At 37.1% G+C, this 48,720-nt stretch carries 37 protein-coding genes and 2 tRNA genes (1 of these 39 cut by a window edge); 20 read left to right on the top strand and 19 right to left on the bottom strand.

The features are described from left to right. Positions 1 to 674: 674 nt before the first annotated feature. Positions 675 to 2,285 carry a S41 family peptidase gene (locus tag OM074_RS10805; RefSeq protein WP_301199489.1) on the bottom strand — a complete coding sequence of 537 codons (1,611 nt, stop codon included), beginning with the start codon at positions 2,283 to 2,285 and terminating at the stop codon, positions 675 to 677. Positions 2,286 to 2,384: 99 nt separating this feature from the next. Beyond that, entirely contained in the window at positions 2,385 to 2,825 is a 441-nt protein-coding gene (locus OM074_RS10800) for a dCMP deaminase family protein (protein WP_301199488.1), read from the bottom strand. Between the two features lie 212 nt (positions 2,826 to 3,037). Between OM074_RS10800 and OM074_RS10795 the strand changes: the two genes are divergently transcribed. The 5 genes from OM074_RS10795 (at position 3,038) to OM074_RS10775 (ending at position 9,722) form a co-directional block, all read left to right on the top strand. Further along, positions 3,038 to 5,932 carry a hypothetical protein gene (locus tag OM074_RS10795; RefSeq protein ID WP_301199487.1) on the top strand — a complete coding sequence of 965 codons (2,895 nt, stop codon included), beginning with the start codon at positions 3,038 to 3,040 and terminating at the stop codon, positions 5,930 to 5,932. Positions 5,933 to 6,121: 189 nt separating this feature from the next. Continuing rightward, the gene (tsaB, locus tag OM074_RS10790) at positions 6,122 to 6,817 is read left to right on the top strand and encodes a tRNA (adenosine(37)-N6)-threonylcarbamoyltransferase complex dimerization subunit type 1 TsaB (protein WP_301199486.1); all 696 of its coding nucleotides are present in this window, start codon (positions 6,122 to 6,124) and stop codon (positions 6,815 to 6,817) included. A gap of 65 nt (positions 6,818 to 6,882) precedes the next feature. Next, complete coding sequence (locus tag OM074_RS10785; RefSeq protein WP_301199485.1) at positions 6,883 to 7,683, top strand: DUF3108 domain-containing protein; 801 nt, start codon at positions 6,883 to 6,885, stop codon at positions 7,681 to 7,683. 119 nt (positions 7,684 to 7,802) lie between these two features. Further along, entirely contained in the window at positions 7,803 to 8,372 is a 570-nt protein-coding gene (efp, locus tag OM074_RS10780; protein ID WP_301199484.1) for an elongation factor P, read from the top strand. Between the two features lie 117 nt (positions 8,373 to 8,489). Further along, entirely contained in the window at positions 8,490 to 9,722 is a 1,233-nt protein-coding gene (locus tag OM074_RS10775) for a PP2C family protein-serine/threonine phosphatase (protein ID WP_301199483.1), read from the top strand. Positions 9,723 to 9,772: 50 nt separating this feature from the next. On the opposite strand, the gene OM074_RS10770 is transcribed toward OM074_RS10775, so the two are convergent. The 3 genes from OM074_RS10770 to galE all read right to left on the bottom strand — a co-directional run bounded on the left by OM074_RS10770 (position 9,773) and on the right by galE (position 14,837). Continuing rightward, on the bottom strand, positions 9,773 to 12,280 hold the full coding sequence (locus OM074_RS10770; RefSeq protein WP_301199482.1) for a YfhO family protein: 2,508 nt from the start codon (positions 12,278 to 12,280) through the stop codon (positions 9,773 to 9,775). A gap of 358 nt (positions 12,281 to 12,638) precedes the next feature. Beyond that, the gene (gene rfbB / locus OM074_RS10765; protein WP_301199481.1) at positions 12,639 to 13,691 is read right to left on the bottom strand and encodes a dTDP-glucose 4,6-dehydratase; all 1,053 of its coding nucleotides are present in this window, start codon (positions 13,689 to 13,691) and stop codon (positions 12,639 to 12,641) included. Positions 13,692 to 13,808: 117 nt separating this feature from the next. Further along, complete coding sequence (gene galE / locus OM074_RS10760) at positions 13,809 to 14,837, bottom strand: UDP-glucose 4-epimerase GalE (protein ID WP_301199480.1); 1,029 nt, start codon at positions 14,835 to 14,837, stop codon at positions 13,809 to 13,811. Positions 14,838 to 15,055: 218 nt separating this feature from the next. On the opposite strand from galE, the gene OM074_RS10755 reads away from it, so the two are divergent. After that, entirely contained in the window at positions 15,056 to 15,994 is a 939-nt protein-coding gene (locus OM074_RS10755) for an HU domain-containing protein (RefSeq protein ID WP_301199479.1), read from the top strand. A gap of 78 nt (positions 15,995 to 16,072) precedes the next feature. Here OM074_RS10755 and metG read toward each other — a convergent pair whose 3' ends face one another. Then, the gene (metG, locus tag OM074_RS10750; RefSeq protein ID WP_301199478.1) at positions 16,073 to 18,109 is read right to left on the bottom strand and encodes a methionine--tRNA ligase; all 2,037 of its coding nucleotides are present in this window, start codon (positions 18,107 to 18,109) and stop codon (positions 16,073 to 16,075) included. Positions 18,110 to 18,273: 164 nt separating this feature from the next. Here metG and OM074_RS10745 point away from each other — a divergent pair, with 164 nt between their 5' ends. Genes OM074_RS10745 through OM074_RS10725 form a run of 5 tightly spaced genes read left to right on the top strand, consistent with a single transcriptional unit; the run spans position 18,274 to position 22,777 of the window. Further along, a complete protein-coding gene (locus OM074_RS10745; RefSeq protein ID WP_301199477.1) occupies positions 18,274 to 20,517 on the top strand; it encodes a glycoside hydrolase family 97 catalytic domain-containing protein in 2,244 nt (747 codons plus the stop codon). A gap of 6 nt (positions 20,518 to 20,523) precedes the next feature. Next, entirely contained in the window at positions 20,524 to 21,426 is a 903-nt protein-coding gene (locus OM074_RS10740; RefSeq protein ID WP_301199476.1) for a S66 peptidase family protein, read from the top strand. A gap of 30 nt (positions 21,427 to 21,456) precedes the next feature. Next, on the top strand, positions 21,457 to 21,822 hold the full coding sequence (locus OM074_RS10735; protein ID WP_301199475.1) for a YraN family protein: 366 nt from the start codon (positions 21,457 to 21,459) through the stop codon (positions 21,820 to 21,822). A 6-nt stretch (positions 21,823 to 21,828) separates the two neighbouring features. Continuing rightward, positions 21,829 to 22,182 (top strand): MmcQ/YjbR family DNA-binding protein, encoded by a 354-nt coding sequence (locus OM074_RS10730; RefSeq protein ID WP_301199474.1) that lies wholly within the window; start codon positions 21,829 to 21,831, stop codon positions 22,180 to 22,182. A 10-nt stretch (positions 22,183 to 22,192) separates the two neighbouring features. Then, positions 22,193 to 22,777 (top strand): DUF502 domain-containing protein, encoded by a 585-nt coding sequence (locus tag OM074_RS10725; protein WP_301199473.1) that lies wholly within the window; start codon positions 22,193 to 22,195, stop codon positions 22,775 to 22,777. Here the strand turns inward: OM074_RS10725 and OM074_RS10720 are convergent. After that, on the bottom strand, positions 22,767 to 23,777 hold the full coding sequence (locus tag OM074_RS10720; protein WP_301199472.1) for an NAD-dependent epimerase/dehydratase family protein: 1,011 nt from the start codon (positions 23,775 to 23,777) through the stop codon (positions 22,767 to 22,769). The two genes, OM074_RS10725 and OM074_RS10720, sit on opposite strands and share 11 nt — an antisense overlap. 7 nt (positions 23,778 to 23,784) lie before the next feature. Further along, positions 23,785 to 24,192, bottom strand: coding sequence for an OsmC family protein (locus OM074_RS10715; RefSeq protein WP_301199471.1), 408 nt, complete (start codon positions 24,190 to 24,192; stop codon positions 23,785 to 23,787). A gap of 180 nt (positions 24,193 to 24,372) precedes the next feature. Between OM074_RS10715 and OM074_RS10710 the strand changes: the two genes are divergently transcribed. Next, positions 24,373 to 24,981: a riboflavin synthase gene (locus OM074_RS10710; protein ID WP_301199470.1), complete on the top strand. Its 609-nt coding sequence runs from the start codon at positions 24,373 to 24,375 to the stop codon at positions 24,979 to 24,981. A 109-nt stretch (positions 24,982 to 25,090) separates the two neighbouring features. On the opposite strand, the gene OM074_RS10705 is transcribed toward OM074_RS10710, so the two are convergent. Further along, a tRNA-Leu gene (locus OM074_RS10705) sits at positions 25,091 to 25,172 on the bottom strand. A gap of 225 nt (positions 25,173 to 25,397) precedes the next feature. Here OM074_RS10705 and OM074_RS10700 point away from each other — a divergent pair. Beyond that, complete coding sequence (locus OM074_RS10700) at positions 25,398 to 26,078, top strand: OmpW family outer membrane protein (protein WP_301199469.1); 681 nt, start codon at positions 25,398 to 25,400, stop codon at positions 26,076 to 26,078. Positions 26,079 to 26,083: 5 nt separating this feature from the next. On the opposite strand, the gene OM074_RS10695 is transcribed toward OM074_RS10700, so the two are convergent. Together OM074_RS10695 and OM074_RS10690 are read right to left on the bottom strand one after the other, a co-directional pair. Further along, positions 26,084 to 26,698 carry a deoxynucleoside kinase gene (locus OM074_RS10695; RefSeq protein ID WP_301199468.1) on the bottom strand — a complete coding sequence of 205 codons (615 nt, stop codon included), beginning with the start codon at positions 26,696 to 26,698 and terminating at the stop codon, positions 26,084 to 26,086. 50 nt (positions 26,699 to 26,748) lie between these two features. Next, positions 26,749 to 28,266, bottom strand: a complete 1,518-nt coding sequence (locus OM074_RS10690) for a GH3 auxin-responsive promoter family protein (RefSeq protein WP_301199467.1) — start codon at positions 28,264 to 28,266, stop codon at positions 26,749 to 26,751. A gap of 226 nt (positions 28,267 to 28,492) precedes the next feature. On the opposite strand from OM074_RS10690, the gene OM074_RS10685 reads away from it, so the two are divergent. From OM074_RS10685 to OM074_RS10675, 3 genes are all read left to right on the top strand, one after another. Continuing rightward, entirely contained in the window at positions 28,493 to 29,017 is a 525-nt protein-coding gene (locus OM074_RS10685) for a CvpA family protein (protein ID WP_301199466.1), read from the top strand. A 168-nt stretch (positions 29,018 to 29,185) separates the two neighbouring features. Further along, the gene (gene tyrS / locus OM074_RS10680) at positions 29,186 to 30,478 is read left to right on the top strand and encodes a tyrosine--tRNA ligase (RefSeq protein WP_301199465.1); all 1,293 of its coding nucleotides are present in this window, start codon (positions 29,186 to 29,188) and stop codon (positions 30,476 to 30,478) included. A 333-nt stretch (positions 30,479 to 30,811) separates the two neighbouring features. Continuing rightward, entirely contained in the window at positions 30,812 to 31,333 is a 522-nt protein-coding gene (locus OM074_RS10675) for a hypothetical protein (protein WP_301199464.1), read from the top strand. An 80-nt stretch (positions 31,334 to 31,413) separates the two neighbouring features. Here the strand turns inward: OM074_RS10675 and OM074_RS10670 are convergent, their stop codons facing one another. From OM074_RS10670 to OM074_RS10650, 5 genes are all read right to left on the bottom strand, one after another. Then, a complete protein-coding gene (locus OM074_RS10670; RefSeq protein WP_301199463.1) occupies positions 31,414 to 33,069 on the bottom strand; it encodes a carbamoyltransferase C-terminal domain-containing protein in 1,656 nt (551 codons plus the stop codon). Continuing rightward, positions 33,069 to 34,043, bottom strand: coding sequence for a DUF6427 family protein (locus OM074_RS10665; protein ID WP_301199462.1), 975 nt, complete (start codon positions 34,041 to 34,043; stop codon positions 33,069 to 33,071). Before OM074_RS10665 ends, OM074_RS10670 begins: the two co-directional genes overlap by 1 nt. After that, the gene (purD, locus tag OM074_RS10660) at positions 34,040 to 35,308 is read right to left on the bottom strand and encodes a phosphoribosylamine--glycine ligase (protein WP_301199461.1); all 1,269 of its coding nucleotides are present in this window, start codon (positions 35,306 to 35,308) and stop codon (positions 34,040 to 34,042) included. Before purD ends, OM074_RS10665 begins: the two co-directional genes overlap by 4 nt. Positions 35,309 to 35,388: 80 nt before the next feature. Further along, entirely contained in the window at positions 35,389 to 35,997 is a 609-nt protein-coding gene (locus tag OM074_RS10655) for a polysaccharide deacetylase family protein (protein WP_301199460.1), read from the bottom strand. Positions 35,998 to 36,156: 159 nt separating this feature from the next. After that, on the bottom strand, positions 36,157 to 39,507 hold the full coding sequence (locus OM074_RS10650) for a glycosyltransferase family 117 protein (RefSeq protein WP_301199459.1): 3,351 nt from the start codon (positions 39,505 to 39,507) through the stop codon (positions 36,157 to 36,159). A gap of 428 nt (positions 39,508 to 39,935) precedes the next feature. On the opposite strand from OM074_RS10650, the gene OM074_RS10645 reads away from it, so the two are divergent. The 3 genes from OM074_RS10645 (at position 39,936) to OM074_RS10635 (ending at position 43,628) form a co-directional block, all read left to right on the top strand. Beyond that, positions 39,936 to 40,008, top strand: a tRNA-Gln gene (locus OM074_RS10645). 99 nt (positions 40,009 to 40,107) lie between these two features. Then, complete coding sequence (locus OM074_RS10640) at positions 40,108 to 42,996, top strand: HsdM family class I SAM-dependent methyltransferase (protein WP_301199458.1); 2,889 nt, start codon at positions 40,108 to 40,110, stop codon at positions 42,994 to 42,996. Between the two features lie 50 nt (positions 42,997 to 43,046). Continuing rightward, positions 43,047 to 43,628 carry a hypothetical protein gene (locus tag OM074_RS10635; RefSeq protein ID WP_301199457.1) on the top strand — a complete coding sequence of 194 codons (582 nt, stop codon included), beginning with the start codon at positions 43,047 to 43,049 and terminating at the stop codon, positions 43,626 to 43,628. 143 nt (positions 43,629 to 43,771) lie between these two features. Here the strand turns inward: OM074_RS10635 and OM074_RS10630 are convergent, their stop codons facing one another. Continuing rightward, positions 43,772 to 44,905 (bottom strand): serine hydrolase domain-containing protein, encoded by a 1,134-nt coding sequence (locus tag OM074_RS10630; RefSeq protein ID WP_301199456.1) that lies wholly within the window; start codon positions 44,903 to 44,905, stop codon positions 43,772 to 43,774. Between the two features lie 154 nt (positions 44,906 to 45,059). On the opposite strand from OM074_RS10630, the gene OM074_RS10625 reads away from it, so the two are divergent. Then, positions 45,060 to 46,883: a methyl-accepting chemotaxis protein gene (locus OM074_RS10625; protein ID WP_301199455.1), complete on the top strand. Its 1,824-nt coding sequence runs from the start codon at positions 45,060 to 45,062 to the stop codon at positions 46,881 to 46,883. A 361-nt stretch (positions 46,884 to 47,244) separates the two neighbouring features. Here the strand turns inward: OM074_RS10625 and OM074_RS10620 are convergent, their stop codons facing one another. Next, a complete protein-coding gene (locus tag OM074_RS10620; protein ID WP_301199454.1) occupies positions 47,245 to 47,718 on the bottom strand; it encodes a TspO/MBR family protein in 474 nt (157 codons plus the stop codon). A gap of 229 nt (positions 47,719 to 47,947) precedes the next feature. After that, a protein-coding gene (locus tag OM074_RS10615; RefSeq protein WP_301199453.1) for a hypothetical protein crosses the window boundary here: on the bottom strand, positions 47,948 to 48,720 show its 3' portion. It continues 172 nt past the right edge of the window; 773 of the gene's 945 nt are visible here — the last part of the coding sequence; the start codon falls outside the window, past its right edge; its stop codon occupies positions 47,948 to 47,950.

The following is a 48,720-nucleotide window of genomic DNA, read 5'->3' as shown; positions in this document are numbered from 1 at the left end:
GCGAACCGTAGTCGAAGCCTACCCGAACACTTCCCGAACACATCCAGACTCTTTCCCGAAGCCGTATCGAAGAAACGTAGGAAAAAACTCGAAAAAGACCCGAATCCGGATAAATTTTTTAATTAACTCCCAGAAACGTGACAATTTTTCGCATTAACTCCAAAAATCGTGATTATTGCCTTCTGCTGAACAAAATATTTGTGGGTGTTCTTAATTGTTGTGTTGTGTATGTGTTTGATGTATAGTTGTGTATGGGCGGTGAAAAGTAGCAGTAAAATTACGGCTATTTTTTAGATACTTTCTGTGGGTTAGTTTTACAATGACCAATCATCAATGACCAATCATCAATGACCAATCATCAATGACCAATCATCAAATCACCAATGACTAATGACTAATGACTAATATATAAATCGGGTTAGAAATAAAACCTTGCGGTTCATTATAGCTGTTGGCAATCCCGCTTCCTGCTATCCGCTATAGGCCATAGCCGTCAGGCTAAGGTTCTATTTTACTAGAATAATGTTATATTATTATAGGCTGAATATTTTTTGTAAAAACATTTTGTATATCGTGCTGAAAGCACAGCTTATCCTTATCCCTTCGTATATAAACCAAAAGAGCCTTCAACATAATTGCTGAAGGCTCTTTTTTTAAAATATTATTAATCGAAATTACTCCGATAATTTTTCAATAGCTTCATGAAGCACTTCATCAATCTTACCAATAATCGGATAAAACCCTTCATTATCGATAATATTGCGCGCTATATAAGCTTTAATCTCTGTATCTATAATTTCTTTTGACAGGTTAAATTCCTTTCTGTTGTATTTTACACCTTCCTTTTTGGCATATTTTACAAAGTCATCCAACACCGGATTTTTACCCAAATAGGCTTGTACATCTTCAACAGTTTTCAAGCCTTCCACTTTATCCCTGTTATTATCGGTGTATTCAAGGGCAAACCTATAAATCAGCCCACTCTCTCTTACCTTGTAATAATAATTGGTTAAACCGGTAGTATCACGCGGAACAAAATAATCGGGCATAATACCCCCTCCTCCATAAACAATACGTCCTTCTTTTGTAGTATACTGAACCGAATCTAAAAGCGTAATGCTATCCTGATTAAAGAACTCCCCATGCTGGTATCGCTCCATAATATCCATGTAATACTCTTCATTACCGTTTTCGTATGGTTTCTGTATACATCTACCTGCTGGAGTATAATAACGCGAAATGGTTAAACGCAGTGCACTGCCATCTGGCAACGGAATCTGGCTTTGAACCAGGCCTTTTCCAAACGAACGGCGTCCCACAACAATTCCCCGGTCATTATCCTGAATAGCTCCTGCAAAAATTTCACTGGCAGAAGCACTAAACTCGTCTATCAACACGGCTATCTCGGTATCCTGGCAAGTCCCCCTTCCATTGGCATGGATTTCCTGCCGCGGATGTGCCTTCCCTTCTGTATAAACAATCATATCCTTATCGTGTAAAAACTCATTACACAGGTTGATGGCCACATCCAGGTATCCACCTGAGTTACCACGAAAATCGGCAATTACTTTTTTACAGCTTTGGGCTTTCAATTTTGCCAGGGCAGTTAAAAACTCTGCATAAGTATTCATTGCAAAACGGCTTACCTTAATATAACCAATATCATCCGTTACCATATATGCTACATCAACACTCTCCATTGGAATTTTGCCCCTTGTTATTTCAAAATCAAGTGGCTCAGTAAGATTACGTCGGATAACCCCGATTTTTACATTGGTGCCCATTTCGCCACGAAGTAGTTTCAATACTACCGAATTCTTAATTCCATTTCCTGCAATCAAGCTATCGTTAACCGTTACAATCCTATCGCCCGGCAATACGCCAACTTTTTCCGACGGACCACCCGATACCACAGCAACCACCATAACGGTATCCTTTTGAATGCTGAACTGCACCCCGATTCCGCCAAAATTGCTCGATAGATCTTCATTTACGCTCTGCAGATCTTTAGCAGGGATATAAACCGTATGAGGATCCAGTTTTTTCAACAACTCAGGTATCAGTTCTTCCTGCATCTTTACGGTATTCACCGTATCCACGTATTCCTCATTAACTAAATTAAGGATAGCATCTATTTTATTGGCCTGTGGATAAATAACCAACGATTTATTCTTTCCTCCAATCTTTCCTGGTATTACAGCATAACCAATAAATATCCCGGCTATCAGGATGAGGGAAAAAATCAGCGGCTGTAAAATTTGTTTCTTACTGTTATTATAACTCATTGTATCTTGTTTTCTTCTTCCGTTTTATTGCTGTTATCGATTTGTATTATATAAAACCTAAGCGCAAGCTATATCTCCCAGGTTTTCAACCGTTACTCTTTAAACCTCAAGGTGCAGGGTTTCAATATTGGCCTTTTTCAACAGGTTTATCCCATCTTCAATCCTGTATTTTTCGCTATATACCACACGTTCAATCCCTGCCTGCACAATCAGTTTTGCACATTCAATACAAGGCGACGAGGTAACATATAACGTAGCCCCCTCGGAACTGTTATTTGACCTGGCAACTTTTGTAATGGCATTGGCTTCAGCATGAAGAACGTATGGCTTGGTTATATTGTTCTCATCTTCGCACACATTCTCAAAACCCGAGGGCGTTCCGTTATAGCCATCGCTGATAATCATTTTTTCTTTTACGATCAATGCCCCAACCTGACGGCGTTTGCAGTATGAATTCTCAGCCCAGATATAGGCCATCTTCAAATATCTTTTATCCAGCAACAATTGTTTTTCCGCTGCCGGCAAATCTTTTTCGTTCATTTATACACTTACTTTAAATAACAAAAACAACAAAAGTAGCAAATTATCAATACCAACAGGACTTGTTAGAACTGAAAAACAAGTAAATCTGTAATTGATACCTATAAAAATAAAATTGCGAACCTTTTTGAGCAACATTCATTTTTTTGCGCCGAAGGAAACCTTTTCCTCCATAAAGCGTAATATGCAAACAACACAAAACACAACACAACATGCAACACACATACACTAACCATGTTAAAACAGGGAAAGTTGGTATGATCATATCCATACTATTCCTTTTTACCTTTTCATTCTCATTAAACTCTCTTGCACAGTCCGTTAACAACACACTTAAGGGCCGCGACTGTGTAGAGTGTTTTTCAACTGAAATCATAAACACTCAAAAAACCGGCAACTGCATCACTTTCACGCTGGAAGTAGCAGTTGGCGATTCTTGCTCTTCGGCCCTGTCGCACATGACAATAGCAGTACCATGCGGTACCATAAGCGAAGTATGGAACTCGGAAGGCTGGAAAATTGAGAATCCCTCAACAGACCCAACTACAGGCTACAGCGGTTTTAAAATTGACGACATCGAAAATTTTGGGGAAGACCATATGGCAGGAACCTTTACTATAGAATACACAGTTTGTTCCGATGATGAAACATGCCTCAATCAGCTACAAGAAAGGGTTGATATTGCCTACAAGGCCGGATTGTGCGTTTCCTATCAGGAAATAACCAATACGCCGGCTTTTAGTGCAGCATTAATAAAAGAGGATGTGTCGTGTTTTGGGGGCAACAACGGAACAATAGAGATTGAAACCGAAGGGGGCTATCCTCCATATACTTACCTATGGAGCAACGGTGCAATTACCGAAGATGTAAGCGGGCTCAGGGCCGGCCTGTATTCTATAATTATCACAGATGCCACCGGTCAGACCCTGGAACTGAGCACCAACATCCTTCAGCCAGCTGAAGGAATAAAAATAGAAGGCGATGTAACTCCTACTTCATGCTCATCCAATACGGGATCAATTGACATCGCAGTTACAGGAGGAACGGCTCCTTATACATATTCCTGGACAGGAAACAAAACAACCGAAGATATTGACAACCTATATACCGGAACATACCTGGTAAGGGTATATGATGCCTTGGGATGTCCATCTTCTGCATCATATACTGTTGCTGAAGATTCAGATTTAGACCTGACATTAACACCCAACTACCTGCAATGCCACCAGGAAGGCCAGGGAGAAATTACCAGCGTGGTAACAGGAGGAACAGAGCCATACAGCTATTACTGGTCAAACCAAGCCACTACACCAAATATTTCCGGGGTAAACTCCGGCTCATACAGCCTGACAGTTACCGATGCTAATGGTTGTTCTGTAACAAAGTCAACCCATATAGGCATTACATCACTGTCTATTTCAACAGCCGTAGTAAACCCAACATGTTATGGCGGAAACGATGGAGAAATTTCAGTAGCTAACGTATATTATGGTACTCAGCCCTATACTTATCTATGGAGCACCGGAGATACTTCTCAAACCGTATCAGGTATCCCGTCCGGGCGATATAAGGTTACCGTTACTGACGCCAACGGATGCAGCGTTACCCGCACGGTAAACCTGGCCGACAGGCAAGCTCTGAGCCTCAACTACTCTGTTTCAAAAAGAAACTGTGGTTCTTCAGATCCAATAGAAGTTAATCTTTCAGGGAGTGGCGGTATGGGATCATATCAGTATTTTTATGATGGAAACGAAATCACTTCTCCATGGACGGTGGATGCAGAAGGAAGTTACGACATTACTATGACTGATGCGGCTGAATGTTCAATAACCGAAACCATTTCAATATCAAATACGGAAACCAACATCAACATTAATGCACAAGTGTTGCAACCTGTCTGCGGAGAAACTGCAACCGGAGCAATTAATTTAACTATTTCAGGAGGAACAGAACCATACGCCCTTAAATGGAATGATGGCAGTACGCAACAAAACAGGACTAATCTCTTGCCTGGAGCATATTCGGTGGAAGTTATTGATGCAAACGGATGCTATTCCAGCACTTCAGCCACTATTACCGAAGTAAAAACTATTTCTGCCGCCATTGTTACACCTGCAACAGATATTAACTGCGAAACAGGCAGCAATATCGTATTAGCTACTTCTGAAGGAGGCAATACATTTAACTGGGAAATATCTTCTGCTGATAATAACTGGTATATTACATCTTCAGAGTTGGATAAAGCAACCATACAATCAGGTACTGGCACGGCAGAAATTACCTATACGGTGATGGACGAAACCGGCTGTACCGCTACTGATGTTGTTTCTATAGGCTGTACTACCACCGATAGTTCAGATAACACTGCCGAAGGGGATGACTCCAATGATGGAACCGACAGTACTGATTCCAACAACAATGGTGACGATACAAACACCGGTGACATTATCTACACTAACTGCTACTATACTGAAATAACATCAGTGACAGCTACGGGTGACGACGGTTGCTACAAGTTTAAAATGTGGGTATATACCGATGGGACTTGCAACCACGAACTATCGCACTTGACTATAGGATTGGGAAGTGCCTTTGTCAGCAACACCTCAAATTCTGTAAACTGGCCAATGGAATCCAATTTTACAGATCCGCAATCAGGTCTGTACGGATTAAAAGTGGATGAGATATGCGGCTTTGGACAATCAGGTGAAGATAAGTTCAGCGTGGAATTTGAAGCATGTTTTTCAAACAACCAGTTACCTGATGAAATCACCGTTGTATACAAGTCGAGTACACAACAATTTTATGAAAGCATAAAAATATTAAACGAGACCTCTTTTGAAGGGGGCATTGAGATAAAAGCCTATCCAAATCCGTTTAAAGACTACGTTAATTTTACCTTGGTTTCAAAAAAGGAAACAAACGGAGAATTAGCTATTTACAGCGCTACCGGAGAAAAAATAAAAACGATTTTTAATGGAACTTTTTTGGCCAATATAGAGTATAAGTACACGTATCAAAGCAATAATTATTCCGACAGGTTATTATTCTTTAAAGCAACAACTACCGAAGGTGTTGTTCAGGGCAAGTTACTTAAAGTAAGATAGGCGATATGAGTTGATTTTTTCATATAGTTAGGTTTAGGTTAGAGAAAAGGGGGATTGTTTGTGGACACCCCTTTTTCTATTCTTGATTCGGAATATTAACCTTCATATATTTTTTTTGATTCAGAATACTTATAAATAGTGAGATTCAACTGAAAAAACTATTTTTGCACTTTATAAATACAAATAAAGATGGCATTAATATTATCGTTAGAAACATCCACGAAAGTTTGTTCCGTTTGCCTTTCAAAAGGCGAAGAAATTATTGCAAAAAAAGAACTCTATGAAGCAAACTCACACGCTACCCATCTAACAGTTTTTATACAGGAACTATTCGAAAACCTGGATAACTACACCATAAAAGATATTGATGCTGTTGCTGTAAGTAGTGGTCCGGGATCCTATACAGGATTAAGGATAGGTGTTTCGGTAGCCAAAGGCATTTGCTACGCATTAAACAAACCATTAATTGCCATAACATCCTTAGAAGCATTGGCCCACGCTGCCTTTGATAACGATAATATTTCGAAAGAAACCCTTATATGCCCAATGATTGACGCACGAAGAATGGAGGTTTACACAACCCTTTTCAATGCAGATATGCAGATGGTGAAAAAAATCAGTGCAAAAATCATTGACGAAAATAGTTTTGCTGAAGAATTGGCAACACAGCCCATATTATTTTTGGGTGATGGGGCAGGAAAATGCATGGATATAATACAATCAGACAATGCCACATATTTAAAAGACAAAGCCCCCCTTGCGGCAAACATGGTGAAAACAGCAAATGCAAAATTCAACAACAAGGAATTTGAAGACGTTGCCTATTTTGAACCATTTTACCTAAAGGATTTTGTAGCTACAACTCCCAAAAAAAAGGTATTGTAAATATGCTTTTTTATTGGCGTGATAATTGCTATTTTTCGGAATAGAACACAATTCATTACGAAAATATGGCGATAAAATACTTTTTACTTGCAGGCATGTTTGTCCTTACAACAAACATTTCCTTGTTTTCTCAGGGAACACCAGCCAGGAACAAAGAAGCCTACCAGGCAGGAGAGTACCTGAAATATTCGCTAAGATATAGCTTTATTACCGGAGGATATGTTTCATTTTCAGTTCAGGATTCGCTCTGGAACTCAACACCGACAAACTACGTTCAATTAAAAGCAAAAACATCAGGGTTGGTAGATGCCATTTTCAAGCTCCGCGACCGGTACGCCAGCTTCATTGACAAAGAAACCAACCAACCCGTAAAATCCATTCGCGATATCAAAGAAGGAAGCTACCGGTATTATAATGAAGTAACATACAATTACGCAGAAGTTTTAGAAGATTCCATAAGGATAAATAGCCAAAAATCAGGACAGGTCAATGTTCCCCGCCATATTCAGGATATCCTCTCGGCATTTTATTATGCCCGCAAATTTGACTTTAATGACGACATGAAGAAAGGCGAAATCCTTGAATACACTACTTACTTCAGCGATGAGATATTCCCCTTACGCATCAAGTATGTACGTAACGAGGTTATAAACACAAGCTACGGCAATATGGAATGCTTCCTGTTTTATCCTGTTACAGAAGTAGGCAGGGCATTTAAAACCGAAGAAGACATGCAAATCTGGATTACCCGGGACAACAACAGAATTCCTGTTAAAGTAAAAGTAAACTTAAAAGTTGGTTCATTTATTTGTGATCTGGTGGAATTCAAAGGCTTAAAAAACTCTTTTAGCTGCATACGACATTAATTAATCCTTTATACTTTCATCTTATTCATAAATAATTAGCCCTTATAAACGAGCTATTTAAAGTATTTGATTATTTTTGCATCACTTTAAAATATACAAGGATTTAATTTAATATTACTATGGCAACTACAGCTGATATCAGAAACGGGATGTGCATTAAATTCAAAAATGATTTATTTGCAATTGTGCAGTTTCAGCATGTGAAACCAGGAAAAGGACCTGCATTTGTTAGAACAAAACTTAAAAGTATTTCTACCGGAAAAGTAATTGACAACACTTTCTCTGCAGGCCATAAAATTGACGAACAAAGAGTTGAGCGTCGTTCGTACCAATATCTTTACAAAGAAGAAATGGGTTACGTATTTATGAATAACGAAACCTACGAACAGGTTACAATTGAAGAAAAAATCATTGAAAACCATGACCTTTTAAAGGATGGTTTAAATTGCGAAGTTGTTTACCATGCAGATACAGAGACTCCTCTTTTGGTTGACCTTCCGATGCATATTGAGTTTGAAATTACTTATACCGAACCAGGGGTAAGAGGAGATACATCTTCAACAAACTCATTAAAACCTGCTACAATTGATACCGGGGCTAACATAATGGTACCTTTGTTTGTTAACACAGGCGACTGGATCAAAGTTGATACACGTGACAGGTCGTATGTTGAAAGAGTAAAAAAATAACAACAAATATTTTTCAAAAGCCCTGTTTATCTAAAACAGGGCTTTTTTATTTGAATTTGCTCTGTTTTCGCATTAAAAAAATTAATAACTTACCTGCAAAAGAATTGCTATTTAATAATGGTTACCCAACTTCAGAAAAAAAGATTACGGCTTTTTAAAGACAGGTTGAACATTCTCCTTGATATTGCACAAACAATAAATGAGGACCATAGTATCGACGACCTGCTTTCTGAGTTTGAGATTCTTCTCCGCGAAGAACTTGAAGTTGGAAAAGTTTTAGTTTTTACCCACATCAAAGGAAAGTGGAGGAACTTACTAAATTCGGGCGTGACAAATGTTGAAGTTGCAAATATTAATGTAGAGAGGGACTTAGCCCAATACAAAAATATTGAAAACATTACCATTTCGCACCCACCACAGCTAAAAGGCTTTGATGCTGTAATACCTCTTTTCCACAGGTTTAAATCCATAGGTTTTGTGTTAATCGGAGATGTTGACGAAGAACACCCTGGCATTAGCCCCACCATCAAACACCTGAAGTTAATCCAGATTATCTCCAACCTCATCATTGTATTTATCGAAAACAAAAGGATGCAGGAAGAGCTTTTGGAACAGGAAGCCTTACGCAAAGAGATGGAACTGGCATCCAGGATCCAAACCCAGCTGGTTCCTGCCGACAACCACTTGCCGGTGAGTACAAAATATTCTATCCATACATTTTATCATCCCCAATTTGAAGTTGGAGGTGATTATTACGACTTTATCAAGCTTTCGAAAAATGCCTTAGGCTTTTGTATCGCTGATGTTTCCGGGAAAGGAATTTCTGCAGCTATGATCATGTCAAATTTCCAGGCTGTATTCAGAGCACTTTTCACCCCTGGTATCAATCTCAAAAAACTGGTACACATGTTAAACCAAAAAGTTAACAAAAGTGCCAACAGCGAGAAGTTCATCACCATGTTTTTGGGAAAATACAACACAATCACCCGAAAACTAACCTATATAAACGCAGGTCACTTGCCTCCTATGCTGTTCGATCCCAAAAAACGACAATTGGTAAGCCTGGATAAGGGTTGCATAGGATTGGGGATGCTTGACGAAATTCCAGCTATTGAAATAGGGAAGGTGAAAATTCCCCGCGAAGCTAAATTTCTTGCCTTTACAGATGGACTGGTGGAACTGGAAAGCGGTGACGAAGTTGAAAGTGGAATGGAGCCTATTGAAGAAATAATATCAAACAAACACGATGTTGAAACCAACATGGATCAGCTAAGAAAGCTAATCAACGAACAATTGGAAATAGGTTCTGTTTTTGATGACATATCGATAGCGGCCATTCAATTCAAATAAAAAGGGAGCTGAAAAAATCAACTCCCTTTTTTATTACTTTTTATACTATATCATTTCCGATAATATTTGTATCCTGCAAAAGCAATCAACAACAGCACAATCAATGAGCTTATTAATGCTAACATCTGGCCGGCCTTATATGATCCTGGCTCAAATTTAAACACCAAATCATGACTTCCTGAAGGCAACTTCACTGCACGTAAAATATAGTTTGCCCTACATATATCAATCTGCTTTCCATCTAAATATGCCTTCCACCCTTTAGGATAATAAATTTGCGAAAATACTGCCACCTGATCTTGATTTGTTTGATACTTATATTCAAGTTTATTAGGTGCATATGACACAAGTTCGATATTTCCGGCTACTGAATCCACTTTGTAATTATTCAATTCCGGAAATTCTTCAGTATTTACAACTGCCTTATTCTTTAGGTCTACATATCCTATTGCATCAATTGCAGCATCAGCAGATCCCACAGGATGGGTTTCTTCAACAAACCAAACACTACCCAGGGTATTGTTATTAATTATAGGTTCTGCATTTGGGTTATAAACAATAAACTTTCCGTTCAGCATGTTCAGCACCGGCATTTCTCCAAGCTTCTGCTGTACAGAACTGCTATCACCCTGTTTTTGAAGCATTCCAATAATCGTTTGCCAGTCTTTTTCAAGGTAATGTTCAATCACATCCTGATACCTTCGTAACTTTGCCCCATGGAAACCACCTATTGAATGATGATGATACGATGTATTTACCTCATTAAATGGATTTTTATACACTGTAAAAACCCTGTCTCCTTCAGCTTTTTTACTGTTTATGGCAATATCCGAAGGTGTTAATTCGAAGGATTGGTTTACTTTCCGCTTACTTTGAAAATGATCATTGTTCAGGTATCTTTTATCAACCGACCATAAGTCAACAATAACTAACAGTCCCAACCCCCATAACAAATATTTTTTAGGCACCTTATTGGTTACAAAAAACCAAATTGAAGCAGAAGCTATTAGGATAAAAGCAAAACTACGGAATGCATCAGCCTTTAACAAAACGATCCGTGCCACTTTCAGATTATGCAACAAACCATCAAAATAAGCACCAACCTGAGCAGCCTGAGCAGCATTCTGTTGTATATATTGTTGCTTCTGCTGAAGGATAGCACTCAATTCCATCTCACTTATAAAATCGAAAAACGCAGCCGGAAATAAATAGAACAACAAACTGATTCCACCTGTAAGACCAAATGCAACCATAAACTTCCAGGACTCTTCTTTAACCAGTTTGGGATTACCCAAAACCTCCTTTAATCCTAAAAACCCTAAGGTAGGTATTGTAAACGATGCAATAACCATTGACATTTCTACCGTCCGGAACTTATTATATAATGGGAAATGATAAAACATAAAATCCGTAAATCCAGGAAAATGCTTACCCCATGCAAGAAAAAATGAGAATATTGTAGCTACAATCAACCACCATTTGTCTTTGCCTTTAAAATAAAAAGCTCCCAGCAAAAACAAGAAACAGATTATTGCACCCGCATACACAGGACCACTTGTAAAAACACGTCCGCCCCAGTATTGGCTCTGCCCTGCAACAGCTTCTTTAAATTGTTGCTCAACTGCTTTGAGCGCATCTTTATTATTCCCAATGGCTTCAGAAGCTCCCCCAACAGCATTGGGAACCAATAAGGTCCAAGTTCCTTTAGGTTCAAGACTCCATGCCAAAGCGTAATCTTTATCCAGTCCACTATGAACCTTCTCCCCTTCAGCAACCTGAAGATCAGACTTTCCTCTGATGCTATACTTGCCATATTCATAGGTAGTCCACAAATTGGTTATATTGGGCAATACAGCAAGAACTGCTGCAATAACAAGCACTCCTGTTACTTTTCCAAAATCGGCTACTTTCTTTTCAATCAGCGCATAAACAAATTTTGAAATAACAATAATTCCAACCAGCATGGCCAGGTAGTAGGTAATCTGAACATGGTTATACGCAATTTGCAAGCCCAGAGCAACAGTTGTAAACAAGCCTCCAATCCACTTATTTCTGTTATAGGCAAACATAACCCCGGCAACAACCGGCGCCATAAGGGCAATGGTATACGCCTTTGTAATATGCCCGGCAATAATAATGATCAGATTATATGATCCAAATGCAAATGCAACGGCACCAATAAGGCTTAACCACTTATCCATTTTTAAGCTAAGTAAAAACACGTAAAAGCCTAACATATACAAAAACAATATTGCCACCGTTTTATACGGAAGTCCAAATCTGGAAAACCTGTTGAAGTAGGAAAATATATTTTTTGAAGCATCACCTTTAATCTGATAAGCAGGCATACCTCCAAACATACTATTGGTCCATTGTGTTTTCCCTCCCGTCTCTGACTCAAAAGTCTTAATCTCCTGGGCCATGCCTATTGCATGAGTTTCATCCAATTGTGGCAGTTCCTTATTCTCAAGTACAGGACTAAAATAAGTAAAGCTCAATACCATAAATACTACAAGAGCACCAATATAGGGAAGTAGTGATTTTAATTTATCAATCATGATTTCTATTTTTTTAGAGTGCTAAAAATATACAAAAAGGCATTAAGCTGCAATAAAACCATGCCTTTAGCCATAATTCCTTAAAGCTACCATGACCCATTTGTTACATAAATTAACCTTGAAGTTAAATTTAGTTAACATAGACAGCATTGATAATTGTGGCATATCATTTGCAAATATAAAATCTGAAAGGCAAAAGAGTTTTTCATAATTAGGTTAGGGTTTAAGTTTTTTTGATCGGGGCAAACGTGCCCCGATTATTTAGAAAACCCCATAGATAAGACAAGTATTTTTTTTCATAGATTAGGGTTTAGGTTTTAAACGAAAGAGGGTGTCAATAATTGACACCCTCTTTTCTTTATCTATTCACATATTGATCTTTATAATACTTCTCATAGGAACCATCTGTAATCCGGTTCATCCACTCCTCATTATCAAGATACCAATCTATTGTTTTCTCAATACCCTCTTCAAATTGAAGAGATGGTTCCCATCCAAGTTCCTTCATCAACTTTGAAGAGTCTATGGCATATCTCATATCATGCCCGGCCCTGTCCTTTACAAAAGTAATCAACGAGGCTGAAGTCCCTGGTTCTCTATCCAGTTTCCTATCCAGCACTTCGCACATCTTGTGGATAAGATTAATATTAGTCCATTCATTAATTCCCCCAATATTATATGTTTCGCCCACTTTACCCTTGTGAAATATCATATCAATGGCCCGTGCATGATCAATTACAAAGAGCCAATCCCTAATATTCTCTCCTTTCCCATAAACAGGAATCGGCTTCATTTTTTTTATATTATTAATTACCAATGGTATTAATTTCTCGGGGAACTGGTTTGGACCATAATTATTAGAACAATTGGAAATTACAACAGGGATACCATAAGTATGGTAATATGTCCTAACCAAGTGATCGCTGCTGGCTTTAGAAGATGAATAAGGACTTCTTGGATCGTATGGTGTTTCTTCTGTAAACAACCCAGTTTCGCCCAATGAACCATACACTTCATCGGTAGAAATATGGTAGAACAGCTTGTTTTCAAAATTTCCATTCCAGGTAGCTCTGGCAGCATTTAACAAATTAACTGTTCCAACAATATTCGTCCTAATAAACGACAGGGGATCTGAAATTGACCGGTCAACATGCGACTCTGCAGCCAAATGAACAACCCCATCAAATTGATATTCAGAAAAAAGGTCATTCATTACACTTTCATCTACAATATCAGCCTTTAAAAAATGGTAGTTGGGTTCATTTTCAATATCCTTCAAGTTTTCAAGATTACCCGCATAGGTTAAGGCATCCAGATTATAAATTTGATATTGAGGATATTGTTGCACAAACAAACGCACAACATGAGAACCAATAAATCCGGCTCCTCCGGTAATTAAAATCTTCTTCATTTCAGGAAATTTCTGATTTGTGAGTTATCAATTTTAATGCAATATATCACTATTGGCTTTAAAAAAAAAGGTTGCCCATTACGAGCAACCTTAAAATATCATTACAGCACCGGACAATTACTTGATTCCGCGTACATTCTTTTCCCAATTCCAAGCAGAAGCAAGAGTTTCTTCCAATGTTTTTTCTGATTTCCACCCCAACTCACTATTTCCATATGAAGTATCGGCCCAGATCTTTTCAATATCTCCACCTCTTCTTCCAACTACCTTATATTTTAAATCAACACCAGTAACCTCAATAAAAGCTTTTACCAACTGCATCACAGAATAACCTTCTCCGGTTCCCACATTAAAAAACTCGTAATTATTTTTCTTTTTGTCTTCTATTAGCCTATTGATTGCTACAACATGGGCTTTTGATAAATCTACAACATTAATATAATCCCTGATCGCTGTTCCGTCCGGAGTATCATAATCATCGCCAAACACACTAAGCTCTTCACGCAACCCTGCTGCTGTTTGAGTAATAAAAGGAACCAGGTTGTTAGGAACACCAACCGGCAATTCTCCAATCAATGCCGATTCATGAGCTCCGATTGGGTTAAAATAACGAAGAGCAATACAATTTATTTCCTCATTTGTGTTACAGAAATCACGCATAATATCTTCACAAATAGCTTTGGTATTTCCGTATGGTGATTCTGCTTCTTTGCGAGGCGTAGCTTCAGTTACCGGAAGCTGATCAGGCTGCCCGTAAACGGTACATGAAGATGAGAACACCATGTTTTTAACCCCATACTTTTTCATGCCTGCCAACAGGTTCAACAAAGAATTTATATTGTTACGGTAGTATTCCAAGGGTTTTTGTACCGACTCTCCAACTGCTTTGAACGCAGCAAAATGAATTATAGCCTCAATATTGCTATACTTTTGAAAGAATTGGTCAGTTAAAACACTATCAGATAAATCGAATTTTTCAAAGGCAGGGCGAATCCCTGTGATTTTTTCAATATTATCTAATACTTCAATCTGCGAATTAGAAAGATTATCAACGATAACCACCTCAAAACCCGACTCCTGAAGTTCAACAACTGTATGTGAACCAATATAACCGGTTCCCCCCGTAACTAAGATTTGCTTGCTCATATCTTTATTAAATTAAAACTTCTTTTGTTTAAGAGCGTAAAAGTAATAAAATAGTTGCCACCCAACACATGTTTATGTAAATATTTTTTACTAACACCCTGTTTATAAATATAATAAACAGGTGGGTACTGGTCGGTTAATTCTAGTTATCAACAGCTTATCAACAGGTGTTAAAAACAGTTATGTACAAAAAGGAATAATTTCATTAACTTTGCACTATGCTTAATCTGGAAAAACACATAAAAGAATTACTTTACAAATACGATTGCGTAATTGTACCCAATTTAGGAGGGTTTGTAGCCAATAATATCAATGCTGATTTTAATGAAAAAACAGGTGTATTTACACCACCATCAAGAGAAATTGGCTTTAACCGGAATTTATCGCATAACGACGGTTTACTAATCAACCATATTGCATTGTGCGAGGGCATGCCATATTCGGAAGTTCAGGATCGCTTGCTGAAACATATTAGCATATTAAAATATCAACTATCGCGTGGTGAACAGTTATTGATAGAAGGTGTTGGTAATTTAAAATATGATCACCAGGGTCTACCGTATTTTATTCCAACCAATAAAGATTCATTTTCAACGGATTGTTTTGGGTTAAGCACATTCCATTTCAACACACTGGAACAAGAAAAAGAACAAAATGACAGGTCGAGACGACTTGTGCGAAGGACGCTTGAATCTAAAAGTATTCGCCAGATTGCTGCCAGTGTTGCCCTTATTTTAGGATTAGTTTTTATTTCACCTGAGATTGAAAAGGCCCCACAATACGGATCATTCTCTGACATGATCCCTACAATAGAAACACTTGAAAATGGAAACAATACTGAAACACAAGAGGCCAGCTCAAACGAAATAACTGTTTCAGAAGAGACAACTGAAGTTAAAACAGCAGAACCGGAGCCTGCTCCAGAAAACAAATATTTCATCATTGCAGGGAGTTTTAAAGACAAGAATCCTGCCTCATCTTTTGTCAGGAAGCTAAATAATAAAGGAATTGAAACTGCACAGATACTAAGCAGCACTAATGGTCGCTATAGGGTATCTCTTGAAGGCTTTATAAATAAACAGGAAGCAACAATAGCTCTTAAAAATTACCGAAAAACACATGGCTATTCTTCCGCATGGCTTTTAACACAAAACTAAAAAAACTAAGGTTACAACATAAAACAAGAAAGGCTGCCCAATTCGAGCAGCCTTTTTTATATCACAAATCAAATACTTTTATCGAACTTCAGACCCTGGCTTAATAGCTTTAGAAGGCTGCAAGAACACCAACTCCCCATTGGCATCTTCTCCCATCAGGATCATTCCCTGGGATTCTATCCCCTTAATTTTCCTTGGTGCAAGATTTACTAAAATACTCACTTGTTTTCCAACAATATCTTCAGGAGCAAAAAACTCTGCAATACCCGAAACAACAGTTCTTTTATCAATCCCTGTATCTACAACCAGCTTTAAAAGCTTTTTGGTTTTAGCCACCTTTTCAGCCTCCAATATGGTTCCTATTCGGATGTCCATTTTTGTAAATTCATCAAAAGAAATATTTTCCTTCGCCGGAGCAACTTCTTTTGCCGCAGCTTCATTTGCCAACTTAGAAGCCTCCAGTTTGTCCAATTGCTTTTGAATAGTATCATCTTCAATTTTGGCAAAAAGCAACTCTGGTTTATTAATTTCATGCCCAGGCACAAGCATATCAGTTTTACCAAGATCTTTCCATACTATGCCGGATATATTTAACATATTTTGCAATTTAACAGCACTAAAGGGCAAAAATGGCTCCATTAAAACTGACAAGTTTGCCGTAATCTGTAACGACACATTCATAATAGTTTTAACACGCTCTTCATCTGTCTTCACCAATTTCCACGGCTCTGTATCTGCAAGATATTTATTACCCAACCTGGCCAGGTTCATCATCTCTTTAATAGCCTCACGAAAACGGAAGCTATCCAAACTAGACTGAACTTTTTTCACGATTTCAGAAATATCAGCCAAAGTTTGTTTGTCAAAATCTTCAACTACCGAGCCCATTTCCGGAGTTTTACCCCCATAATATTTATGTGTTAATACAATGGCACGGTTTACAAAGTTTCCAAGGATAGCAACCAACTCATTGTTATTCCTGGCCTGGAAGTCTTTCCACGTGAAATCATTATCTTTAGTTTCAGGAGCATTTGCAGCTAAAACATAGCGTAGCACATCCTGCTGATCTTTAAATTCTTCAAGGTATTCATGCAACCAAACAGCCCAATTCCTTGATGTCGAAATTTTATCACCTTCCAGGTTCAAAAACTCATTAGCCGGCACATTTTCAGGTAAATTAAAAGAACCTTCGGCCTTTAACATAGAAGGAAAAACAATGCAGTGGAACACAATATTATCCTTCCCAATAAAATGAAGCATTCTGGTTTCCTTATCCTTCCAATATTTCTCCCACTCCGGCGTTAATTCCTTTGTTGCTGAAATATAACCAATTGGCGCATCAAACCACACATACAACACCTTGCCGTCTGCACCTTCTACAGGAACAGGCACTCCCCAATCCAAATCACGGCTCACTGCACGAGGCTGCAATCCCTGGTCTATCCATGACTTACACTGTCCATAAACATTTGCTTTCCATTCCTTATGATCCTCTAAAATCCATTTCTTTAAAAATGGTTCATGTTTATCCAAAGGCAAATACCAGTGCTTTGTCTTTCTAACAACAGGCACACTTCCTGATATTACTGAAATCGGATTTTTTAAATCCGTAGCATTTAAGGAAGTACCACAACTTTCACACTGATCTCCATACGCTCCCTCATTACCACAATGCGGACAAGTTCCGGTTATATACCTATCTGCCAAAAACTGCTTTGCATCCTCATCATAATATTGATCAGATTCTTTTTCAACAAACTCACCTTTATCATAGAGCGTTTTAAAGAAATCAGAGGCAGTTTTATAGTGTGTTTCAGTTGTGGTTCTGGAATATACATCAAAGGTAATTCCAAAATCCTCGAAAGATTTTTTTATAATTCCGTGGTACCTATCCACAATATCCTGAGGAGTTACCCCTTCGTTTTTTGCTTTTAAGGTAATGGGAACACCATGCTCATCTGACCCTCCAATTAACAATACATCTTCACCTTTCATTCGAAGATATCTTACATAAATATCCGCAGGTACATAAACCCCTGCCAGATGTCCAATATGCACGGGTCCATTAGCATAAGGCAAGGCAGTTGTAACAAGTGTTCTTTTAAAATTATCCATATATAAAAAGCAATTATTGCATGATAAAAAAACAAAATCCGACCCTTTGAGTACGGATTTAAATTATAATTTCGCAAAGATAAGGAAAATGCAAATTTATTCAAGTTGGCTTTTTTTATTCTTTTCAAATATTTTACTTTGCATGAACTATACTTCAAAATATTATGAGAACTATTTCAATTATTTTACTTGCGTTCATTATCCACTTTACGCAAGCGCAAATCAATCCTGTTAATCAGCCATCTACTAATTACATGTCAGAAACAGACACCATCGCCCCACCGGACTTTGAGCCTATCCAGCTCAAATCAGCCATTGCCGCTTTAGAGACCTTTCATTTATTTTCTCCTGATGAAAGTGTTGAGCTTATTGTTGGTTTAAGTTCAAACAATATTACATACCAAGTATTAAAAGATGAAGAAAACATAAGCTCTTCATCAATAATTAATCTGCAAATTGGCTCGGGATATTTAACCGATGGTGTTACTTGTCTGGAAGCAATTAGAAATTCAAAAAAACAAACCATAAACCTCCCCTACGGAGAACGGAATGAAGTTACTGACAACCACAATGAACTGATATTAAAATGTCAAAACAACAGAAACGAAAAATTTGAATATATATTCCGATCCTACAATGAAGGCATTGCTTTCCGGATTAATTTCACCAACGAATCTCCATCATCTATAAATATTTCTAAAGAAGATACGCAGCTCAACCTCTCGCATACATATACTGCATATGCGGAATCAAGGAATGAACAAGGCTATATCGCAACATCCACTACCCAAAGCTTTTCATCATTAATACCCCTTACTTTCACCAATTCAGAGCACAGCCTCTGCTTTAATGAAGCAGGGAATGACAACTATGTCAGGGTCAGACTTAACTGCCTTGGCAACAATAAGTTTAAAACCTCATTCCTGTCAACAAACAGTAGTGTAAGCACTCCTTATGCATTACCATGGAGATATCTTGTTATTGGAGACAATCCTACAGACTTGATATACAAAAAAGAAATGATGTATGCACTAAACTCCCAGGAGTATGACGAAGCGAAATGGAGCTGGGTAAAACCCGGTAAAGTATTTAGAAGTTTGGTTTTGACCACAGAAGGAGGAAAAAAAGCCATTGACTTTTGCAGCGAAATGAACATTGACTATATGATGTTTGATGCAGGCTGGTACGGGTTGGGATATGGCATGGGCAACGAAAGTAGTTCAGCCTCAAATCCCCTTGATGTAATTGATGGATTAAACATGGAAGAGGTAACAGAATATGGTAAAAGCAAAAATGTTGGAGTTGTTTTGTATATTAACAAAGTAGCCTGGTACAACTACAACAATACGAGTATGTTTGATTTATATGAGAGTTGGGGAATCAAGGGAGTCAAGTTAGGATTTATGGATGGCTATTCGGCTTACGGAAACAAATATATTTACAACCTGATAAAAAAGGCCGGCGAAAAAGAAATGCTGGTAAACGTACATGACAACCCAAGGCCAACCGGATTAACCCAAAAATATCCAAACCTAATGACAACAGAAGGAGTACGCGGTAATGAATATGTTTATAATAATGGAAACCACACAACTCTCCTTCCTTTTACGAGATTTTTAACCGGCGCTGCTGATTATACTATTTGTTATTTTGGAAACGACCCGGATTACACTAAACCCAAAGCATTAGGAACCACACGGGCACATCAACTAGCTCTAAGTATACTTTTTTACAGTCCTTTTCAACATGTTTTTTGGTACGGAGCCCCCCATATTTATACCGTTCCGGTTGAAACTGAATTATTCAAGTATATTCCTACCATTTGGGATGATTTTCAGGTTCCGGCAGCCCAAATGGGACATTATATATCTATGGCAAGAAAAAGTGGTAATCGCTGGTTTTTATCATGCATTACCAATAACCTTTCTCGCGAAATTGACATTCCCTTATCCTTTCTTGAAGAAGGAATAAATTACAAAGCCACTATTTATAAAGATAAAGATCCCAAGACGATTGAGAAAATCAGTACGGATCTAGAATCCCTCAAGACATCGGGATCGATTACAGATGGCAAACTCCATGTTTCGCTCAAAGCCAACGGTGGACAAGTAATCGTTTTCAATTCAAACAACACAGGCTTATTTGATAAAGAAAAACACATTAAGAAAATAGCTATTTCACCCAACCCCTCTAAAGGGATGTTTAGGATTGGTTTGCCCGATAACAACAATCCTTTTGGAGACATGGATATTTATTCAACAGACGGGCAATGCATCGTGACAAAGAAAAATACGTATTTAAATGACTATAGAGAAATTAACTTATCAAATGTTTCATCCGGTGTATACATCATTACAATAAAATGCAAAACAGGCATATACTCTGGCAAAATAACCATCATAAAATAAAAAAGGATGATATTCCCTCCACCTATAAAAAAAGGAGATACCATAGGGATTGTAGCTCCAGCTGGTAAAATTGAACAGAATATTGTTGAGCAAGCTATTAGCCGTATCGAAAAGATGGGCTACATTGTAAAAACAGCCCCTTCTATTCATAACCACTATTTTAATTTTTCATCAACTGATGAAAATAGGAGAAAAGATCTTCAGGATTTCCTGGACGATCAGAACATCAATGCAATCCTATGCACAAGAGGAGGTTATGGAACCATCCGTATTATCGACAATATAGATTTTACAAAATTCAGGGAAAACCCCAAATGGGTTATTGGCTTTAGCGACATCACCGTACTTCATGCAGCCATTCAGCAAAACGGCATTGCAAGTATACACGGTCCAATGTGCAAAAGTTTTTTAAACTACACCAACACCAGCGTAGACATCGACGTTTTATTTTCGTTTTTAGAAGGAGAAGCTCCTGAATACATCATAAACCCATACCCCACAAACCGTCCTGGAACTGCCTGTGGAGATATTATCGGGGGCAATTTATCGTTGTTGCACGCATTAAGAGGAACTAAGTTTGATTTTAACCCTGAAGGAAAAATACTTTTTATCGAAGACCTTTCAGAGTATTTATATCATCTCGACAGAATTATGTTTAACCTAAAGCTTGGCGGAGTGCTTGAAAAACTAAACGGCTTGGTTGTTGGCCAATTTACCGAAATGAAGGACAATGAGATTCCCTTTGGAGAAACAATTGAAGAGATAATTTATAAAAGCGTTGCAGAATACGATTACCCCGTGGCGTTTAATTTCCCTTCTGGACATATTGAAACAAATTTCCCCATCATCCTGGGTGACTACATCGAATTAAAAGTTGAAACCAATCAGGTAAGTATCACTTCAGCTTAAAAACGTCATTAATCTATATAACTGAAAACTATGGCACAACACAACGACCTTGGAAAAGAAGGAGAAGCAAGGGCTGCTGCATATCTCTCAAAAAACGGATATACCATACTGGAACAGAACTGGACCTACAACCACAAAGAAATTGATTTAATAGCAACCAAAGATGATTATCTTATCATTGCTGAAATTAAAACCAGGAGTACAGAAGAATGGGAACATCCCCAGGAGGCTATAACCAATGCAAAAATTCGCTATCTTGTTGACGCAACAGAGGCTTACATATTAATGAACGACATAGATATGGAAGTTCGATTCGATGTTGTTTCAGTTATCCCCAAAGGGATTGATTGGAAAATTGAACATATTGAGGAAGCTTTTTATCCACCCCTTAGTTAAGCTAATATGAACATTGAAGAAATCAGAAATTACTGTTTGAGCAAGAAAGGCACAACAGAGGATTTCCCTTTTGATGATGTTACCCTTGTGTTTAAGGTAATGGGGAAGATGTATGCCCTAACCAGCCTTGATCAGGAACTATCTTTGAACCTCAAATGCGATCCTGAAAAAGCAATTGAGTTAAGAGAAACACACTCTGCCATAAAACCAGGCTTTCACATGAACAAAAAACACTGGAACACCGTAGATATTGATGGCAGCTTAACACCTGGTTTTATTCAGGGACTTATTGACCATTCATACAACCTGGTGATTTCAAAACTAACCCAAAAACAGCAAGCCGAATTTCAAAATTTATAATTGTATCAGGATGAAAAAGCTTATCAGATATTTTCTACAGGGCCTTTTATACATTGTTCCTATTGCCGTAACTGTTTATATCATTGCCGTTGCCATTATATGGACCGATGGACTTTTGATGGACCGGGAGTTTTTTCAAAAAGGCATCCTGGCTAAATATAACTTCCCAGGGCTTGGGCTGGTAACAATCCTGATACTCATTACTATGATTGGGTTTATCGGACAGAAACTTATATCCTCTCCCTTTTCAGAGGCCTATAACAAGCTCATCAAAAAAGCCCCATTAATTAAAATAATCTATACCTCGGTAAAGGATCTTATGTCGGCCTTTGTTGGTGGTGAAAAAAAGTTCAACACCCCGGTATTAGTACAGATGGATGAACATGGAACTTTAAACCGCCTGGGATTTATCACCTCAAATTCGCTTGAAGACTTTGGTATTGACGAAATGGTTGGAGTTTATTTTCCTAGCTCATATGGAATGTTGGGAGAGTTATATCTTGTACCTAAAAAAAATGTCAAAAACATTGATGCCAACTCTGCTGATGTAATGAAGTATATCGTTTCCGGAGGGGTTTCTAAAATTAAAAATTAGTTTCCAAAAAACATTTAGCTGTATCTTTAATTGTTTTCTCAATTGGGGTATAACTATAATCTACTTCATCCTTAATGGCCTCTCCTGAATAATTTGTAGTCTTTAACGAAGTACGTGCCGAATCTTTTGTAATCAAAGGTTCAGTCCCAAACAACAGGTTTCTTGCCTTTTCATACCTCCATGCCAATCCCGTTAAAAACTTACCTGCCTCTAACGCTGGAGGTTTAACGTGTAAAGCATGCGCCAGCATATTAAAAAAACTCTTATATGAAAGATTGGCTCCATTCAACAAAAACCTCTTAGCACTAACCTCGCTATCAGTAAGTGTTATCATAGCCTTCACAACATCCCTCACATCTACAAATCCAGTACTCCCTGGCGTATAGAACTTCAGTCCTTTATAAACCGTTTTAACAATTTTGGCACTACCATTATCCCAGTCACCTGGCCCAATAATAACCGAAGGATTAACAATAACTGCATTTAGCCCTTCATTTACAGCCCTCCACACCTGCATTTCCGACCTAAACTTACTGATACTATAGGCCGAATGATTTCTACCACCTTGCCAATACGACATTTCATCAATATACTCTCCATTTTTTGAATTTCCCATGGTAGCAATCGAGCTAACAAAACAAAATTTACCAACCCTCTTTTCAATACAGGCATTTACAATATTGGCAGTACCTTCTTCATTCACTTGCATCATTTCATCTTTCAATGCAGGATTAAACGATACAAGAGCACCTGTGTGATAAACAACACTTACATTATCAAGGGCTTGTACTAAAGATTCATAATCCAACAGATCACCTTCGATCCATTTTATTTTTTTGAAAAGCTCTTGTGCATCTTCTCCATAAAAACCAAAAACCAGTCTTGCCTTCGATATATCTGATGTTTTTCTTTTTAATGCAATAACATTTCTTCCTTTCTTTAAAAGATGATAAAGAAGGTGAGCCCCAACCAATCCTGTTCCCCCAGTAACTAAAATCATAAATTGCCTACCAATTAAATTTAATGGTCTGTTTTAAATTTGCATGAACACTCAGTGGCACAGGACTAGTTCCTGCCACGCTCTCAATCAGCTCTTTTTCCTCTTTTGAATATCCTTTATCAGGAAAATTGAACTCCATAACAACCTCTGCCACGCGCCTTGGGTCACTGGCCATTATCTTAGTTATCTGTAACTGAGTTCCCACAATGTCAATATCATTATCCATTGCAGTAATACCCATTATAGTCATGATGCAATTACCCAAAGAAGTAGCTAACAAATCGGTTGGCGAAAAGGCCTCCCCCTTACCTCTGTTATCGGTAGGTGCATCTGTGATTATTTTACAACCAGATTGCAAATGAACATTCTCGGTTCTTAATCCCCCCAAATAGGTTGTATTTACAGTAACGCCCATATTCAAAATTTTATTGATGAATACCCAAAGAAACAAAAAAAAGAATTAATAATTGGTAAGTTTTTTTCATGACAACATTTTTGTGTTTTACATACGACAAATGTACATTAGCTATTTCTTTAAATAAATAGTTTTAATTTTGCATCTAAATAAAATATTAAACTAATAAAAGGCAAACATATGTTTTCAGGAATAGTTGAAGAAGCTGCAGTAATTACAGCATTAGAAAAAGAACAAAGCAACCTTCATATCACAATGGAATGTTCTTTCGTTGACGAATTAAAAATAGATCAGAGCATTGCACACAATGGAGTTTGTTTAACCGTTGTAAAAATGACCGACAAAACATATACCGTAACTGCTATTCAGGAAACTCTTGACAAATCAAACCTGGGTGTTTTAAAGGTTGGCGACAAGGTAAATCTTGAAAGAAGCATGGTTATGAACGGACGTTTGGACGGCCATATTGTTCAGGGGCATGTTGACCAAACTGCCAGGTGCATTGAAGTAAAAGAAGCCGATGGTAGCTGGTATTACACTTTTAAATATGAAATTGACAAAGAGAAAGCTTCACAGGGCTACATGACTGTTGAAAAAGGTTCTGTTACCGTAAATGGAGTTAGCTTAACTGTTGTAAATAGCAAAGAAGATCAGTTTTCCGTTGCTATTATTCCTTACACTCACGACTTTACAAATTTCCATCAGATAGAAGTTGGCTCAATTATAAACCTGGAATTTGATATTCTTGGGAAGTACATTAGCCGGATTATGTCTCTTAAAGGAGAATAGACCTACAAAAAAACAAAACCTAAGCCTCACGCATACCGTGGGGCTTTTTTTATGAAGTATCTTAAAAAACAAAACCTCTTGATTATTAACTAATCAAGAGGTTTACCTGTACCCAGGGCCGGGATCGAACCGGCACGGGTTGCCCCACTGGTGTTTGAGACCAGCGCGTCTACCAATTCCGCCACCTGGGCAAATGCTTACAACATTTTTGCGGATGCAAATATAGACAAAAGATGATTACCTGCAAACCTTTTTAGATAAATATTGAAACAAAAAACTCAACTCTTTAATAATCAATTATTATTTTAGCAAAAATTATTGGTACAGTAAACAAGAATGGCAAAAGATAACCAATTCAAAAGAACAATTTCATTTTGCCAATTCCTTGAAACCATAAATATTTATATTTAGTCGGAATGAAAATCAAATTCACCATATTTACAGTTTTTATCATTTTTATTTTTCAAGTTCCCTTTAGAGCTCAAAACAAAATACTTTGGGGTGGTGGATTGACAGTCCACATTCCAGATAATGGGTTTGGGAAATTTGATTTTGGCAGCAGTTATAATGTTGGGGATGATTTTGGTTTTGCTACTGTTGCCAATCCTGGATTTGGTTTTAATTTCGGATCCCTCTGGTTTTATAACCCCCGACTGTCTTTACAATCAGAACTTGCCTACTCTTATTTTCCAAAGGACAAGCAATTTTGGAATGTTCAGCGTTACGGAGATATTAGCGTAAACTATCAGATGCTGAACCTTTCGGCGCAGGGGAATTACTATTTTGCAGAGGGTGAAATACGCCCTTACCTTGGCGCTGTATTTGGAATTTATTACCTACGTAACAAAATGGATTTTAACTCCACCTCTACCGCAAGCTCTTCTGATTATATTACCAACACATTGCATGCCGGATACGCCTTAGAATTTGGCACCTCTATTGAGCTAACAAAGAGAACCCTTGTAAATATAGGTCTTCGTTACACTATTATTCCCGACATCAGTTCCGAATACACAAAAGATGGCAGCATAAAATTAAACCCCCACGATAAACAAAATCACTGGGGGCTTTCTGCTAAATTATTTTTTAGTCGATAATATTTCTAAAACAAACCATTTACATGGGTATCCACCTTATCAATAATTGTACTAAGATCTGATTTGTTTTTAATAAAATTATACTCATCCACATTTATTACCAACAACTTACCTTTATCATACTCCTCAACCCAGGCCTCGTAACGTTCATTTAAACGCTTAAGGTAATCCAGGCGAATGCCACTTTCATAATCTCTGCCCCTACTCTGTATTTGCTCTACTAATTTAGGTACCGAAGCCCGCAAGTAGATCATCAAATCAGGAGCCTGAACCAAACTGCTCATCAACTCAAAAAGGGATGCATAATTATCAAAATCACGTTTACTCATCAAACCCATATCATATAGGTTCGGTGCAAAAATATAGGCATCCTCATAAATGGTTCTATCCTGGATAACCGTCTTGCCACTTTTACGGATTTTGTTCACTTGAGAAAACCGGCTGTTCAGAAAATATATCTGCAGGTTAAAGGCCCAACGTTGCATATCTTCATAAAAATCTGCCAAATATGGGTTGTCATCTACTTCCTCATAATGCGTATCCCAACCATAATGATTTGCCAGCAATGTAGTTAATGTTGTTTTACCCGACCCAATGTTTCCGGCTATAGCAATATGCATAATACTTAGATTTTAATTTTGCGCAAAAATAGAAAATCAGTGCATGATTTCTAACGTTTTTTGTTTAGTGTCAATAATTCTTCCATTAAATCCCTGTTATTAGCCAAACGAGGAACTTTATTTTGTCCCCCTAATTTATTATGGGTTTTCAGCCAATCAAAAAACAAATCTTTGCGAGCCAATTCTACCTTAGGCGCTTCAAGGGTTATGCTTTTATACCTTTTTGCTTCATAATCAGAGTTCACTTTTTGCAATTCCTGATCTAAATGAAAAACAAATTGCTCCAAATCCACCGGATCTTTTTCAAACTCAATCATCCATTGGTGACGCCCCTTTTCTTCGGTACTCATATACATAGGTGCAGCCGTATACTCTTTTATAACTGCCCCTGTTTTTTCACACGCAAATTTTATTGCCCTATCAGAGTTATCCACAATCACCTCTTCGCCAAAGGCATTGATAAAATGCTTTGTTCTCCCGGTAATTTTAATTTTATATGGATATCTTGAAGTAAACATCACCGTATCTCCAACCACATATCGCCAGAGTCCCCCATTAGTAGAAATAATAATGGCATAATTCGTATTTAGCTCAACCTCGTCAAGTGTGAGTGCTTTGGGATTTTCTTTACCCCATTCTTCCATCGGCACAAATTCATAAAATATCCCATAATCAAGCATCAACAACATAGATGAATCCTTTGGGTCATCCTGAATAGCAAAAAAACCTTCTGAAGCATTGTAAGTTTCCATATAATGCATCTGGTCTGAAGGTATGATTTTTTTATACTGGTCGCGATAAGGTTCAAAATTAATTCCCCCATGAATAAACAACTCCAGATTTGGCCAAATGTCGAGCAAATTATCAGTTCCCCTTACTTTCATAATATGTTTCAGGAGTACCAAAAACCAGGAAGGCACTCCGGATAGCGATGTGACATTTTCGTTAATGGTGGCCTCCGTCATCTTCACGAGTTTCTCCTCCCACTTATCCAACAGTGCGATACTCTGATCAGGAGTCCGGATAAAATTGACCCAAAACGGAAGGTTCCCAATCAATATGGCAGATAGATCTCCATAAAAAGATTCACTGTTATACTGACTAAGCTTCTGGCTCCCGCCCAGGGTTAACCCTTTGCCTTTAAATAATTCCGTTTCCGGATATAAATCATTATAAATGGCCAACACATCTTTACCTCCTCTAAAATGACAATCCTCCAAAGCCTCCTTTGATACAGGTATAAACTTACTATTTGAGGATGTAGTACCGGAAGATTTGGCAAACCACTTAATTTCACCAGGCCATAAAACATTCTTTTCCCCTCGCCTGATCTTATCAATAACAGCCTCCATCTGTTCATATTTTTGAATCGGCACACGCTCCTGATAATCCTTAATAGATTTTATTGAAGTAAAATCATAATACCTTCCATGATTGGTGTCTTTGGATTTCCGGATAAGTTCGAACAACTGTTCCTTTTGAACGTCTTCCGGGTTTTCTTTAAAATGTTCAATTTGCGACAATCGCCGTATATTGACTAATGATATGATTGAATTTAAAATGGGCATAGGATCTACAACTTTTAAAACTTAAATATAAATATTTTCTTAGAACAACTGCTATATGCCTAAGCTCGTATAGTTAAAAACCTGATTATTTTTTTCACACACAGGTTGATTACATAATTGTTAATATATCGGCTAATTATCAATGCTTGCAACCAGTCTATATTATTTAAAGGGTGCAAGACTCAAAGTGTCTTCATTTTAATTATTTTAGCATAAAATTTTTGCAATGAACTATTTCGATATTGTGGCAGGGATCATCCTGCTATATGCTATTATCAGGGGTGTTAGAAACGGATTTATTATAGAACTGGCCTCCCTGGCCGCCTTAGTCCTTGGTATTTTAGGGGCAATTAAATTTTCGGACTTTACCGAAACATGGCTTTCCCAGTATATATCCGGCAACTATATTGGCATTGTTGCGTTTATAGTAACTTTTGCCGCTATTGTAGTGGCCGTTCACCTGATTGCTAAAGCAGTTGACAAATTGATTCAGGCTGTTTCCCTTGGTTTTATAAACAGGCTATTTGGTGCCGTTTTTTCTTTCATAAAAATTGCATTTATATTAAGCATCATCATGGCAGTTTTTGCCTCATTTGACCGTACTTTTAATTTAATACCCGAAAAAACCAGAGAAAGCTCAATTTTATACGAACCTCTTTCACAATTTGCCCCAAGAGTATTTCCTTATCTGAATTTTGATAAAGAAAAGGCACAAAAGAAAGTTCAGGAAGCAATTGAAGTCAACATTTAGAATCTAAATAACGACTAATGTCTGATACCATTGGCTTTTTGCTTTGGTAAGTTATGATGGTAACATAAGTTACCACAGTTTTCCCAATAGCTGGCTAATTCACAATCTTTTCTATTATCTTTGGCCACACAATATAGTATCTGATAAAAATTTAGAAAAAATACAATCATGAATTTTGTTGAGGAATTGGAATGGCGTGGCATGATTCACGACATTATGCCGGGAACCCAGGAGCAATTACAAAAAGAAATGACAACTGCTTATGTGGGGATTGACCCGACAGCAGATTCGCTACATATTGGACACCTGGTATCGGTAATGATGTTGAAACATCTTCAGGTAGCAGGGCACAGACCCATTGTATTGGTTGGAGGCGCTACAGGAATGATTGGTGACCCTTCAGGGAAATCCGCAGAGCGTAACTTATTAGATGAAGCCACCCTTCGCCATAACCAGGAATGCTTAAAAGCACAACTTAGCCGCTTTTTAGATTTTGAAAGTGGAAATAAAAACCAGGCCTTAATGGTAAACAATTACGATTGGATGAAGGAATTTTCATTCCTTGAGTTCATTCGGGATATTGGCAAGCACCTTACCGTTAACTACATGATGGCAAAAGATTCTGTTAAAAAACGAATTAGTGGAGAAGGCAATTCAGGACTTTCGTTTACCGAGTTTACTTACCAGTTGGTTCAGGGGACAGACTTTTATCATTTATACCAGGCCCACAACTGTAAATTGCAGATGGGTGGTTCTGATCAGTGGGGAAACATTACCACCGGTACCGAACTGATACGCAGGAAACTTGGAGGAGAAGCATTCGCAATGACCTGTCCTTTAATCACAAAAGCTGACGGGGGCAAGTTTGGAAAAACAGAATCAGGGAATATCTGGTTGGATCCAAAGAGAACCAGTCCTTATAAGTTTTACCAATTTTGGCTTAATACCTCAGATGCTGATGCAGAAAAGTATATTAAGATTTTTACTTTGCTTTCGCAGGATGAAGTAGCTGCATTGGTAAAAGAACATGCAGAAGCACCACATGCAAGAGCCCTGCAAAAAAGGTTAGCAGAAGAAGTTACAGTTATGATCCACGGACGTGAGGCATACGATACTTCAGTTGAAGCCAGTCAGATTTTATTTGGCAAATCAACCATGGATGCTTTAAAAAAGATTGATGAAGATACCTTTTTATCGGTTTTTGAAGGAGTTCCAACATTTAACATCTCCAAACAAGAGTTAAATGAGGGAATTGATATTTTAGAGCTAATGGCAGTTAAAACTCAGATTTTTCCTTCAAAAGGAGAGGCACGTAAAACCATCAAAGGAGGTGGAGCCAGTTTGAACAAAGAAAAACTGTCATCACCAGAGATGAGCATAGATACCAGCAGCCTTTTAAACGACAAATATTTGTTGTTCCAAAAAGGAAAGAAAAATTACTTTGTTGTTGTAGCAGAGTAAAAAATATATTTTACACGCTAAAGCCTTTATTGACCAGTTCAGTAAAGGCTTTTTTTGTTTACTTTGTGAAAACAGGTAAATAACAACTACATGAAACAACCATGTAAATTTGATTATCCCAATTAAAACCCCGGAGGATGATTAAATTTATTTGGGAGTTCCATGTTTAACAGATCGTTAGATTTTAGATAAGAGATAAGAGACTTATTTGCAAGATGCTTAAAATAATATCTTTACCTAACTTGAGTTGATTTTATTAAGTATCTCATAATCTAACACTTATAAAAAACTAACGAACTATTGATGTGGCAAATGAAAGAAAATTATAAACACATGAAACCAAATGTAAGTATACGCATCCTGACAATCTGCTTTATCCTGATGGGTTCTTTGGGACTTAAAGCCCAAAAACAGATACTTGTATTTTTAAATGACAAAGACAAAAAAGCTACCCAAATTCCGCTGGGAGGGATGTTAATGCTCGAATACAACGGCTACCTTAACCAAAAAGAACTATCGATGAACTATATGATGAGTTTGAGCGACAGCTCGGTTGTTTTGAGCAAATACAGGTTATTTGGCACTCCTACAGAACAACGGAAAATAATGCTTAAGGACATCACCGGTTTTCGTAAAGTAAGCGTGGGATCACAGTTTCTGAAATTTGCTCTAACAACTGCAGCCACTCTGGGATCCTACTATGCTTTTAGTGATAAAAACAACCTAAACTCCACCGAAAGGCTACTCTATTCAACCGGCGTGGGACTGGCTACCCATTTTGGGATAAAACTGGCATTCCCTTCAAAACGCATCAAGCATAAAATTACAAACGACTGGAGAATTATTTCAATGTAATGATACTGATCACTATGATCAGCTTGCTGTTAATAAGTAAGATATCCAATTCTAAACACTCAAAGTCTCTATAGATTCACTCACTTTTGCAAGGCTTGGTATTTGCCATTCAGAACAACCCCATCCAGGTTCATGTTTCGAGCTGATTTTATTGCATCTTCATGAGTATGCACAATCGGCTCTCCTCTTTTGTTAAAGGAAGTATTAATCAAGGCTTTTACACCATACTTTTCATCCAAAAACAAAAGCAAACGGTACAAGAAAGGATTTTGAGCCTCATTCCTGATGGTTTGGATTCTTGCAGTGCCATCCACATGCACAACCCCTTCAATTTCGTGCTTTAGTTCATCTACTATAGGAAAATCGAGTAACATCAAATCGCTTAAATGATGTACCTTCTTTCTACCGGTATAATACTCAGTATTCCTTTCAAGCATAACAGGCGCTACCGGGCGATACCATTCCCTGCCCTTATGTTGCATACTTACCCTGTCTGATAGTTGCTTGCTGTTTGCCATGGCAATAATGCTTCTGTTTCCCAAAGCACGGGGCCCAACCTCACCAAATCCATTACACACACCAATCACTTTACCGCTCAACAATTCCTTTGCCACCTCTTCAACATCATCCAATGCATCAACTTTACCATTCTCAATTCCCCAATTATTCAGATATGGACGATGTATTTCAAGCTTACCATGTTTCTGCCACTCCAAAAACGAGGCTGCTCCTAGCGACAAACCACTATCTTCGGTACAAGGTGGAATAAAAATATCATCAAACAATCCGGATTCCAGAATTTGAGTATTGGCAACAATATTAAGTGCAGAACCTCCTGTATAATAAAGATATTTTGCTCCGGTTGAGTTTTTTAAACGCTCCAGCTGTGTATGAAAATCCCGGATGAAAATATGCTGCAACGTGGCAACAATATCATATAAAAAAGGATCCTGGGTACTTAAACCACTTCCTTTCCAACCAAAATCATTGCGTGCCGCCTGATAAAACCCACCCTTTTTGCCCCATATATCAGCAAAATATCCATGCTTTTTTAACCATTTCTCCAACTTATGTGAGTAAGTACCAAAAGAGGCCAATCCCATCATCTTACCAGGAACAGCGTTTTGATGATTAAAACTTGCTCCGATAATACCAAAGACCAACGCATTTGCATTAAAAAACGAAGACAAGTATTTATAATCCCAATGGAACTCCAGATTTTGCAATTCCCCATCTTTAAAGTGCCATGCAGAAAAATTGGATAAACTACCTCCTCCATCAAAATGAATCAACAACCCATCCTCTTTAAAAGTACCACAAAATGGCAGCACACTAGCCACATGAGCCAATTCATGATTAATAGAGAAAGCTCTTCGCTCATGATCAAGCCACCAGCACCTGCCTTCTTCCGGAAAAGGAAATAATTTGTTATTCAAAGGACCTTCATACCTGAGTTTACCACATGATGAAATCATGGCTCGTCCCACAACATTATCCGGAAAAACCAAATCAAAATCATCAGGTGCCAGCAAGCCCTCAGCTTTTAAAATATCATAAAGTGATTCGTGAAGTTTGTTATCATGCTTTTTCCTGCTTAATCGCTCAAGGGTAAGATGTTTAATAACTTTACCCTGATTCATTAAGGTAAGGGCATGATCATGCACATAAAAAGGAGTTTCGCTATTCAACCGATCCTGAATAGCATAGATTGCCAGAGTAGGTTTTGATACATCCATTATAAAAACAACTGCCCCAATACTGTTAATGCAACCACACTAAAAAAGAAGATATTTCGCCAGATCCATGAATTAATGCTATTAATCAGATGGGCAATTAATATAGATAAAGAAATGGCAGCCAATGTAATAAATTCAACACTTCCTCCAGTTACAGGAACTAAAGCAACAATGTAAACAGAAATCCATATTAACGAAACAAACTGTTTGCGGGTAAAAATTTTCTTTTTCCCCAATTCATTAATTGCTGTAACCATTGAAGCAATGAACAATAATACAATTAAACCGAAATAAATAAAAGACTCTAAAGTATAACCAAAATCCCCACTAAATTTTACAATCAAAGGTTTCAACAGCAGAAGATATTCGGACATATTGCCCCACATTAATTCGTAGCCAAAAACAAACAACCACGGTAGCACAAAACCAATTAACGAAGCCAAAAAAGATTTAAACGAAAGTACCCGCAGAGGAATCATAACAAATATCAACAACGGGAAAAGAAGCACTATTTTATATGCAAACAAACTACCTAATGAAAGTGCAAATGCAGCAATAAAGCACTCTTTCATAGTTTTTCGATAGTTGTATGCCTCAAACAGGTAACTCAGACTGATAACAATAAAAACCGATGAAATCATTACCGGGTTTAACAACTGGATAGAAGTGATACTTCCTGCAAGCAAAACAAAAACTACTGCAGGCAGTGCTGACTGCTTATTTAACAGGCCATATCTTGCATTAAACCGGGTTATACCAACAGAAACCAAAAGGATACAAACAAAACTCGCCACTAACGAAATCCATTTGGTACTATTTAGCTGGTATAAAAAATCACCCATCGGCATACCCCCGGATACATTAACCGGAACCACATTGTTTTTTAAAAACGGAATAACCCAAAGGGTAATTAAAAGAAGGAGCATAAATGCATATGCTCCTATTTTATTGCTATGAATCTGCTTTAATATCATAAATCAAATCCAATATCTTTTCTAAAATATTTTCCTTCAAAATTAATTACTTCCGCATTTTTATATGATTTTTCAAGGGCTTCCGAAAAGTCCTTTCCAAAGGAAGACAAGGCAATTACACGACCGCCATTTGTCACCACTTTGCCATCCTGAATTTTAGTGCCTGCATGAAAAGCCATACCATCCTTCACCTGGTCAAAACCGGTCATTTCCTTTCCCTTTTCATAAGCTTCCGGATAACCTCCTGCTACCATCATAACTGTAGTTACAGCCTGGTCATCGATCTCAATTGTATGCTCTTTCAGGCGTTTGGCGGCAGTGGCCTCAAACAACTCTAATAAATCATTTTTTACACGAGGCATAACCACTTCTGTTTCAGGATCACCCATACGAACGTTATATTCAATCACATATGGCTCCTCTCCTACCTTGATTAATCCAATAAAGATAAATCCTTTGTATGGTATTTCCTCAGACTGTAATCCCTGGATAGTCGGGAAAATGATTTTTTTATGAACTTTGTTCATAAACTTTTCATCGGCAAAAGGAACCGGGCTAACAGCTCCCATACCTCCAGTATTTAATCCAGTATCCCCTTCGCCAATCCTTTTATAATCCTTGGCTTCGGGTAATACCACATATCCAGAACCATCAGTAAGAACAAAAACAGACAACTCTATACCACTCAAAAACTCTTCGATAACCACTTTTTTACTGGCATCACCAAACTTACCTTCAAGCATGGTTTTTAACTCAGCTTTGGCTTCATCAATATCATCAATAATCAACACACCTTTTCCGGCAGCCAATCCATCAGCTTTTAAAACATAAGGGGCTTTCATCTCATCTAAAAACGCCAGTCCTTTTTCAAGATTTTCCGGAGTAACCGTTTTATATTTTGCAGTTGGAATACCATAGTTGGCCATGAACTCTTTAGCAAATTCCTTGCTTCCTTCCAGCTGAGCACCCCTTTTACCCGGGCCGATAACAGGAATAGAAGCCAATTCCGGATCGTTCAGGAAGAAATCTTTCACACCCCTTACCAAAGGTTCTTCGGGACCAACAATCAACATATCTATTTGGTTGTCAATAGCTACCTTTTTTACCGCATCGAAATCATTGGGATTTAGGTCAACATTCTTACCTAGCTCTGCAGTACCTGCATTTCCCGGAGCTATGATTAATTCCTTTAACTTTGGACTCTGCTTCAGTTTCCAGGCCAGGGCATGTTCTCTTCCTCCCGACCCCAATAGTAATACCTTCATATTTTTGCTATTAAATTCCTTTTATGTTTGTCAAATTTAAGTTCTTATTCTAAATATATTGTTATTTTAATGCAACTTATTTATCTAATTGAACTTGCGGTATAATTTCTCTTATTAATCAGCTCCAGGGTTTTTGGAAAGGCATACTTCATATTCTTCTCAGCTTTTAGCGAATCATGGAAAACAATCACGGCTCCGGGCCTCAGGTATTTCTCCACATTTACAAACACGCTTTCCTTATTAAAATCCTGATCATAGTCACGACTCAGGATATCCCACATCACAATCTTTTCAAATTTCTTTTTTAACGGCTTTACATACCAGGGGTACAGATAGCCATGCGGAGGACGGAACAACGTTGTTTCAATTAACTCCGATGCTTTGTCGATGTTTTTAAAATAATCCTTTTTGCTATAGCTAAAGGCTTTTATATGATTGTAAGTATGGTTTCCAACAGCATGTCCTCTTTTTAAAACTTCCTGATACACATCCGGATGTTTATGCACATTTTCGCCTACACAGAAAAAAGTAAGTTTAGCCCCCCATTTATCTGCCTCATCAAGCACCCACGGCGTTACTTCCGGAATTGGGCCATCATCAAAAGTAACAAACACCTCGTTTTGAGATGTTTGTTCAAGCCATGTGGCCCCGTTAAATATTTTTCTTAATGCATAATTTGGATGAACCATTATTCAATTATCAGTTATCAATCAACAATAATCAATCAACAATGATCAATTAGCAATTAACATTAATCAGCTATTCGCTATCAGCCATCAGCTATTCGCTATCAGCTATGGGCTATAAGCTATTTGCTATAAGCTATCAGCTATCAGCTACAAACTACCTCAATTATTCAGGAATTTTATTTCCTGGCTATTGGCATCGCCGTTTAGTTTTGCCGACAAATCATCTCTGTCAAACTTATCCAGGATGCGTTGGATTTCCATCATCCACATTAAGCCCTGACGATATTGGTAATCAAAACCTTTTTTCTGGGCAGCAGGCATCTGATTATAATAACCTATAATCTGATCAGCTGTTTTATACATGCTTTCTATCAGCTGGTCGGCCACCTGTTTTTCTCCTTTCAGATATAAACCTTCTGCCAAATAGATGCTCAATATATTATCAGGCAGTGTTCCCATAGGAAGATCTGTTAACTGTTGATTTAACTCTTCCCTAAGTTTTTCACTATTGTATTGGGTTGCCATTTTTACAATCTCTGCATACAGTAAAATACTGTTGTTAGAATCGCTACCCACTGTGTTTCTTTTAGCCGGAGACAATGCTGAATAAAATTTCATTTCCTGCATAGTCTGCTCTCCAAATTGCTTCAATATTTCTTCTGCCTTAGCTCTTTTATCTGCTTTATAATAGCCTTCGGCAAGGAAAATAGAGAAATAATTGTGGGGTACTTTTGAAACCGGAAGCTTTGTTAAAGCCATATCCAACACATCTACCGCTTTATCCGTTTTTCCTTCATCCAATAATGCTGAAGCCAAACGTGACATATTGTTACGTATGTTCATCGCCATACGCTGGTGGTTCTCATCCAAATACACATCCGGATTGTCGAAACCACCCCAACGGAATTTGTTTTTAAACTTATCGTACATTTTTTCTGTATCAACCCGCCCGATCTGTCCGTCGGCATTATTAGTCCTGATAGGAACTACCTTATAAGCAAATCCCTCCAACTGGAAATAATCTTCAAGACTGGCATAATTGTCCCTGCCTACAGTTACTGCAAAATAGATTGGTCTGTTCCAATCATTATTCGACAGCAAATCAAGAATCATTATCTCATTTTTAAGAACCCTCGATTTATTGATATCGATATTTATTTGAGGTACAATTAAATCAGCATCGTCGGTGCTAACAACTCCCGTTTGAATCATTTTTAAGCTATCAACAGGGACTTTAAACCTTTTTGCCGGCAAAAACTCATGCGTTCCCTGATATCCAGGTATCTGTTTTGTTTTTGGATTATCACTGGCAAGGAAATTTATGGCTTCTTTCAAGTCTACCCTATCTTTAATCAGCTCCACAATATGAGCCACATCCCTTGTTCCTGTTACATACTGGTCGTGCTCAAGCGAAAATGGTAATGGATCAGAATCATATGCCTTCCGCTTCATTTGATCGATATACCAATCTGTTTGAAGGTAACTCAGGTTACACACCCTAACGTCCAAACGATATCCTTCAACCTCTTGTGCATACCACAACGGGAAAGTATCATTATCACCATTGGTAAAAATAACGGCATTTTCATCACAGGTGTCCAGATAATTAAAAGCCAGGTCGCGCGCCACATTCCTGTTTGAACGATTGTGGTCGTCCCAGTTCTGCGATGCCATTAACACCGGTACACAAAACAGCGTTACCAGCGTTGCGGATATTGCAGCCGCCTTACCCGGAATATATTTATTCAGCAAATCGACAATAGCCAGCACTCCCAGCCCAATCCATATGGCAAAGGCATAGAATGATCCAGCATAGGCGTAATCACGCTCACGAGGCTGCAATGGCGTTTGGTTCAGATACAGCACAATAGCCAATCCTGTTAGGAAAAACAGAAGCATCACGATCCAAAAACCCTCTTTCCCCTTTCTTCCGGCCTGATACTGGAACAAAAGTCCCATCAGTCCAAGCAAAAATGGAAGGAAATAATACTTATTGCGTGCTTTATTGTTTTTATAGGTATCCGGTAATTTCGATTGATCTCCCAAACGGGCATTATCAATAAACGGAATACCCGATATCCAGTTGCCTTTGGTTACTTCTCCATTTCCTTGTATATCATTTTGGCGTCCCACAAAATTCCACATGAAATACCTTACATACATATGGTTGATCTGGTAATTGAAGAAAAACGCCAGGTTATCGGCAAATGTTGGCATGGTGATGGTTTTGTTCTCCCCGGTTTCTTCATCCATAACACGAACAGACTTACCCTTTGATTTCCCTGCCCAGCTTTTATACTGATCAATATGCCTTGGATCACGGCTATACATCCTTGGGAAAAGCGTTAACGTTTGATCTTTGAATACATATTCAGGTTTATGGTCTACCGTTTTGTATTCTCCATCTTTTTTAATCCTTATCGGATCCCCTTCTTTTGCCTGAGAAGCTTTAAAATCAATTTCCGAATTATAATATTCACCATAAAACAAAGGGCGATCGCCATATTGCTCACGGTTTAAATATCCCATTAAAGAAAATACATCCTCGGGTGAGTTCTGGTCCATGGTAGGCTGCGCATACGAGCGGATCACAATCATAGCAAAAGATGAATACCCGATCAAAATTACAGTAACTCCAAGTATAATCGTATTTACAATTACATGTTTGTGCTTGTGGGTATACCAAATTCCGATTATCAACCCTCCAATCAACAATATTATATATACGGCAACTCCCGTATTAAACGGCATGCCAAAATTATTAACAAACAACAATTCAAACCAGCTTGCTGCTTTTACTGTGTAAGGTATAATTCCATATAAAATCCCCAATAATATTACGGCAGATATGCCCAATGCTGCCAACAGACCGTTTCTGTTTACTTCAAATTTTTTGAAATAGTATACCAACACGATAGCAGGGATAGCCAACAGGTTTAACAAGTGGACTCCGATAGACAAGCCCATTAAATAAGCTATTAAAATCAACCACCTGTTCGAATAGGGCTCATCGGCCACGTCTTCCCACTTAAGGATAGCCCAAAATACCATGGCGGTAAATAACGACGACATGGCATAAACTTCTCCCTCAACAGCCGAAAACCAGAAGGTATCAGAGAAAGTATAGGCCAGGGCTCCTACAAAACCAGCTCCTACAACCGCCCACGAGCGCCATTCTTCTGATTTTTCATCCATGAAGATTTTTTTACCCAAATGGGTGATCGTCCAGAACAGGAACAAAATAGTAAAGGCACTTGACAAGGCACTCATCAGGTTAATCATAAAAGCTACCGAACCAGGTTCTGGTGCAAACAATGAAAAGAACCTTCCCAATATCATAAACACGGGCGCCCCCGGAGGGTGACCCACCAATAACTTATAGGAGGTTGAGATAAATTCGCCACAGTCCCAAAAACTGGCAGTGGGTTCTATAGTCATAGTATAGGTTATGGCTGCGATTAAAAACGACAACCAGCCAAATGCATTATTGAGTAGTTTATAATTCTTCATGATTATAATTTTATTCCCTGAATTTTAAGGACTTCCACAAAAGCCCATTTTAACACGATGCCAAAAATAATATAATTTTATGAAACCCTTTTTTTATAGGGTACATAGTTTATACTTTAACCCTATTTTAACAGTGTAATTTGATATTTTAGCTTGTAGAGATGAGTCTATAGATATGAGAAATGAGTAGAGAGAGGTGGAAAAAACAAGATGCAACATTCCGACGCCTTGTTTTTCTTTGGATTCTGATATATCCTTCTAAAAAAAATGAAAATATTTTTAAGCCAATAACCAAATGATTTCATGAACAATACAGCATTCTCAGGCCTTCTGACAGAAAAAATATTTAAAAAAAGTTGAAAATAATTTTGCCAGTTAGCAAAAATGGTCTACTTTTGCATCGCTTTCAAAAAGAAAGACATGAGGATTGTCCCATGGTGTAATTGGCAACACGTCTGATTTTGGTTCAGAAGAGTCTAGGTTCGAGCCCTAGTGGGACAACAAAAAAGCTTGAAATCGTAAGGTTTCAAGCTTTTTTTGTTTTGTAATTTTGCACTTCTCTTTATTTCTGTATTAAAATAAAAACCTATTTTTGTATAAATGAAAAGAGATACGATAGATAAAGTAATAGAAACGTTAGAATTTAATCAAAATTCTAACCTATCTTCTTTATTTTTCACTTCACAACAATACAATCAAAAAGAACTGTTTTTTGAAGAACGATTGGTACTTGATGTTGCTAAAAAACTCAATGCGTCAGCTGTGTTTTTCAGAAGATTTGCTGATAGTCAAACATCAAAACCACAACTTTTTATATTTGACAATACCACAAACAAATTTTCAACTAACCAACTTGCAGAGTTACATAGAAAAATATGGAGTAGTGGTATTATTCCTCTGTATTACGTATTTGACAAAACCAATATCAATATCTATGATGCTCGAAAACAAGTCAAATATGACAAAGGCACTAAGACTATAAGCATAGATCCTTTTGAATCTCTTCCATTAATTACCGATTCATATAAACAACACCAAAAATACTCTGCAAGGCTTTTTGCAAATGGTTCTTTTTGGGAACAAAAAGAATTTGCAAATAACTTCCTAAGTAAAGAAACTTCGGAAAACAAACTAATTGAGGGATTAAAAGATATTCGAAAACATTTTATTTCAGAAAGTGGACTTGATAGTAATTTAGCACATCAGCTATTAGTACTTTCTATTCTTGTTAAGTATCTGGAAGAACGAAAAGATGAGCATGGCAATCATGTTTTTCCTAATAACTACTTCAACAAATATCAAAACTCAACATCTTTTTGCGATGTCCTAAGAAAAGGTAAAGTTGTTGAGCTATTTGATGATTTAAGCACTCATTTTAATGGGAAAGTTTTTCAATTAAATAATAATGAAAAACTTATATTATCTAAGGCTAATTTAAATCAACTAGCATATTATCTTGATGGTAATATTGACAATGGCCAATTAGTTATATGGCCATTATATTCATTTGAATATCTTCCTGTTGAATTAATTAGCAGAATATACGAAGAGTTTGTTGACCAACGGAGTGACGCTGTATACACTCCAATACATCTTGCCCGTTTAATGGTAGATGAATGTATGCCTATTTCTGAACCCAAACAGAATTATAAGGTAATAGATGTAAGTTGTGGTTCAGGAGTGTTTCTCGTAGCTGTTTTTAAACGGCTTGTTCAGTGGTGGCAGAAAGAAAGATTTGATAAAACAGGTATACTCGAACATCCAACGGTAGATAATTTAAAAGCTATACTTAAAAACTCTGTTCATGGAGTTGATATTGAAGAAGCATCAGTTAAGCTTTCAGTATTCAGTTTAAGTATTGCTTTGTGCGATATGCTTACACCCACCGAAATATGGATGAATCTACGCTTCGACGACTTAAGGGAAAGAAATATCTATGAAGGAGACTTTTTTGAATATTTGAGCAAAACAGAGAAGGAACAATTTGACTTGGCAATAGGGAATCCTCCATTTGAGGACAAAAAGAAAAATTTTGGCAAACTATTAGACAAGTTTAATATAAACAGCGAGTATCATATTCCAAGAAACCAAATTGCAATGCTGTTTTTACAACAAGCTATGCAACTGTTAAAACCTAACGGTTTGCTTTCTTTTGTTATGCCATCGGGTCCATTATTATATAATAACACATTAGAATTTAGAAAAGAGTTCTTCTCTCGATATAAAGTACCTCAAATCATTGACCTGTCAGAACTCCGAGACGCACACGTACTATTTGAAAAAACTATTGCAACCGCAGTAATATTTGCTTACAATACTATTCCGGATAAAAATCATGTATTAACACACATTGGTGTAAAAAGAACCAAGACAACTAAAGAACGATTGTTTTTTGAAATAGACCATTACGATATGCATCCGGTTTCTCAAGAAGTAGCAGAAAATGATCTTGCTATTTGGAAATCAAACTTAATGGGAGGAAATCAATTGTATTATTTAGTCAATCGACTAAGACAATTAAGGACACTTGGTGATTTCATAAAAGACAAGAAAGAGAAAAATGGTTGGATTTATGGAGAAGGTTATCAAGTAGCAAAAAGAACTAATTTGGCAGATCACCTTACTGGGAAACTAAAGGTTGAAACAAAAGACATAACTGAAGAAGGTATAATTAAAACATGCATAGAGACAGAAACAAAATTCCAATGGTCTAGAGAACCAAATAAACTAATGTTTAAAGCTCCTCATATTATTGTAAAAGAGCGCTTTGGCAGCAGGCGTTTTATTGCCCATTACCTTGATTATGATTTAATTTTTAAAGATGATGTTGTAGGCATTCATTCACCTAAAGGACAAGAAAATGAGTTAATTAAAATTATTAACTATTGGGATTCATATTATAGTATATTAAAAATGTATGCACTTGCGAATAGTGCAAAAGGTGGTATTCATCGTTCTGGAGGATATATATTAAATATGAAAGATATATTCAACCTACCATACCCCGAAAATGAAGGTGATTTAAAGCTCTCTTACCATGAAGAGATAATAAAAGAAGATGTTCTTAATTACAAACTAGAAGAATTATCGAAGGGAGAAAAAGCAAAAATCAATATACAAACAGTTTCCGAATCTGAGCTAATGCAGTTTGGAGAAGCATTCTGTAATAGTTTAAACCCAATTTATCAGAATGGTAATAAAAGTTTTAATCCACTTACTCCAATACAGACTCTTTCATACACCTGTTTCCCATTTGCTTATGGCGATGATAATTTTAGGCCTCAGATATCCACAAAAATACAAGATGGTGATTTATCTGAATTAATGGAAAATCAAAACGAATCTGTTCATTATAGAAGAGTTCTAAGGCTTTATCAAAAAGACATTGTTTTTCTGATTAAACCAAATACCCTGAAGTATTGGTTAAAATCAATTGCTCTCAGAGATGCAAGTGATGTAATGAATGACTTTATAAACAGTGGTTATTAATGATAAGCAATCAATCACATACACATTCAGCGCATATATCAGATTTCTCTATGGAGAAGAATCAAACAGTTCATCGAATACTTCTATTTATAAAAAATACTTTACCTGAATTTGAAACAATATTTAAAAACAGCAATGTAAATTTTCGATTAGAAGATGATATTTCAAAAGAGCTACTACGTTTTTTTAATGATAAATCAAGATCAAAAAATCTATTGTTCCAGTTCAACGAAAAGAAAGGAGTTGATTTCACTGTGTTTTTAGCACATCCTTTCATCATGGGTGCATCCTCCATATTTATGATTGAAGCAAAAAGACTCTCAAAAAAACATTATGATTATGTCTCTGGCGGTACAGGAGGAATTGAAAGAATCAAAAGAGAGCAAGAACAATTTGGTAAACATCTAAACCAAGGAGCAATGATAGGCTACATTCAAGATTATAATGCTTCATACTGGAATACAAGAATAAACTCTTGGATTAGCGACCTTATTGCAAAAGACACAGATATTGAATGGAACGAACAAGACAAGTTAATACCAAACACCGAGCTTTCAGATTTCACATCAATACATAAAAGAATTACAAAGAACGATATTTGTTTATATCATTTTTGGATAGACTTAAACTAATATACCTCATATTATTTTGTTCAAAATAAACATGGGAGGTGTATATATCACAAACTACATTAAACTTAAGTATACTATCCTACTGCATATCCTTACTTCCCAGGTCAAGTTCTTTTAGAAAATAGGCATTTACCTCTTTCATACTATTTTTTCGTTAGGTTTTCGAGTATAGAAATACTTTTTACAATTATTTCAGGATCATAACTATTAGTAAAATTACTTACTACCGTGCTATTTAATTCAGGTATATATGCCGCTATTGTACCCCAAATCCCCATATGGTAATATACTTCATAACCATTTATTTCAGTTACCTGAATCCCCAACCGATAATCCTGGACAGCTTGAAGTTTATTGGGGAGTTTTGTTTTTGCCAGCATTGTTTCAAGGGTTGAGTGCTCTGTAAAAACTCCATTCGAAAATAATAACTGGAAAAAATGCGCCAAATCAGGAGCTGTAGAAACCAAACCCCCACCACCAAACAAATCAATGGAAGGGTGTGTAGCATAAAAATCCTTTCCGCTGTAATATGGATGGACTATATCCGGCATCTCCTTAGGTTTAGGCTCTATGAACTCTGTCCATGTTGCATTGAGACCTGATTTTTCAAAACCTATTAAATCCCGTAAAGATTTTGCCAAAGTCTTTCCGGTAATGGATTCTATGATTTCGCCCAATAAAATATACCCTGTATCTGAATAATGAAATTGCTCATTGGGTTCTCCTAATGGTTCCCCATATTGCATCGCTATTTCCAATTGCTCTTTTCTGCTCCATTTATGATTGGGATCGGCATTGATTTTATTAAAATAGTAATCTGACATGGCATAATCAAAAATCCCACTGGTATGGTTTAACAGACTCCTGATTGTGACTTTACCTGTTTGGTAACCTTCGCTTTTTAACATTCCGGTTGATTCACCGGATAAATACAGCTCAACAGAATCATCAATGTTTAGTTTGTTTTGTTCAGCCAGTAATAAAATGGCAGTTGCAACATAGGTTTTGGTGATGCTTGCAACCCTAAAAGGCTGGTCAGTTTTTAAGTTTGGCGCGGAATCAACTTTGTCAGCCCCTGCGCAACCAGTCCACGATATATTTAAACCCGGGCTTTCAATATGGATAATAATTCCGGCAACTCCTCCGTTTGAAACCACAACACTATCAATAAGTGTTTGAAAAGGATTGTCTTTTTTCAGAATCAGGTTATTATGGCCATTATTCATATTACAGCCGAATACAACCAACATCACAACAAACAGGACTGACTTAATCATCTAACTTTTACAATTATTTATCATTTTTTACTATACATCAACACAAATTTAGAAACTTTTCCTTGCATTTATAGTAGAACAACTTGCGCATATAAGATGGTTTTTTGATGAATTAAATCATCACAATCAGGAACTATAAAAAAATAGGCATAACATGAATAATAGTTTACTTTCTTCAAAACTGGCAAGGAGTATATTTTTGTCAGTTACCATATCAATGGCCATATCAATATCTATATTGATATTTCTTTCAACCAATTACAGTGCAGGTCAAATAAAACAAAATCTAACCAGTGAACTTTCTTCTATCTCTATAGAAAGAAGCAAACAATTTGATGCTAAACTGGAAGATATAAGCACTCTGGCAATAAATATTTCTCATGACAATTACATTCGAAATTTTTTCAAAAATGTAAATACCGGAGATATTGACGAAAAACTCAAATCCCAAATAAGAACGTCATTAAGCCAAAAACTAGCATTACACAATAATATTTGTGAAAACTTATTTTTTACATATAATGGAATAGTATTTATAGATGCTTTAAACGGTGCTTCGGAAGGAATGGATATGACTAAAGTAAACGATTGGTATATAAATACATGTCAACTTAAAGAAGTTCATATAGCTGATATCACCCAATCGCCTGTAACAGGACAGCCGGTAATGGTAGTTAGCAATCCAATCCTTGATGATGACAACTCGCTTTTATCCTTGTTTGGTTTCGCAACTGAACTTAACGGTTTTTCTATAGATCTTGTAAAAAGCGACTTAGGGAAAGAATTTAAAACTATTATAGTTGATGCCAACACAAATGTTATTGCAGCAGCTGACACCTCCCTGATTTATAAACTTAACTTTAAAAAAGAAGGCGAATCACTTAAAAGTTTGGCAAATAAAATTGAAGAAACAGAAAACGGAGTAAGCGAATTTGAAATCCATGGTGAAGAGTGTATTGGTTATTATTCAGCAATGAATCATGGTTTAACGGCTATAACATACATTCCTGCCAGCGTATATAAAGATCCCATAAGAACAAATCTAATCAGTTCATTTATTTTGTTATTTGTATTCATTAGTATTGGCGGGACTTACGCTTACTTTTTAGCCAAAAGAACAACAAAACCTATCATCATACTTAACGGATTAATCAACAGAATGGCCAATGGTGATCTTTCGGGAAAATCTGAAATAAAACTAAATAATGAAATAGGTGAATTATCAGATGCTTACAATAGCATGATTGATAAACTAACTAATATTGTAAAGGGAATAAATCAAGGTGCCGAACAAATTGAAAGTGGCACATCTGAAGTTGCCAGCAATGCAATGAATATATCTCAGGGAGCAACAGAACAAGCTTCCTCATTAGAAGAGATATCCTCTGTAGTGGAAGAGATCACTTCATCAATCAGTCAAAACACCGAGAACTCTGTTAATACGGATAAAATTGCAAATAGTGCAACCCAGGGAATGACAGATGTAAAAAATCATTCAGAAAAAGTAGTAGAAGCCAACCAGGCTATTAGTGAAAAAATAAAAGTTATTACGGATATTGCTGCTCAAACAAATATTTTGGCCCTTAATGCAGCCGTGGAAGCTGCAAGAGCAGGAGAACAAGGAAAAGGATTTGCTGTAGTTGCAGGTGAAGTACGAAAATTAGCAGAAATGAGTAACAGAGCTGCAGTAGAAATTGTAGAATTGGCTAATCAAAGTTTTGAGGTTTCAACTGCATCTTTAGATAAAATCAATGAATTACTTCCGGAAATTGAAAAAACTTCAAATTTAGTACAGGAGATAGCTGCCGCAAGTAAGGAACAGGACAATGGTGTAAACCAGGTAAATGGTGCTATTCAGGAACTGAACCATGTTACTCAACGCAACTCTGCATCATCTGAAGAATTAGCTTCTGCTGCCGATGAATTAGCCTCACAGTCAAAAGGTTTATCTGAAGCAATAGGATTCTTTAAAATATAGGACTAAATCATAATATTGGACCAGGCGACATTTATGTTACTGATAAAGGCTGCTAAATTTATTTTTAGCAGCCTTTTTTTATTCATTTTTTGATATAAACCATACGCAGAAAGTGATGCAATTTCAATAAGGAACCGATCTTATTTACAAAGTGCTTATAAAGATCGGATCCTATTGGCTATCTGCTATAGGCTACCGGCTATAAGCTATCAACTATAAGCTACTCGCTCTCTTATTTTTACATTTTTGCATATAATAGAAGGTCTTTATTACTTTTCTAATATATATACTAATATATATTTAATTTTTATGACCAGGCAGTAATGAACTCACTAATGAACAACACATCTTTGTACCAACCCTAGTTAGTATTGTGAACTAAAATATATGCGTTTAACGATGTGGCTATAAGCAGCCATAAAAAATACGGGAGCAATAAAATAGATTTTGTCTTTAACAAAGGCCAGAACACCACCAACATCACCCCTATAACTATGGTTAGTCCACCAATAATTATTAATCCTGCCCACACCTTCTGAAAGTGAAAAAAGACCGGGCTCCAGCTTATATTCAAAACCCATTGAAGCACAAATAATCCTATTAACCGTTTTTTATTGTAATCAAGGGGCCACAAGTACATCAGGTACAGGCTAAAGCATATCATAATGGTAGTCCAGGCCAAACCAAACATCCAACCCGGGGGCGTCCATGGAGCCTTGCTTAAATTAACATACCATTCAGAAGGCACGCCTTTCCCGGTAAAAATTCCGGCCACAGCAAGTGCCCCAAAGTTAATAACCAAAAACAGGATGAATCGGAATAGTGTTGTTTTCATTTCTTAATAGTATCAAGACGATAAATCTTTATATAATAACACAACCTGATTTTAACGAAAAAGTTTAACTGGTATAAAAATGAGCAACGTAGAATTTGGTGGTTTGCATCATGGTTAGTTTTTAGGGTTTAAAAACCTTCGGGGTTTATTGGCATAGCGCAAATAAACCCGGAAGGTTTGAGTGAGGTATTTAAGAATCTATCCTGATTAGATAGCTTTTATACCCTTTTTATTTTTTGGTTAAGACACCTGTCGCTGTATCAACAACTACATCTCGAACTCCGGTTTCTCCTGAATACAAGGTGTAATTAAACTTACACAAGATGCTACTGGAATCATATACGCTAAACTCTATTTTATCGATTCTAGCATCCTCAGGTAAATCATTTAAGGGCATTTCACTTTCCCATATTTCTTCTTCATTTATTATATCGTTACACACAAACGTTCCCAGAACATCATCCCCGAACTCAATATATTTTGCTATATCTACTACTATAAAATTCTTGTCGGAAAGATAATTAGCTGATTTTTCAAGTTTATACATTTCATTTCCATCCATTGAATAACAAAAACAGCTATCCAAATTACCTGGCTCAATCGAAGCTTTTAATACCAATATATGATTTTGATACCAAGGGATAATATTGTAAAAAATGTAGGTGTCACGTCCGCTTGGGTATGCCAGGCTTTCAATCTTTTTACAATTGTCACTTGAAATAAAATAAAGATTACGGGATACAATTTCATTTACCAGCCCATTTCCTTTTCCTTCTAAAATGAATGCATGATAACCATTAAAACGATATGGTTTCTTTATGCCAAAATCCGAAATCTCATAATCTGCACTTTCCCCATACCCCTTATCTTCCTGATACAACAACTGCAATGCTTCACTACCTTGCCACGAAATCAAATTGTTTTTATTTGTCCTGTCAAAGCTTTCAATACACAAGCGCCCGCCCATGCGGCCATTAAAATATATAATATTGGTGTCTAACC

The sequence above is a fragment of the Plebeiibacterium marinum genome, from assembly GCF_026013615.1.
GTDB classification, from domain to species: Bacteria; Bacteroidota; Bacteroidia; order Bacteroidales; family Marinilabiliaceae; genus Saccharicrinis; species Saccharicrinis marinus_A.
Note: the sequence above shows the minus strand (reverse complement) of the source record. Positions and strands in the feature narration are given on the sequence as shown.

What these genes read in the sequence shown, in the direction of transcription:
- OM074_RS10805 (WP_301199489.1), bottom strand. Translation starts at nt 2,285, where the DNA reads ATGAGTTATAATAACAGTAAGAAACAAATTTTACAGCCGCTGATTTTT.
- OM074_RS10800 (WP_301199488.1), bottom strand. Translation starts at nt 2,825, where the DNA reads ATGAACGAAAAAGATTTGCCGGCAGCGGAAAAACAATTGTTGCTGGAT.
- OM074_RS10795 (WP_301199487.1), top strand. Translation starts at nt 3,038, where the DNA reads ATGCAACACACATACACTAACCATGTTAAAACAGGGAAAGTTGGTATG.
- tsaB (WP_301199486.1), top strand. Translation starts at nt 6,122, where the DNA reads ATGGCATTAATATTATCGTTAGAAACATCCACGAAAGTTTGTTCCGTT.
- OM074_RS10785 (WP_301199485.1), top strand. Translation starts at nt 6,883, where the DNA reads ATGGCGATAAAATACTTTTTACTTGCAGGCATGTTTGTCCTTACAACA.
- efp (WP_301199484.1), top strand. Translation starts at nt 7,803, where the DNA reads ATGGCAACTACAGCTGATATCAGAAACGGGATGTGCATTAAATTCAAA.
- OM074_RS10775 (WP_301199483.1), top strand. Translation starts at nt 8,490, where the DNA reads ATGGTTACCCAACTTCAGAAAAAAAGATTACGGCTTTTTAAAGACAGG.
- OM074_RS10770 (WP_301199482.1), bottom strand. Translation starts at nt 12,280, where the DNA reads ATGATTGATAAATTAAAATCACTACTTCCCTATATTGGTGCTCTTGTA.
- rfbB (WP_301199481.1), bottom strand. Translation starts at nt 13,691, where the DNA reads ATGAAGAAGATTTTAATTACCGGAGGAGCCGGATTTATTGGTTCTCAT.
- galE (WP_301199480.1), bottom strand. Translation starts at nt 14,837, where the DNA reads ATGAGCAAGCAAATCTTAGTTACGGGGGGAACCGGTTATATTGGTTCA.
- OM074_RS10755 (WP_301199479.1), top strand. Translation starts at nt 15,056, where the DNA reads ATGCTTAATCTGGAAAAACACATAAAAGAATTACTTTACAAATACGAT.
- metG (WP_301199478.1), bottom strand. Translation starts at nt 18,109, where the DNA reads ATGGATAATTTTAAAAGAACACTTGTTACAACTGCCTTGCCTTATGCT.
- OM074_RS10745 (WP_301199477.1), top strand. Translation starts at nt 18,274, where the DNA reads ATGAGAACTATTTCAATTATTTTACTTGCGTTCATTATCCACTTTACG.
- OM074_RS10740 (WP_301199476.1), top strand. Translation starts at nt 20,524, where the DNA reads ATGATATTCCCTCCACCTATAAAAAAAGGAGATACCATAGGGATTGTA.
- OM074_RS10735 (WP_301199475.1), top strand. Translation starts at nt 21,457, where the DNA reads ATGGCACAACACAACGACCTTGGAAAAGAAGGAGAAGCAAGGGCTGCT.
- OM074_RS10730 (WP_301199474.1), top strand. Translation starts at nt 21,829, where the DNA reads ATGAACATTGAAGAAATCAGAAATTACTGTTTGAGCAAGAAAGGCACA.
- OM074_RS10725 (WP_301199473.1), top strand. Translation starts at nt 22,193, where the DNA reads ATGAAAAAGCTTATCAGATATTTTCTACAGGGCCTTTTATACATTGTT.
- OM074_RS10720 (WP_301199472.1), bottom strand. Translation starts at nt 23,777, where the DNA reads ATGATTTTAGTTACTGGGGGAACAGGATTGGTTGGGGCTCACCTTCTT.
- OM074_RS10715 (WP_301199471.1), bottom strand. Translation starts at nt 24,192, where the DNA reads ATGGGCGTTACTGTAAATACAACCTATTTGGGGGGATTAAGAACCGAG.
- OM074_RS10710 (WP_301199470.1), top strand. Translation starts at nt 24,373, where the DNA reads ATGTTTTCAGGAATAGTTGAAGAAGCTGCAGTAATTACAGCATTAGAA.
- OM074_RS10700 (WP_301199469.1), top strand. Translation starts at nt 25,398, where the DNA reads ATGAAAATCAAATTCACCATATTTACAGTTTTTATCATTTTTATTTTT.
- OM074_RS10695 (WP_301199468.1), bottom strand. Translation starts at nt 26,698, where the DNA reads ATGCATATTGCTATAGCCGGAAACATTGGGTCGGGTAAAACAACATTA.
- OM074_RS10690 (WP_301199467.1), bottom strand. Translation starts at nt 28,266, where the DNA reads ATGCCCATTTTAAATTCAATCATATCATTAGTCAATATACGGCGATTG.
- OM074_RS10685 (WP_301199466.1), top strand. Translation starts at nt 28,493, where the DNA reads ATGAACTATTTCGATATTGTGGCAGGGATCATCCTGCTATATGCTATT.
- tyrS (WP_301199465.1), top strand. Translation starts at nt 29,186, where the DNA reads ATGAATTTTGTTGAGGAATTGGAATGGCGTGGCATGATTCACGACATT.
- OM074_RS10675 (WP_301199464.1), top strand. Translation starts at nt 30,812, where the DNA reads ATGAAACCAAATGTAAGTATACGCATCCTGACAATCTGCTTTATCCTG.
- OM074_RS10670 (WP_301199463.1), bottom strand. Translation starts at nt 33,069, where the DNA reads ATGGATGTATCAAAACCTACTCTGGCAATCTATGCTATTCAGGATCGG.
- OM074_RS10665 (WP_301199462.1), bottom strand. Translation starts at nt 34,043, where the DNA reads ATGATATTAAAGCAGATTCATAGCAATAAAATAGGAGCATATGCATTT.
- purD (WP_301199461.1), bottom strand. Translation starts at nt 35,308, where the DNA reads ATGAAGGTATTACTATTGGGGTCGGGAGGAAGAGAACATGCCCTGGCC.
- OM074_RS10655 (WP_301199460.1), bottom strand. Translation starts at nt 35,997, where the DNA reads ATGGTTCATCCAAATTATGCATTAAGAAAAATATTTAACGGGGCCACA.
- OM074_RS10650 (WP_301199459.1), bottom strand. Translation starts at nt 39,507, where the DNA reads ATGAAGAATTATAAACTACTCAATAATGCATTTGGCTGGTTGTCGTTT.
- OM074_RS10640 (WP_301199458.1), top strand. Translation starts at nt 40,108, where the DNA reads ATGAAAAGAGATACGATAGATAAAGTAATAGAAACGTTAGAATTTAAT.
- OM074_RS10635 (WP_301199457.1), top strand. Translation starts at nt 43,047, where the DNA reads ATGGAGAAGAATCAAACAGTTCATCGAATACTTCTATTTATAAAAAAT.
- OM074_RS10630 (WP_301199456.1), bottom strand. Translation starts at nt 44,905, where the DNA reads ATGATTAAGTCAGTCCTGTTTGTTGTGATGTTGGTTGTATTCGGCTGT.
- OM074_RS10625 (WP_301199455.1), top strand. Translation starts at nt 45,060, where the DNA reads ATGAATAATAGTTTACTTTCTTCAAAACTGGCAAGGAGTATATTTTTG.
- OM074_RS10620 (WP_301199454.1), bottom strand. Translation starts at nt 47,718, where the DNA reads ATGAAAACAACACTATTCCGATTCATCCTGTTTTTGGTTATTAACTTT.